59 protein-coding genes and 1 tRNA gene (2 of these 60 running past the window's edge) are annotated in these 54,929 nt (G+C 56.5%); 33 read left to right on the top strand and 27 right to left on the bottom strand.

Annotated features, from left to right (window positions below):
- Positions 1–189: the 3' portion of a NapC/NirT family cytochrome c gene (locus AC0J4F_RS14105; protein WP_209173902.1), read on the top strand. It extends 516 nt beyond the left edge of the window; the window shows 189 of its 705 coding nt (coding positions 517–705); its start codon lies beyond the left edge, outside the window; it ends in the stop codon at positions 187–189.
- A gap of 73 nt (positions 190–262) precedes the next feature.
- A complete protein-coding gene (locus AC0J4F_RS14100; RefSeq protein ID WP_209178441.1) occupies positions 263–529 on the top strand; it encodes a hypothetical protein in 267 nt (88 codons plus the stop codon).
- A gap of 109 nt (positions 530–638) precedes the next feature.
- Here the strand turns inward: AC0J4F_RS14100 and AC0J4F_RS14095 are convergent, their stop codons facing one another.
- On the bottom strand, positions 639–1,070 hold the full coding sequence (locus AC0J4F_RS14095; RefSeq protein ID WP_008190618.1) for a CBS domain-containing protein: 432 nt from the start codon (positions 1,068–1,070) through the stop codon (positions 639–641).
- 103 nt (positions 1,071–1,173) lie between these two features.
- The gene (locus AC0J4F_RS14090) at positions 1,174–1,956 is read right to left on the bottom strand and encodes a rhomboid family intramembrane serine protease (protein WP_473023787.1); all 783 of its coding nucleotides are present in this window, start codon (positions 1,954–1,956) and stop codon (positions 1,174–1,176) included.
- 560 nt (positions 1,957–2,516) lie between these two features.
- Between AC0J4F_RS14090 and AC0J4F_RS14085 the strand changes: the two genes are divergently transcribed.
- The 3 genes from AC0J4F_RS14085 to AC0J4F_RS14075 all read left to right on the top strand — a co-directional run bounded on the left by AC0J4F_RS14085 (position 2,517) and on the right by AC0J4F_RS14075 (position 5,127).
- Complete coding sequence (locus tag AC0J4F_RS14085; RefSeq protein WP_209002155.1) at positions 2,517–3,173, top strand: PAS domain-containing protein; 657 nt, start codon at positions 2,517–2,519, stop codon at positions 3,171–3,173.
- Positions 3,174–3,330: 157 nt separating this feature from the next.
- Positions 3,331–3,969 carry a PilZ domain-containing protein gene (locus tag AC0J4F_RS14080; protein WP_209173905.1) on the top strand — a complete coding sequence of 213 codons (639 nt, stop codon included), beginning with the start codon at positions 3,331–3,333 and terminating at the stop codon, positions 3,967–3,969.
- A 543-nt stretch (positions 3,970–4,512) separates the two neighbouring features.
- Positions 4,513–5,127 (top strand): transglutaminase-like cysteine peptidase, encoded by a 615-nt coding sequence (locus AC0J4F_RS14075; RefSeq protein ID WP_473023786.1) that lies wholly within the window; start codon positions 4,513–4,515, stop codon positions 5,125–5,127.
- A gap of 198 nt (positions 5,128–5,325) precedes the next feature.
- On the opposite strand, the gene AC0J4F_RS14070 is transcribed toward AC0J4F_RS14075, so the two are convergent.
- The gene (locus AC0J4F_RS14070) at positions 5,326–5,853 is read right to left on the bottom strand and encodes a gamma carbonic anhydrase family protein (protein ID WP_473023785.1); all 528 of its coding nucleotides are present in this window, start codon (positions 5,851–5,853) and stop codon (positions 5,326–5,328) included.
- Positions 5,854–5,856: 3 nt separating this feature from the next.
- Positions 5,857–6,180 carry a DUF6949 family protein gene (locus AC0J4F_RS14065; protein ID WP_008193987.1) on the bottom strand — a complete coding sequence of 108 codons (324 nt, stop codon included), beginning with the start codon at positions 6,178–6,180 and terminating at the stop codon, positions 5,857–5,859.
- A gap of 210 nt (positions 6,181–6,390) precedes the next feature.
- On the opposite strand from AC0J4F_RS14065, the gene AC0J4F_RS14060 reads away from it, so the two are divergent.
- Positions 6,391–7,101 carry a hypothetical protein gene (locus tag AC0J4F_RS14060; protein WP_133946782.1) on the top strand — a complete coding sequence of 237 codons (711 nt, stop codon included), beginning with the start codon at positions 6,391–6,393 and terminating at the stop codon, positions 7,099–7,101.
- 58 nt (positions 7,102–7,159) lie between these two features.
- Here the strand turns inward: AC0J4F_RS14060 and AC0J4F_RS14055 are convergent, their stop codons facing one another.
- Together AC0J4F_RS14055 and cysE are read right to left on the bottom strand one after the other, a co-directional pair.
- Positions 7,160–7,375 carry a DUF3126 family protein gene (locus AC0J4F_RS14055; RefSeq protein ID WP_008189983.1) on the bottom strand — a complete coding sequence of 72 codons (216 nt, stop codon included), beginning with the start codon at positions 7,373–7,375 and terminating at the stop codon, positions 7,160–7,162.
- Positions 7,376–7,495: 120 nt separating this feature from the next.
- Entirely contained in the window at positions 7,496–8,314 is an 819-nt protein-coding gene (gene cysE, locus AC0J4F_RS14050; protein WP_208326663.1) for a serine O-acetyltransferase, read from the bottom strand.
- A gap of 166 nt (positions 8,315–8,480) precedes the next feature.
- Here cysE and AC0J4F_RS14045 point away from each other — a divergent pair, with 166 nt between their 5' ends.
- A complete protein-coding gene (locus tag AC0J4F_RS14045) occupies positions 8,481–9,296 on the top strand; it encodes an enoyl-CoA hydratase-related protein (protein WP_473023784.1) in 816 nt (271 codons plus the stop codon).
- A 130-nt stretch (positions 9,297–9,426) separates the two neighbouring features.
- Here AC0J4F_RS14045 and AC0J4F_RS14040 read toward each other — a convergent pair whose 3' ends face one another.
- Both AC0J4F_RS14040 and AC0J4F_RS14035 read right to left on the bottom strand, forming a co-directional pair.
- On the bottom strand, positions 9,427–10,311 hold the full coding sequence (locus tag AC0J4F_RS14040) for an alpha/beta fold hydrolase (RefSeq protein WP_473023783.1): 885 nt from the start codon (positions 10,309–10,311) through the stop codon (positions 9,427–9,429).
- Positions 10,312–10,355: 44 nt separating this feature from the next.
- A complete protein-coding gene (locus AC0J4F_RS14035; RefSeq protein WP_422022721.1) occupies positions 10,356–11,111 on the bottom strand; it encodes an alpha/beta fold hydrolase in 756 nt (251 codons plus the stop codon).
- A 209-nt stretch (positions 11,112–11,320) separates the two neighbouring features.
- On the opposite strand from AC0J4F_RS14035, the gene AC0J4F_RS14030 reads away from it, so the two are divergent.
- The 5 genes from AC0J4F_RS14030 to AC0J4F_RS14010 all read left to right on the top strand — a co-directional run bounded on the left by AC0J4F_RS14030 (position 11,321) and on the right by AC0J4F_RS14010 (position 14,981).
- A complete protein-coding gene (locus AC0J4F_RS14030; protein ID WP_473023782.1) occupies positions 11,321–11,566 on the top strand; it encodes a zinc-finger domain-containing protein in 246 nt (81 codons plus the stop codon).
- A 25-nt stretch (positions 11,567–11,591) separates the two neighbouring features.
- Positions 11,592–12,806 carry an FAD-dependent monooxygenase gene (locus tag AC0J4F_RS14025; protein WP_473023781.1) on the top strand — a complete coding sequence of 405 codons (1,215 nt, stop codon included), beginning with the start codon at positions 11,592–11,594 and terminating at the stop codon, positions 12,804–12,806.
- A gap of 110 nt (positions 12,807–12,916) precedes the next feature.
- Complete coding sequence (locus AC0J4F_RS14020; protein WP_473023780.1) at positions 12,917–13,660, top strand: competence/damage-inducible protein A; 744 nt, start codon at positions 12,917–12,919, stop codon at positions 13,658–13,660.
- Positions 13,661–13,675: 15 nt separating this feature from the next.
- A complete protein-coding gene (gene gpt, locus AC0J4F_RS14015) occupies positions 13,676–14,185 on the top strand; it encodes a xanthine phosphoribosyltransferase (protein ID WP_133946776.1) in 510 nt (169 codons plus the stop codon).
- Between the two features lie 136 nt (positions 14,186–14,321).
- Entirely contained in the window at positions 14,322–14,981 is a 660-nt protein-coding gene (locus tag AC0J4F_RS14010; protein WP_473023779.1) for a L,D-transpeptidase, read from the top strand.
- 21 nt (positions 14,982–15,002) lie between these two features.
- Here AC0J4F_RS14010 and sfsA read toward each other — a convergent pair whose 3' ends face one another.
- Positions 15,003–15,707: a DNA/RNA nuclease SfsA gene (sfsA, locus tag AC0J4F_RS14005; RefSeq protein ID WP_473023778.1), complete on the bottom strand. Its 705-nt coding sequence runs from the start codon at positions 15,705–15,707 to the stop codon at positions 15,003–15,005.
- A 41-nt stretch (positions 15,708–15,748) separates the two neighbouring features.
- Complete coding sequence (locus AC0J4F_RS14000) at positions 15,749–17,173, bottom strand: TrkH family potassium uptake protein (protein ID WP_008192452.1); 1,425 nt, start codon at positions 17,171–17,173, stop codon at positions 15,749–15,751.
- A gap of 334 nt (positions 17,174–17,507) precedes the next feature.
- Here AC0J4F_RS14000 and AC0J4F_RS13995 point away from each other — a divergent pair, with 334 nt between their 5' ends.
- A complete protein-coding gene (locus AC0J4F_RS13995; RefSeq protein ID WP_473023777.1) occupies positions 17,508–19,667 on the top strand; it encodes a bifunctional diguanylate cyclase/phosphodiesterase in 2,160 nt (719 codons plus the stop codon).
- A 58-nt stretch (positions 19,668–19,725) separates the two neighbouring features.
- On the opposite strand, the gene AC0J4F_RS13990 is transcribed toward AC0J4F_RS13995, so the two are convergent.
- Together AC0J4F_RS13990 and AC0J4F_RS13985 are read right to left on the bottom strand one after the other, a co-directional pair.
- The gene (locus AC0J4F_RS13990) at positions 19,726–20,487 is read right to left on the bottom strand and encodes a substrate-binding periplasmic protein (protein WP_473023776.1); all 762 of its coding nucleotides are present in this window, start codon (positions 20,485–20,487) and stop codon (positions 19,726–19,728) included.
- Positions 20,488–20,833: 346 nt separating this feature from the next.
- Positions 20,834–20,919: transfer RNA gene (locus AC0J4F_RS13985), tRNA-Leu, on the bottom strand.
- A gap of 207 nt (positions 20,920–21,126) precedes the next feature.
- On the opposite strand from AC0J4F_RS13985, the gene map reads away from it, so the two are divergent.
- From map to AC0J4F_RS13970, 3 genes are all read left to right on the top strand, one after another.
- A complete protein-coding gene (map, locus tag AC0J4F_RS13980) occupies positions 21,127–21,957 on the top strand; it encodes a type I methionyl aminopeptidase (protein ID WP_473023775.1) in 831 nt (276 codons plus the stop codon).
- A gap of 8 nt (positions 21,958–21,965) precedes the next feature.
- Complete coding sequence (radC, locus tag AC0J4F_RS13975) at positions 21,966–22,679, top strand: RadC family protein (protein WP_473023774.1); 714 nt, start codon at positions 21,966–21,968, stop codon at positions 22,677–22,679.
- Positions 22,680–22,835: 156 nt separating this feature from the next.
- On the top strand, positions 22,836–25,115 hold the full coding sequence (locus AC0J4F_RS13970) for a bifunctional diguanylate cyclase/phosphodiesterase (RefSeq protein ID WP_473023773.1): 2,280 nt from the start codon (positions 22,836–22,838) through the stop codon (positions 25,113–25,115).
- Between the two features lie 12 nt (positions 25,116–25,127).
- Here the strand turns inward: AC0J4F_RS13970 and meaB are convergent, their stop codons facing one another.
- A complete protein-coding gene (gene meaB / locus AC0J4F_RS13965; RefSeq protein ID WP_473023772.1) occupies positions 25,128–26,078 on the bottom strand; it encodes a methylmalonyl Co-A mutase-associated GTPase MeaB in 951 nt (316 codons plus the stop codon).
- 42 nt (positions 26,079–26,120) lie between these two features.
- Positions 26,121–28,793 carry a pyruvate, phosphate dikinase gene (gene ppdK / locus AC0J4F_RS13960; protein ID WP_133946767.1) on the bottom strand — a complete coding sequence of 891 codons (2,673 nt, stop codon included), beginning with the start codon at positions 28,791–28,793 and terminating at the stop codon, positions 26,121–26,123.
- A gap of 281 nt (positions 28,794–29,074) precedes the next feature.
- Between ppdK and AC0J4F_RS13955 the strand changes: the two genes are divergently transcribed.
- Entirely contained in the window at positions 29,075–30,868 is a 1,794-nt protein-coding gene (locus tag AC0J4F_RS13955) for a tetratricopeptide repeat protein (RefSeq protein WP_133946766.1), read from the top strand.
- Between the two features lie 11 nt (positions 30,869–30,879).
- On the top strand, positions 30,880–31,761 hold the full coding sequence (locus AC0J4F_RS13950; RefSeq protein WP_133946765.1) for a 4-(cytidine 5'-diphospho)-2-C-methyl-D-erythritol kinase: 882 nt from the start codon (positions 30,880–30,882) through the stop codon (positions 31,759–31,761).
- Positions 31,762–31,836: 75 nt separating this feature from the next.
- Here AC0J4F_RS13950 and AC0J4F_RS13945 read toward each other — a convergent pair whose 3' ends face one another.
- Complete coding sequence (locus AC0J4F_RS13945) at positions 31,837–32,853, bottom strand: polyprenyl synthetase family protein (protein WP_133946764.1); 1,017 nt, start codon at positions 32,851–32,853, stop codon at positions 31,837–31,839.
- A gap of 177 nt (positions 32,854–33,030) precedes the next feature.
- Between AC0J4F_RS13945 and AC0J4F_RS13940 the strand changes: the two genes are divergently transcribed.
- Together AC0J4F_RS13940 and AC0J4F_RS13935 are read left to right on the top strand one after the other, a co-directional pair.
- The gene (locus AC0J4F_RS13940) at positions 33,031–33,261 is read left to right on the top strand and encodes a putative signal transducing protein (RefSeq protein WP_133946763.1); all 231 of its coding nucleotides are present in this window, start codon (positions 33,031–33,033) and stop codon (positions 33,259–33,261) included.
- Positions 33,262–33,269: 8 nt separating this feature from the next.
- Positions 33,270–34,085, top strand: coding sequence for a tRNA1(Val) (adenine(37)-N6)-methyltransferase (locus AC0J4F_RS13935; RefSeq protein WP_473023771.1), 816 nt, complete (start codon positions 33,270–33,272; stop codon positions 34,083–34,085).
- An 11-nt stretch (positions 34,086–34,096) separates the two neighbouring features.
- On the opposite strand, the gene AC0J4F_RS13930 is transcribed toward AC0J4F_RS13935, so the two are convergent.
- From AC0J4F_RS13930 to AC0J4F_RS13920, 3 genes are all read right to left on the bottom strand, one after another.
- Positions 34,097–34,369, bottom strand: a complete 273-nt coding sequence (locus AC0J4F_RS13930; RefSeq protein ID WP_055671297.1) for an usg protein — start codon at positions 34,367–34,369, stop codon at positions 34,097–34,099.
- 148 nt (positions 34,370–34,517) lie between these two features.
- A complete protein-coding gene (locus AC0J4F_RS13925; protein WP_133946761.1) occupies positions 34,518–34,835 on the bottom strand; it encodes a c-type cytochrome in 318 nt (105 codons plus the stop codon).
- A 97-nt stretch (positions 34,836–34,932) separates the two neighbouring features.
- Positions 34,933–35,349 carry a rhodanese-like domain-containing protein gene (locus AC0J4F_RS13920; RefSeq protein ID WP_473023770.1) on the bottom strand — a complete coding sequence of 139 codons (417 nt, stop codon included), beginning with the start codon at positions 35,347–35,349 and terminating at the stop codon, positions 34,933–34,935.
- Positions 35,350–35,439: 90 nt separating this feature from the next.
- Here AC0J4F_RS13920 and ftrA point away from each other — a divergent pair, with 90 nt between their 5' ends.
- Genes ftrA through AC0J4F_RS13905 form a run of 3 tightly spaced genes read left to right on the top strand, consistent with a single transcriptional unit; the run spans position 35,440 to position 38,677 of the window.
- Positions 35,440–36,450 (top strand): transcriptional regulator FtrA, encoded by a 1,011-nt coding sequence (gene ftrA, locus AC0J4F_RS13915; RefSeq protein WP_473023769.1) that lies wholly within the window; start codon positions 35,440–35,442, stop codon positions 36,448–36,450.
- A gap of 58 nt (positions 36,451–36,508) precedes the next feature.
- On the top strand, positions 36,509–37,447 hold the full coding sequence (locus AC0J4F_RS13910) for an AAA family ATPase (protein ID WP_473023768.1): 939 nt from the start codon (positions 36,509–36,511) through the stop codon (positions 37,445–37,447).
- An 18-nt stretch (positions 37,448–37,465) separates the two neighbouring features.
- On the top strand, positions 37,466–38,677 hold the full coding sequence (locus AC0J4F_RS13905) for a vWA domain-containing protein (protein WP_473023767.1): 1,212 nt from the start codon (positions 37,466–37,468) through the stop codon (positions 38,675–38,677).
- 161 nt (positions 38,678–38,838) lie between these two features.
- Here AC0J4F_RS13905 and AC0J4F_RS13900 read toward each other — a convergent pair whose 3' ends face one another.
- The 3 genes from AC0J4F_RS13900 to AC0J4F_RS13890 all read right to left on the bottom strand — a co-directional run bounded on the left by AC0J4F_RS13900 (position 38,839) and on the right by AC0J4F_RS13890 (position 40,539).
- Positions 38,839–39,558: an LrgB family protein gene (locus AC0J4F_RS13900; RefSeq protein WP_133946756.1), complete on the bottom strand. Its 720-nt coding sequence runs from the start codon at positions 39,556–39,558 to the stop codon at positions 38,839–38,841.
- Positions 39,558–39,920, bottom strand: a complete 363-nt coding sequence (locus AC0J4F_RS13895) for a CidA/LrgA family protein (RefSeq protein WP_306150009.1) — start codon at positions 39,918–39,920, stop codon at positions 39,558–39,560. The genes AC0J4F_RS13900 and AC0J4F_RS13895 overlap by 1 nt, the downstream gene beginning before the upstream one ends.
- A 106-nt stretch (positions 39,921–40,026) precedes the next feature.
- Positions 40,027–40,539 (bottom strand): L,D-transpeptidase, encoded by a 513-nt coding sequence (locus tag AC0J4F_RS13890; protein ID WP_133946754.1) that lies wholly within the window; start codon positions 40,537–40,539, stop codon positions 40,027–40,029.
- A gap of 170 nt (positions 40,540–40,709) precedes the next feature.
- On the opposite strand from AC0J4F_RS13890, the gene AC0J4F_RS13885 reads away from it, so the two are divergent.
- On the top strand, positions 40,710–41,342 hold the full coding sequence (locus AC0J4F_RS13885) for a YceI family protein (RefSeq protein ID WP_473023766.1): 633 nt from the start codon (positions 40,710–40,712) through the stop codon (positions 41,340–41,342).
- Here AC0J4F_RS13885 and AC0J4F_RS13880 read toward each other — a convergent pair.
- Positions 41,339–42,442 carry a branched-chain amino acid ABC transporter substrate-binding protein gene (locus tag AC0J4F_RS13880; protein ID WP_473023765.1) on the bottom strand — a complete coding sequence of 368 codons (1,104 nt, stop codon included), beginning with the start codon at positions 42,440–42,442 and terminating at the stop codon, positions 41,339–41,341. The two genes, AC0J4F_RS13885 and AC0J4F_RS13880, sit on opposite strands and share 4 nt — an antisense overlap.
- A gap of 169 nt (positions 42,443–42,611) precedes the next feature.
- On the opposite strand from AC0J4F_RS13880, the gene AC0J4F_RS13875 reads away from it, so the two are divergent.
- The 4 genes from AC0J4F_RS13875 to AC0J4F_RS13860 all read left to right on the top strand — a co-directional run bounded on the left by AC0J4F_RS13875 (position 42,612) and on the right by AC0J4F_RS13860 (position 46,385).
- Positions 42,612–43,139, top strand: a complete 528-nt coding sequence (locus AC0J4F_RS13875) for a flavin reductase (protein WP_133946751.1) — start codon at positions 42,612–42,614, stop codon at positions 43,137–43,139.
- A gap of 59 nt (positions 43,140–43,198) precedes the next feature.
- Positions 43,199–44,203 (top strand): P1 family peptidase, encoded by a 1,005-nt coding sequence (locus AC0J4F_RS13870; RefSeq protein ID WP_473023764.1) that lies wholly within the window; start codon positions 43,199–43,201, stop codon positions 44,201–44,203.
- Positions 44,204–44,284: 81 nt separating this feature from the next.
- The gene (locus tag AC0J4F_RS13865; protein ID WP_473023763.1) at positions 44,285–44,830 is read left to right on the top strand and encodes a DUF3833 family protein; all 546 of its coding nucleotides are present in this window, start codon (positions 44,285–44,287) and stop codon (positions 44,828–44,830) included.
- An 82-nt stretch (positions 44,831–44,912) separates the two neighbouring features.
- Positions 44,913–46,385, top strand: a complete 1,473-nt coding sequence (locus AC0J4F_RS13860) for an MltF family protein (RefSeq protein WP_473023762.1) — start codon at positions 44,913–44,915, stop codon at positions 46,383–46,385.
- A 284-nt stretch (positions 46,386–46,669) separates the two neighbouring features.
- Here the strand turns inward: AC0J4F_RS13860 and AC0J4F_RS13855 are convergent, their stop codons facing one another.
- Positions 46,670–47,251: an NAD(P)H-dependent oxidoreductase gene (locus tag AC0J4F_RS13855; protein WP_473023761.1), complete on the bottom strand. Its 582-nt coding sequence runs from the start codon at positions 47,249–47,251 to the stop codon at positions 46,670–46,672.
- A gap of 126 nt (positions 47,252–47,377) precedes the next feature.
- Here AC0J4F_RS13855 and AC0J4F_RS13850 point away from each other — a divergent pair, with 126 nt between their 5' ends.
- Positions 47,378–48,013, top strand: coding sequence for a TetR/AcrR family transcriptional regulator (locus AC0J4F_RS13850; RefSeq protein WP_473023760.1), 636 nt, complete (start codon positions 47,378–47,380; stop codon positions 48,011–48,013).
- A 6-nt stretch (positions 48,014–48,019) separates the two neighbouring features.
- On the opposite strand, the gene AC0J4F_RS13845 is transcribed toward AC0J4F_RS13850, so the two are convergent.
- A complete protein-coding gene (locus tag AC0J4F_RS13845; RefSeq protein ID WP_473023759.1) occupies positions 48,020–48,508 on the bottom strand; it encodes a YcgN family cysteine cluster protein in 489 nt (162 codons plus the stop codon).
- Between the two features lie 308 nt (positions 48,509–48,816).
- Here AC0J4F_RS13845 and AC0J4F_RS13840 point away from each other — a divergent pair, with 308 nt between their 5' ends.
- Genes AC0J4F_RS13840 through AC0J4F_RS13830 form a run of 3 tightly spaced genes read left to right on the top strand, consistent with a single transcriptional unit; the run spans position 48,817 to position 52,156 of the window.
- A complete protein-coding gene (locus tag AC0J4F_RS13840; RefSeq protein ID WP_473026432.1) occupies positions 48,817–50,916 on the top strand; it encodes a transglycosylase domain-containing protein in 2,100 nt (699 codons plus the stop codon).
- An 11-nt stretch (positions 50,917–50,927) separates the two neighbouring features.
- The gene (locus AC0J4F_RS13835; protein ID WP_473023758.1) at positions 50,928–51,599 is read left to right on the top strand and encodes a DUF1214 domain-containing protein; all 672 of its coding nucleotides are present in this window, start codon (positions 50,928–50,930) and stop codon (positions 51,597–51,599) included.
- Positions 51,596–52,156, top strand: a complete 561-nt coding sequence (locus AC0J4F_RS13830) for a DUF1254 domain-containing protein (protein ID WP_420340474.1) — start codon at positions 51,596–51,598, stop codon at positions 52,154–52,156. The genes AC0J4F_RS13835 and AC0J4F_RS13830 overlap by 4 nt, the downstream gene beginning before the upstream one ends.
- Positions 52,157–52,228: 72 nt before the next feature.
- Here AC0J4F_RS13830 and AC0J4F_RS13825 read toward each other — a convergent pair whose 3' ends face one another.
- Together AC0J4F_RS13825 and AC0J4F_RS13820 are read right to left on the bottom strand one after the other, a co-directional pair.
- Positions 52,229–53,098 carry a hypothetical protein gene (locus tag AC0J4F_RS13825; protein WP_473023757.1) on the bottom strand — a complete coding sequence of 290 codons (870 nt, stop codon included), beginning with the start codon at positions 53,096–53,098 and terminating at the stop codon, positions 52,229–52,231.
- A 62-nt stretch (positions 53,099–53,160) separates the two neighbouring features.
- The gene (locus tag AC0J4F_RS13820; protein WP_209173946.1) at positions 53,161–53,370 is read right to left on the bottom strand and encodes a hypothetical protein; all 210 of its coding nucleotides are present in this window, start codon (positions 53,368–53,370) and stop codon (positions 53,161–53,163) included.
- Between the two features lie 278 nt (positions 53,371–53,648).
- Here AC0J4F_RS13820 and AC0J4F_RS13815 point away from each other — a divergent pair, with 278 nt between their 5' ends.
- Positions 53,649–54,740 (top strand): DUF2336 domain-containing protein, encoded by a 1,092-nt coding sequence (locus AC0J4F_RS13815; RefSeq protein ID WP_473023756.1) that lies wholly within the window; start codon positions 53,649–53,651, stop codon positions 54,738–54,740.
- 16 nt (positions 54,741–54,756) lie between these two features.
- Here AC0J4F_RS13815 and AC0J4F_RS13810 read toward each other — a convergent pair whose 3' ends face one another.
- A protein-coding gene (locus AC0J4F_RS13810; RefSeq protein WP_133946741.1) for a DUF1491 family protein crosses the window boundary here: on the bottom strand, positions 54,757–54,929 show its 3' portion. The gene runs 217 nt beyond the window's last position; only the last 173 of its 390 coding nucleotides appear in the window; its start codon lies off the right edge, out of view; the stop codon is at positions 54,757–54,759.

Genomic DNA, 54,929 nt, shown 5'->3' with positions numbered 1-54,929 from the left:
CAGCGGGCCATTGACAACAACATGACCTGTATCGATTGCCACCAAGGCATCGCACATGATCTGCCGCCCGGTTATCAGGAGCGCTACCGCCAGGTGATCGAACAACTCGAGGCAACCAACAAAAAGACGCCAGACCAGCCAAATGAGATCGCCGAGGTAAGGAGCTACCTGGAGAAGGTATCAAACTGATAGCCGTTTGACCTGACTATGACCTGGATCTCCACCGGATGTTGGCTTCAAGGCAGAATGAGAAAGGTGAGATATGCTCGGAATTCTGGACTTGCTCGGGACGATCGGCGGCAATGTGCTGAGCCTGCCAGGTATCCTCGGACTTGCTGCGGGGATGATGACCCGAAATTGGGTTTTGGCGGGCTTCCTCGGAGCCGCAATCGGAGTTGTTGAGACTTTTTTGTTCGCCGGATTTCAGGTCTCTGAGATCAACCTGATTGATTTGTTTATCGCCGTTCTGATTGGCGTTCTTGCAAGCAGTGTCGGATGCGCAATCAGGCATAAGGGCGCGACAGTCTAGCTATGGAAATCAAGTAACGGATCATGCAGCGGAGCCATCTACCAAAGCAAAAGGGCTGACCGATATGGGCAGCCCTCACAATGTACGGCAAGAATGATCCAAACCTGCCTCAGGTGGTCGTGATGTAGCTGCGCATTTGCTCAGCTTCGTGTTCGACCTGGGCGATCTTGTGTTTCACGACGTCGCCGATGGAGATGACCCCAATCAGCTTGCCGTCTTCCACCACCGGCATGTGACGGAACCGGCCCCGGTTCATGCGCCCCATGACCTCATTTGCTGCGTCCATTTCAGTGCAGGTCATCACATCCTTGGTCATGATTGATGAAACGGGCTGAGACAACGCGGACGCGCCTTGCAGACCGACGAGGCGCACCACGTCCCGCTCCGAAACAATGCCCTCGATGTGCCGGTCTCCATCACAAAGCACTACGGCGCCGATCTTGTTCTTCGCCAGAATTTCGGCGATCTCACTCACCGGTGCGGACTTATCCGCCGTGATGGTGTCGTGGCCTTTCGTCTTCATGATTGCGGCAACGGTCATGTAAGCAAACCTCCCTTTGCATCCAAGGTCCGGTTGCATCCGGCTCCCTGATCACCGCATCATGGCAAAAAAATATGGCGACGCAAAGCCTTGACGTTGCCCGTTACCAACCCCGCCGCTGGGGCACTGGATCAAAGAGCGGGAACAGAGCCAAACCCGCGACAAAACCGCCAATATGAGCTTGCCAAGCAATGGACCCCGCCTGCCCACCGCTTGTCAGTCCGAAGAACATGTTCAATCCAAACCAAACGCCAACAAAGACCAGAACCTGCTGGTTCCGGAAGCACTCGCTGAGCGGCTGCGCGGGTACAAAATACGCGCCTCTATCGGACCGGCGAAAAACGCCGAGCGGTCCGCCCATCTCAAAGACAAACCGGATAGCTGCCGCCATATGGCCTGATATGGCAGCTGACGCGCCGATCATGGGCGCAGATTCGCCCCAGTGGGTCGCAAGATGTGCAAACGCGCCGCCAACGGAGCACAAAGCAGAAAATGCCAGGAACCGCCCAAGTCCAAACCTGCGCACAACGGCGCTTCCGAAGATCGCCATCCAAAGCAGATTGAACGTCAGGTGCATGGCACCGCCATGAAGGAAACTATAACTGACAAATGCCCAGATGCTGGACGCAAGGTCTATCGCCTGCAGACTGCTCAGCGCTGTGTATTTCACCGGCCAGAACGCCAGGAAGTACAGCATCATATTGTTCCAGCCAGTCGGGATCACAAAGGCCCGCACAACATGAATGGCGATCAGGGCAACGCTCAGCCAGATAATCGCAGCCGGTAGATTGAGCGCCGGAGGATCGGATGGGCGTTGCTCGCGCTCGCGCTGCTTGGTCTCTTCGTCGCGGCGCTTACGCTCCTCATCAAACTGATAAACGTTCATGGAACCTCGCATCTCAATGTCCCGAAGTTGTAGCCCGGCAACGGGACAAAACAAGGGCGCCGGTCAACAATCGCATACGCTTGCAGAAACATGGTGAACGCCAATGCGTTGGTTCGTTTCTAACCCTGCCCTTGTCGGCGCATAACAAAACGCCGGCTATCGAAACGATAACCGGCGTTTGTTGAGCCCCCCCACAAAAGGTCGCGTCCCCACGCGCCAAATTGAGGTGTCTTGCTGCGATCGCCTTTTCATTTTCGGGTTCTTTTACGCCCCTTAGGATTTTTTGGCGCTCACAAGTGCATAGGTTTTACAAACCAATGCCCTGAAGACGATGTGAATTTGCCAGCCGTACTCTGCGCTGGCAAGCTTTACGAAGAATTAACCTTAACAAAGTGTTGCTCGACGATTTTTTCATACTTTCAGCGACTTGGCACACCCCCTGCTTAGTAGGAGGCAAACAAAAGGACGGACAACGGAGCGTCCCGTTTTGAAACAGCTACTGTCTTGAGACGAAACAGCGCTCCGGAGTGGGACGAAAGGCAAGTCAAATGAAACATGGCGTGACCCAGACACTATACTCCTATTGGGATTCTCTGCGCGGAGCTCGGCCCGCTCCGAACCGGAGCGAAATTGATCCGGGCGAAATCCGCGGTTTGCTTGGCGATACGTTCATCCTGGAGACCAATGGGCCGAGTGATGTACGTTACCGTCTTGCCGGGACGCGCCTCTGCTCTGCTCATTGCCGCGAACTGAAAGGTCGCAATTTCCTCCGGGGTTGGGACACCAAGGACCGTGAAGCACTGGAAAGCCTGATCGCAGCCATAACCGAAGACGGCGCTGCCGCAGTGGTTGGGATCAATGGGCACACGGAACGTGAACAGGAACTGCAGATGGAAATGCTGCTTGTTCCACTCAACGTCCCTGGTGAAGGCCGAATCCGGATACTTGGAAGCGCAGTACCAATGGACAAGCCCTATTGGATCGGTCTGCATCCGATCTTGAGACAGTCCATCAGCAGCCTGCGGCTGGTCTGGCCAGATGAGCGTCCGTATTTCACAGGCGCAAGCCACTCGAACATCAATCCGATCATGCCCCGCTTCACCGCAGAAGACATGCCAATGCGGACCCCGGTTCTCCCCCAGGGTGCGGCAGTCCTCCCGCATGGAGCAGAGCGGCAAGTTGGCCACCTGACGGTCTATTCCGGCGGCAAATCCTAACAACTCTGTCAAAACCCTTAATATTGGGCGTTGTGTAGGGTACACTCTTACACATCGTTAACCCCATTGCCTCTAAAGTGCTTTCGAGAATTGTCATGATTCTCTGCACGATCGGGGAAAGTGCGTTGCAAGACGTACAGGTTTGGACATTGCAGGCATGAGCGCCGGATTGGCAACAGCAGCACCAGAGGGAAGCAAATCGCTTCAAGTCACGGACCGCCGGCGCCATCAACGGGTTCAGGTAAACATACTTGGCCGTTTCATGCTTGAAGACCGCAGAGAGTATCCGTGCCAGGTGATCGATATGTCACCAGGTGGTATGGCAATGATCACCCCAGTTTCTGGCAAAGTCGGCGAACGCGTCGTTGCTTACCTTGATCATCTCAGCCGTGTAGAGGGCCGGATTTCCCGGCTTATTGACGGCGGCTTTGCAGTCGAGCTGCGCAACACAGTGCGCAAACGGGACAAGATTGCAAACGTTCTGACTTGGCTCGCAAACCGGGATGAACTTAATCTTCCTGAAGATCGCCGCCATGACCGCTTCGTTCCGAAGAACCAGATGACGAAGATGATCCTTCCAGACGGAACGGAACATGTCTGCCGGATTTTCGATGTATCCCTCTCTGGTGCCGCAATCGCTACGGATGTCCTGCCCGAGATGGGCGATCAAATTACGCTCGGCAAGATGCGTGCCCGCGTTGTCCGCCAGATAGAAGGCGGGATTGCGGTCGAATTTGCGGCGGTTCAAAGCCGCGAGCTGCTCGAACACCACATCACCACGCCGGAATCCAAATAAAACACCCCCTTTTTGAGTTTTGTCCCTCTGCTGCCGTCAGCAGTTGGTAAGGGCTGACGACACTTGGCTTCTGTGAAGACGCGCCAACTGGCGGTCAGATTTCGTCAGATCATCGGCCGTGCTCAGGTTTGGGAGTTTGCCTCCTTCCAATGCAGCCAGCTGCGCTCCACTTGGTCAGAATCAGGCCTTTAAAACACTGACCGAGTGATTCCAGGTAGCCTCAACGTGTTTTTTTCAACTTTTTTCAAGCTTCGACACAGCTGAAAAACGCAGTGTTTCGGGATTAGCAAGCCTACATCCAACGGACTGAACTCGCATCGATGAATTTCCATTTCGAAGAGGAAGTACCACGAATTGAGCGACTTACGGAGGATCGATAAAATTTGACTCAAATCTTCATCAAATTTGATTCAAATTCAATTCAAGTATTACTAAAATAAAAATCAAAACAAATTCAAATAATACTATAAGTTTATCACCTCAATTTCCGTGAAGTAAAAAGCAGTAATGCATCGTGATGCCAGCCTTGGGGAGGGCGTTACGATGAAACATCTTGGAAAATTTCTGTCTACCACTGCGATTTTGCTTGGCCTCTTCGGACCAGCGCCCGTCGCATATGCCGATCCTGGCCGCTTTATGGACATGAAAGCCGCGGTCAAAGCGCCAATCGGCCACCGGCAATTCTGCCGTGACAACAGTTGGGCCTGTAAGAATGAACGCTACGAACCGGTGGTCGTCAAACTGACAGAAACCCGCTGGAACGAACTGATCGCAATCAACGCGGAAGTCAATCGCCGGGTCCGCCCGATGACAGATTCCGACCTCTTTGGGAAAGAGGAGTATTGGACCTATCCGGTGGATGGATACGGCGATTGCGAGGAATACGTTCTTGAAAAACAACGTGTGCTTATTGAAGCCGGGTGGCCAAAAAGCGCTCTTTTGATCACGGTCGCGAAAGACATTCAAAACGGTGGCCACGCCGTCCTGACCGTACGAACGGATCACGGCGACATGATCCTCGACAATCAGATCGAAGCCGTGCTGCCCTGGTACTCCACGCCCTATCGCTACATCAAACGACAATCAGCAAGTTCACCGGTCAAATGGACCGGGATCTCGGATACGCGCGTAACGACAGTCAGCAGCATTTCGAACTAGTTCGGGAATTGGCCTGATCTCAGGCCGATAGGACGATCCGGTCGCGTCCCCACCCTCCCCATCCCTACCACGACCGGATCCAGGGAACCGGCCCGCCCCCGCAGGCCGGTTCCTGCTATTTTGGAACCTGCAAGCTTCGGACCTGCAAAAAAGATGGTGTTGAAAGAGAGCCTTAAGACTGTTGGTACGAAAGACCGTTCAGACCTCAGCCAGGCCAGCCGTATACCGTTGCCAGTTGGCAACGTAACCGTCAGCTGATCTTCGAATATCCGCCGCAGCACTCTCTGGCAGCTCGCGAACGACCTTTCCAGGAACACCAACAACCAATGAGTTGTCAGGAATAACCTTCCCTTCGGCAATGAGAGCATTTGCGCCGATTATGCAGTTGGAACCGATCACGGCACCGTTCAGGACCGTAGCGCCCATCCCTATGAGGGAATTGTCGTTGATTATGCAGCCGTGCAAAATGACCTTGTGGCCGATGGTGCAGTCGGCTCCGACCGTGAGCGGATAGCCTGGATCCGCGTGAAACACACACCCATCTTGAACATTGGACCGCTTGCCGATCCTGATTGGCTCTCTGTCCCCGCGCAAAACAGCGTCGAACCAGACGCTGCTTGCTTCTTCCAAATGCACGTCGCCGATCAGCGTTGCGGTCGGCGCAACCCAAGAGCGCCCAGCGTCCGGAACCTGCGGGCGCACTCCATCGAGTGAATAGATCGGCATTGCTTACGCGTATCCGGCCACAATCAAGGCCACGTTCATGACCATCAGCCCGGAGCACATGCTCCACATGCCGGCGATGGTGGACGAAGCAACGAGCCACCCCAACGGCCGGTTCTCAATACGCCGGCCGCGGATGGCATTGCGCATGATTATGAAGGGACCGGCAAAAACGCAGACGATCACCCCGGCTACAAACCCTAATGCGGTCGATTCCGGGAAATTGAATTTCGGCGGTTGATTGGTCACCAGCTGATAGAGGCTTCCGAGCAAACCGGCCGCAACAAACCCCGCGCACGCAATGTATCCAACGATAAGTAAATCCGACATGGCCCCTGTTAACCTTCCGTTAACCTCTTCACTGAGAAAGTGATGAAGAAATTGTAAACGGTCAAGAGCAAACATCGTGCCGGTCTGGCCACGGGATAAAAACCTACAGTTTTTAGTAAGTTACGCCGGATGGCACCAGTCCTGCACTGAAACACGTGTCTCATTCTTGAACACTGTGTGCCAGCTTAGGTCATTAGAAAGGCACGGCACGTGATCAGGCCGACCCTGCCAGCACCGACCAATGCAAAGCCACTTCATTTCGCGATGCTGGCAACAGCCTTGTGTGTTCTGACCTTCGCGCATGTTGCCGAACGCGGATATCATTGGTTTATGCGTGCAGCCCCGCTCTTCCAATCGACACCCCGACACGCTTTGGTGAGTGTCACGATGGGACCGGACATCTTTCGGATCCCTGCGGGTTACTTCAAATCCGCAAATCATCGCTTGTCGGCACAGGGCGAGGCAGATCACTACCAGCAAGTCAGCTTGCTGATGACATGGCCGGACCTCAGGATGCCCGGCGAAGACAACGCCACGGCACAGCTCGGGAAACCTCTGCCGCTTATCCAAGTGGATCTGGAGCATGATCCGTACCGGGAAACACTCAGAACTCAGCTGGATCCTGTCTACAAGCGCCTTGCCCGCGGCGGTGCGCGGCCAACGACAGCAGGGTTGAACATGTTGATGTTGTCTGCCAGAGCGGCGCAGAACCGGGATATCATCGTCTATGACCCCGAGGCCAAAGACGGTTTTATTGCCCGGTGCGTCAAGAAACGCAGCGGGGCAAAGGCGGTTTGCCATCGAACGGTCACGCCCGGTGGCGGCCGGCTGATCCGCTACCAGTTCGATCAAACCTTGCTTCCTAGTTGGCGCGAGCTTGATGCGGCGATCAAGGAAAAGGTTAGCGGCTTTCGCACCTAAAGACCCAACAAAAAAGCGGCCCGTTTGGGCCGCCTTTTAGAAACCTATCTGATGAGCCTTACACTTCGTCGAGATCGATCTCGAGAATGGCCATCTGGAAGTTCCAGCTCAGGTCTTCATCTTCGTCATCACGGAAGATAACACCGATGAATTCCTCACCGATATAGACCTCCGCGGAATCGTCCTTTTTCGGACGCGCCCGGACCTGCATGCTCGGTAAATCGAACTTTTTGCGCAGATAGGCTTCAAGCTTGCGGATTTCTTCGGGGTTCACGTGGCTCTCTCCTTGTCGTTCGCCAAATCCATCAGTCGTGGTGCGGACCCTACAAGAGAGCAGGGAAATGCCAAACCTTTTCGATCAGCTTTCCCCGTCTTCCTTCATACTGGCCACACCCTACTCACCCAGGAGTTGGTTCATGCTACGGGCTGGCTCCGGACACCCAGCCTTCCCAACGATCTTCGCCGGAACACCTGCAACTGTGGTGTTCGCCGGAACATCGGTAAGAACAACAGAGCCGGATGCAATTCGGCTGCAATGCCCGATCTCCAGGTTGCCGAGCACGTTAGCGCCAGCGCCAAGCAGAACGCCGTGACGGATCTTCGGATGCCGGTCGCCGTCTTCCTTCCCCGTGCCGCCCAGCGTCACACCTTGCAGGATGGAGACGTCGTCCTCAATCACAGCCGTTCCGCCGACAACGATACCTGTGCCATGGTCAATAAAGATCCCGCGCCCGACCGGAACGGCTGGATGAATGTCGATCTGAAAAACTTCCGAGCAGCGGCTCTGCAGATAAAGAGCGAAGTCCTTGCGGCCCTTGCGCCAAAGCCAATTGGCCAGCCGGTGCGTTTGAAGGCCATGAAAGCCCTTGAAATAAAGAACCGGCTCCAGATAGCGGAAGCATGCCGGATCACGATCGAACACCGCGACGATGTCCACCCGGAAAATCTCGGCAAGCTCCGGCTCGTCCGCCAGCGCTTCCAGATAGGTCTGGCGAATAAGCGACGCAGAAACGATGTCCCGCCCCAGGCGGTCGCCCAGACGGTGAACCACAGCTTCTTCCAGGCTGTCGTGATTTAGGACCGTCTCATAGACAAAGGACGACAATGCTGGCTCTGCCGCCACCATCGCCTGGGCTTCGTCGCGCAACTGCTGCCAGACGGGATCGTGCTTCATCACGCGATCTTCGCCAGCTTGGCGTACCGGGGTCGACATGGACTGTCTCCTTTTCAAGCCCACTTCACATAGCCTTCTAAAATAGGCGCTGTGCGTGATATTCCAAACAAAACTTGCTCATATCAGATATCAATCACTCTAATGAATCGTTTTTTTACGATCAATAATCCGGCAACCGCCTTTTTGCCCAGCACTTGAGGTTCAAATGACATCCGATCAATCCCCGTCTCAGTCCGAAGATACCAACCCATTCTTGCGTATTTCCGGGCAGATTGCCGAATTGATCCTGAATGCTCCGGACCGCAAAAATGCCCTGCCCCTGGCAGGCTGGGGCCGCATTCCCGAATTGCTCGAACCGCTCCGCGTTAACGCCGACCTGCGCGCCTTGATCGTGCGCGGCGCCGGTGGCAAGGCCTTTTGTGCCGGCGCGGACATTGCCGAATTTGAGGCTGTCCGATCAACCGCAGATAAGGCCGCCCATTATGATGCGGTCAATGTCGCGGCCTTCCGGGCCTTGAAAACCTTGCCTGTTCCGGTCGTCGCGGCGATTGATGGCCCGTGCCTCGGCGGCGGTCTCGGATTGGCGCTGGCCTGCGATCTTCGGATTGCATCGGACACCGCCTTTTTCTCCATCCCGGCCGCCCGCCTCGGCCTCGCCTATCCGCCGGATGCGGTGGCGGACCTGATCGAGGCTGTGTCACCGTCCAATGCGAAAAAGCTGTTGTTCACAGCCGAACGCCTCTCTGCCGACAACGCCCTGCAGATCGGCCTCATCGACGAGGTTCACGAAGCTGGCGCGCTGGATGACAGGATTGCCGAGCTGTGCCGCCACTTTGAACAAAACGCTCCGCTGTCCCTGAAAGCTGCCAAGACCACCATCAACCTCCTGGCATCGGCGAGTGCAGCGGCTGACTTGAGCGCCGCTCAATCAATGGCACGCACCTGTGTCGACAGCGCGGACTACGCCGAAGGCTGCCGCGCCTTCCTGGAGAAGCGCAAACCGGCTTTCAAAGGGCAGTGAACAGGGAATTTCTCAAGAAAAAGAGGCCGCTATCATAAATTCTCGATTCTAACGCAAAGATAGACGGGATTGTGAATCAACCTATGAAACAGTCCCGCCAACAGATTCATATGGCTGAATAAATTTGCACTCACGCAATCAGGGCTTCCGATTTCAGGGCAGTGAGAAACTCTTCGACCGCCCGGGCAAAAACGTCATTCTTGTCACCGGCTACCATGTGACCGGCGTCCTGAATGTCGGTGAACTTGGCATGGGGCACGCAGTCCAGGAATTCTTCCACATGTGCCATCGACACCAGCTCGGAGTTCCGGCCGCGCAACAGAAGCACGGGCACTTTGAGGTTTTCAGCCGCTTCGATCATTCCAGCCTGCACCCGTTTTGTGATTTCTTCGTCTGAATGTTCCCGCACTTTCAGGAACGCCGGGTCCCAATGCCAGCGATACCGGCCGTCAGCATGCAGGCGCAGGTTTTTCGAAAGGCCTGACAGATCCTTCGGCCTGGAGCGGTTCGGCAAATACCTGGCGATAGCGTCAGCGGCCTCTTCAACCGTGCCAAATCCTTCTTCCACTTTGTCGCCCATGAAACCGAGGATCTTGTAGACCCCATCCATATCGACACGCGGCGTGATGTCGACCAGCACCAGTGCGGCCTGATTTCCCGGCGCTTCCGCACCTTCTGCCAGCATCCCGGCAAAACCGCCCAGCGACGCACCGACCACAACGGGTTTGGCTCCATGTTTTGCAATCACCTGCCGGCAGAGCGCGACAAGATCCTGGGCGAAATGGACAAACATGTAATTGCCGGAGGGAACCCAGGCGCTTTCGCCGTGGCCCCGCTGGTCGACCGAATAAACAACATGGCCCAGCGCTGCGATCCGTTCCGCCGCCGCTGCCCACGAATGACGCGTCTGCCCGCCGCCGTGCAGCAGGATTACAGGTTGACCGCCCGTCCCGTATTGATCGGCAATCAGGGCGTTTTCCTCCGCCCCTTTGAATTCGACCCGTTTTGCGCTCATGTCTCCTCCCAATCTATGCGCACAAGCTGGCGTAAAACCGCCGGTCAAGCGTCGACGTTGTTCAAAAACGCCAGGACCCCTTGCTTGTGAACCTTGTCTCCGACGGCCACCATGTGATCCCGTCCCGGGATCTCAAGCACGTCTGCATGCTGCATCAAGGCAGCCAATTTGTGCGGGGAACCGGCAATGTCATCGCGGGTGCCAACGGCCACCAGAACCGGCCGCTCGATGCGGGCGATATCTTCTTCGCTGATTTTCTGGCGCGAGGAGCGCATGCACGCAGCAAGGGCCAAGCGGTCGGATTTGGTCTGCTCGGCGAACGCACGGAACGCCCGGCCCGTCCGGTCCGTGACATCCTGCAGGCGGTCGGCCTCGAGCGCAGCAGCAATCGGCTCCGGGTCCCCCACCCCTTCGATCATGCCATAGCCAAGCCCGCTGAAGATGGCCCGTTTGACGCGCTGCGGATGATTAAGCGTCAAAAACGCACTGATCCGGGCACCCATCGAATAGCCCATGACATCGGTCTGCTCGATCCCAAGATGGTCGAGCAGTTTCCGGGCGTCTTCCGCCATAATCGGAGCACCGTAGGCCTCCGGGTCGTGGAATTTTTGGCTGTCCCCATGGCCCCTGTTGTCGAGCGCGATCACCCGGCGGCCTTCCTTGATAAAAAGATCGACCCAGCCCGTGTTCTGCCAGTTGACCGCCTTGTTGGAGGCAAAGCCGTGGATCAACAGGATCGGATCCCCTTCGCCCTCGTCCAGATAGGCAATCTGAACACCATCCTGCTCAAAAACCGGCATAAAACTTCCTCTTACGTAAACGTAAAACCCGAATTTCAACCACTGTACTGAGAATGATCTCAATTGGCAAAGCCGGATTTCCACGGGGGTGGCAGCCACAAGTTGGTTGGTGACCGCGGCAAGGTTGCCCCTGTTCAACCGGGCATCAAATCGGTATGGTCCGGCCAAAAGAGTTTGGCGCAACCGCCACAAGAATTGAGGAAGTGATCATGGCAGATCAGGTCGTCCCGCATTTTCAAAACACCAGCGGCCACGATTCCATCGCAATCGGCGTAAAGGAATTCATGTGCATCGGCGCCCATCCGCCGTTCGATCACCCGCATGTCTTCCTCGATATGGGCAGCGAAAAAGAGGTCGTCTGCCCCTATTGCTCAACGCTTTACAAGTACGACGCCACGCTGGCTCCGAACGAATCGTCTCCTTCCGACTGCACCTGGGTGCCGGAAGCTGCGTGAAACTGCCTGATAGACCAGAGCTGTCATGAGCGAGACCGGCACGCCCCCCTCCCCGATCGTCATCGCCGGAGCAGGCATCGGCGGCTTGACCGCCGCTTTGACCTTGCGACGGGCCGGTCATGAGATCCTGCTCATAGACAAGGCCAAGGCTCTGTCAGAGGTGGGTGCAGGCCTTCAGCTCTCCCCCAATGCCTGTTCAGTCCTCGACGGCTTCGGACTGCTTCAGGACCTCAAAGCCCTTGGCCACCAGCCGGATAATCTTCGGGTCTGGTCCGGCAAGACCGGAGATCAGATTTCCAAGGTCAGGCTCGGGTCTTATTTGCTCGAACGGCATGGCCAGCCGTTCATCGTGATCCACCGGGCGGATCTTCAGGGCACGCTTTTGAAAAAGGTCGAGGCGACCGACGGCATCAAATTGATGCTCGGCACCGCCCTCACCGATGCCAAGACGGGCGATGCCGGCAACCTGGTGTGCACATATCAGGCAGGCGAAACAACCGGGACACTCAACTGCAAGGCCCTCATCGGTGCGGATGGCGTCTGGTCAACGGTTCGCCGATTGATCCCAAACCACAAAAACGCGCGCTTCAGTGGTCAGGTCGCTTATAGGTCCACACTGCCAATCGACAAGATCCCTGCCAAGTGGCGCAAGGATTCTGGGCTGTGGCTGCACAGGGACAGCCATCTGGTCCACTACCCGATCCGCAGTGGTGAGCAGCTGAACATCGTCGCGCTGGCAACAGAAGACTGGCAGGACGAAACATGGTCGGCACCAGCCGGCAAGGACGAACTGCTGCACCGATTCAAGGACTGGCCAACGGACATCCGCAATCTGCTGAATGGGCCGGAGCGCTGGTTGAAGTGGGCCTTGTGCACGGTCGACGCCAGTGGTCCCTGGACGCATGGCCAGATCGCCCTCCTCGGCGACGCCGCCCATGCAATGCTTCCCTATATGGCCCAGGGCGCGGCTATGGCGATCGAAGATGCCGCCGAGCTTGCGAACCATTTCCCAGTTGAGACGGAAAACACCGCAGCGGCTCTGAGAGCCTATGAGCGGACCCGAAAACCGCGCGCGGAACGCATTCAGGAAACCGGCTTCAAAAACGCAAAGACGTTTCACATGTCCGGTCTTCCAGCCACAGCCCGCGACATGGTGATGAAGTTTTCAAAACCGGAGAGCCTTGCGGCCCGCTTTGACTATGTTTACGGCTGGAAACCCAACCAAGCATTGCCCTCCTGACCGCCTTCCGCCGTCTTAATCTTGGGGCGGCTCCAAGTTTCTGACGCAAAAGGTTGAGCCAGACCGCAAGCTGGGATAAAGCCAAGCATCCGGATCGAGGGAGCGCTGACATGACAGCTGATAAGGCCGATGACGTTGTAACCGCTGCATTTCTTGTCATCGGCGATGAAATCCTGTCCGGACGCACCAAAGACAAGAATATCGGCTTTCTCGCTGACTATCTGACCGTTCTTGGCATTGACCTCAGCGAAGTTCGGATCGTGCCGGATGTTCAGGCCGAAATCGTCGGCGCTGTGAATGCCCTCCGGGCGAAATACACCTATGTCTTTACGTCAGGCGGCATCGGGCCGACCCATGATGACATCACCGCCGAGGCCGTCGCTGCTGCATTCGACGTGCCACTGAATCTTGATCCCCGAGCCGTTGCGATCATGGAAAAGCACTATCCGCCGGGTCAGTTCACCCCTGCCCGCCAACGCATGGCGCGGATACCGGAAGGCGCGGATCTCATTGAAAACAAGGTGTCCAAGGCGCCGGGATTTCGGATTGGCAACGTCCATGTCATGGCCGGTGTTCCCGCGATCATGCAAGCCATGATGGATGCGGTCGCGCCGACGCTGCAGACGGGCAAGAAGATGTTGTCTGAAACGGTTGCGGCAAATATGCCCGAGAGCCGGATTGCCGAACGCCTGGCCGCCATTCAGGACGCTCATCCTGAAACTTTGATTGGATCCTATCCGAAAGCAACGGACGGAAAATTCACCACCCAGATCGTAATTCGATCCAGAGACGAAACCATTCTCGCAGCCGCCGCACAAGATGTGGCGCGCGCTGTTGACGATCTCTCTGGATGACTTGAAGGAAAAGAAATGGAAAACCCTGCACAAGACAAAGCCTTCCCAGTCTCATGGGACATGTTTCACCGCGACTCCCGCGCCCTCGCCTGGCGGCTCTCAAGCGAAGGGGAATGGAAAGCCATCGTCTGCATCACCCGCGGCGGTCTGGTTCCGGCCGGTATCGTAGCGCGCGAACTTGGCATCCGCACCATCGAGACCGTTTGCATCGCCTCCTATCACGACTATGACAGCCAGGGCCGTCTTGAAGTTATCAAACCGGTCGATCCGAAAGTGATCGATCTGGAAGACGGCGAAGGCAGCGGCGTACTAGTGATCGATGACCTGGTCGACACGGGCAAGACCATGAAAGTGGTCCGGGAGATGCTGCCGAAAGCACATTTTGCAACTGTCTACGCCAAGCCGGTTGGCGTTCCGATGGTCGACACCTTCATCACCGAAGTCTCCCAGGATACCTGGATCTATTTCCCGTGGGACATGGGCTGGCAATTCCAGCCGCCGCTCTCAAAAGATACAGCGGGCTAATTTCGGGCTGCGCGCATCACAATACGCGGATTATCCTGAGTTCCATTCGACGGCTGGTTGACCGAGAGGTTCAACCGGCCGTTTATGTTTTTGGAAGCCTCACGATGATTCTCGCAAGGGCGGTACAGGATCCGGCATGCTGGACAGACGCACATTCTTGATTTCGGCGGCAGCTGCTATCGCAACTGGCTGTTCGGGCAACACGACCGCCAAACTGCCGCCCAAACCGAGCTTGACCAAGCCGGTCTCGACAGATTATGTGCAAATGTATGCGGCCAGACCGCAGGAGCGTTTTCCTGTTCCGGCAGTCGATATTTCCAAGATCGACCCGAAGTTTTACCGTCAGGTCGTTGACTACAACTCCTCCGCCCGACCCGGTTCCATCGTCGTGGAGACCCATGAGCGCTTCTTGTACCTGGCAATGGGAGATGGCAAGGCAATGCGTTATGGCGTCGGCATCGGGCGTGACGGCTTCGCCTGGGGCGGACGGGCGCGGATCGCCCGAAAAAAAGCCTGGCCGACCTGGACCCCGCCAACCGACATGATCAAACGCCAGCCGAAACTTGCCAAATACAAGAACGGCATGGACCCAGGGCTGGACAATCCTCTTGGCGCCCGGGCGCTTTACATCTTTGAAGGCAACAAGGACACGCTTTACCGGATCCACGGCACATCAGAAACCTGGTCGATCGGCAAAGCCGCCTCTTCCGGCTGTGTCCGTATGCTTCAGCAGGACGTGATTGACCTTTATAATCGCGTGCCGGAGGGAACTCCAATTACGGTCTATCAGGTTTAAGGCCCAGACGGAGTGTCTCGATCAATCGTTGATCGCGACATCCTTTACGGCATCTATCCCGTCAAGGCGGACATCGCAGCCGATGGCATAGGCTTCAACACCAGCGGCCTTGGCCGTTTTGAAAGCCGCGGCATAGTTTGGATCAATGTCAGAGGCAAGTGAAAGCCTGTCGCAGTCAGGGCGCTGAACCAGAAACACCATCGCCGCCCGGTGACCTTCCGCAACCATATCTCCGAGTTCAACCAGATGCTTCGCACCGCGGGCTGTCACGCTGTCCGGAAATTCGGCTAAACCGGGTTCCCGCATCAGGTGCACGTTCTTCACTTCAACGTAAATCTTGGAGCCATCCGCCTGCTCCAGAAGAATGTCGATCCGGGAGTTTTTGCCGTATTTCACTTCCCGGCGCAGCGTCTCAAAACCCGCAAGCCCCTGGATGCGTCCGGCCACCAAAGCTTCTTCTACCAGCTTGTTCGGATGGGCGGTGTTAATGCCAACCAACGCGCCGTCGGCTTCTATCACTTCCCAGGAGTATTTGAGTTTCCGCTTCGGATTGTCAGACAGTGACAACCAAACCCGGGATCCAGGCTCCTTCAGGCCCAGCATAGACCCCGGATTGGCGCAGTGGGCCGTAATCTCTTCGCCACTGTCATCCAGAACGACATCCGCTAGAAATCGCTTATAGCGCTTGACGAGGCGGCCGCTGGCAAGGGGGACAGAAAACTGCATGAAATAAGTTCCCGAAGTGATACGCAGACGAGCAGAGTGGCTTATTTCGACCAGAAATCCGGGTCGAGCAGAACCAAAACCGTGAACAGCTCCAAACGGCCGACAAGCATGGCAAAGGACAGGAGCCATTTGGCCCCATCCGGCAATGGCGCGAAATGCCCCGCCGGCCCGATCATCGGCCCGAGCCCTGGACCAACGTTGCCTACAGACGTCGCAGCCGCCGAAATCGCCGTCACCAGGTCAAGATCGAAGAACGACAAGGCCACGGTAATGACACCGACCGACCCCAGGTAGACAACCAGAAACGCCAAAACCGAGAAGGACAATTCCGGGGTCAGCCGCGTGCCTGCATATTCTTCCGACATGATCCGGTGTGGCCGAACCATCCGGCGCAAGTGGGCGCGGACCGTGCCGAAAAACACCAAAAACCGGAAAATCTTGATGCCGCCCGTCGTCGATCCGGTACATCCGCCAACAAACATCAGCAGGAAGCAGGTCCCGACAACCGGAGCACCCCATTGTTCGAAATCGCCCAGTGCGTAGCCGGTTCCTGTCACAATGGAGACCACCGTGAAAGTTGCCTTGACCAAGGCCTCGTCGAAATCAAAATCCATCTTGACGCCCAGGTGAACCGTGAGCGCCAGGGAAACGATCGCAAGAAACCCGAGCAGCACGCGGACCTGCGGGTCCCGCCACAAAAGAAGCGGTTGCCCGCGGAGCGCCTGAATGATCAGCACGAACGGCATCGCGCCGATGATCATGAAGACAATGGCGACCCAGGCAGACGAATGGTTCTGGAAATACCCGAACGATAGGTCATGGGTCGAGTACCCGCCCGTCGCGATCGTTGTCAAAGCATGGTTGAACGCATCGAAGAGCCCCATGCCCGTTGCCAAATAAGCGGCGATACACAGGACGGTCAGGAACAGGTAGGCCAGCCCCAACAGCCGGATCAGTTCAACAGAGCGGCTGACGATCTTTTCTGACCGGTCGGAGCTCTCGCTTTGAAAGAGCTGCATCCCACCGATGCGCAGGAACGGCAGCAAGACGATGGCCATAACGATAATGCCGACGCCGCCCATCCATTGCATGATCGACCGCCAGACGAGCAATCCGGGCGGCAAACCATCAAGGCCGGTCAATACGGTGGAGCCGGTGGTGGTAAACCCTGAAACCGCTTCAAACACGGCGTCTGCGTAGCCGATTCCAAGCCAAAGAAAGGGCAAGGCTCCAAAGGCCGGTAGTGTTGCCCAGGCCAGCGTCGTCAAAATGAAGGTCTGCCGTGTGTCGAGACCCTCCTTGAGCGATCCGCCCATGGACAGCGACAACAGCATGCCAAACATGCCGGTTAGCAAGGCAGAAAAGACGAACGCCTGCCAATCTGCATTCTTCTGCGCGACATCGATGATCGCCGGGACGAGCATGGCGGTCGCAAGACCGACATACAAAAACCCAAGAACGTTCAAAACTGGTCTGAGTGAAATCAAGCGGAACGCACCCCAAAGCCCATATTGCGCGCGCTCCGCAGAGACACACAACTCAACGTCCTACCGTTTTTCCGGACGATTTCCAATGCTTTGCAGCCCACTTCCCCCGGATGTTCTCTCCAACTCCGGGATCAGATCACGTAATTCTCTTGGGTTCTCTGATACCTACGCTGCTTAGTTTAAAATTGGACCAATTGATTCAGATTTCTGTAGCGTTTGAAGTTTACCCTTGCGTGCTGTCTGTGTCGTGAGCTCGCACTGCGCGAATTTGACAAGGATAACCGCCATTACACGTTTTGGAATTCACTCGTTGGTGGTCCGGATCAGTCTGATACTTGGGGTTGCTGTTTTGCTTAGCATCGGCCTTGTTTCCGGTATCAGTTATTTTGAAATAGCAAGGACGACCAAAGAAAATTCGACCATTCGCATTGACCGCGCGGCCAAAACCGCAGCGGCAGTGATCCGTTACGGCACGGACCGCGCAATCGACCCCACAAGCGACGAAAACGGCAAACCGCAAGTCCTGACCTTGACCGCACTCTACAACGGTCCGGCAGACCTGCGTCCAAATGCATTGTTTGATGAACTTGTTCTGGCCATTGGCAAGAGCAACCAGGGTGCGGCTAACATCTTCAGCTACTCAGAAAAGACTGGTTCGTTCGACCGGATTGCAACGACTTTCCGCAAGCCGGACGGCAGCATGCCACCACCTTTTGCCATCAAACCCGGCCACCCTGCGTATTCAAACCTCGTAAACGGCGTTCCATTCATTGGGAACGTCCCTGTTCAAGGTCGGCTACGCCTTGCTTATTTAATGCCGATCGTCGATGGCGATCGTGCCCTGAAGGGAGCAGCAGCCGTTGATGTTGGCTGGGCCGATGATCTGACGGTGGCGCAAAACCGGCTCAGCGCGCGCCTTTTCACAGCGGCTGCCTTGGTTCTCTTTGCAGTCATGCTGGTGGGCGGGATCTTGTTGCGCCATCAGATGATGCCTTTGCGCCGTCTCGCAGCGGCTGCCCATAGGCTTGCCTCAGGTGAACCCCAGGCTTCATTTCCTTGCGCAGACCGTCCGGACGAGATCGGCGACCTCGCCCACGGTTTAGCGAGGGTGACCGAACTGCAAGAGCGGCTCCATAAGTTGGCCTATGTCGATCCGGTCACAACGGGCGGCAACCGCACAAAATACTTTGCAGATCTTGCCGACGCCCTGGAACGCGCAGCTGTTGATGACAAAAAGACGGCCCTCATTCAGCTGGACTTTATTGGCTTTGCCAAAATCAACGATACATTCGGCCAAAAGGCGGGCAACCGTGTCCTGATGCAAACCTACACCCGCCTCCGGCGCTTGTTAGGTGAAAGCGCAAAAGTCTCCAGAATTTCGGCCGATGACTTTTGTATTCTGCTTCCGCTCGATGAAAGCGGCGAGCTTTCTGCTGACTATGCAGCCGATATCATTGACGTCCTGTCTGTTCCCTTCCAGCTGGACGAAGGTGAAATCAGGGTCGATCCGCTCATCGGCATCGCATTATTGCCTCAGGATGCCCACGATGCGGAAACCGCCCACCGGGTGGCCGGGATTGCTTTAAGGGCGGCCAAAGATGCAGCTCACCAGCAGCATATGTTCTTCTCCGCGCCGCTCAATGACCGGGTTCAAAGCGAAATGCTTCTGGAAACCCGCCTCAGAACGGCGCTCGCTACAGGACAATTGGAACTCCACTATCAGCCCCAAGTGAACCCTGCCAATGGCGACCTGATCGGTTTGGAAGCCCTCATTCGCTGGCCGGACGGACAAGGCAACTGGATACCGCCTTGCGACTTTATCTCACTTGCAGAAAAGACCGGCTTGATCATCGATCTTGGTCATTACGTGCTCGACGAAGCGTGCCGGCAGGCGGCACATTGGCTCGCCGCCGGATTCGAGTTCGGACATGTCTCGGTCAATGTGTCTCCGATAGAGTTTCAACAACCGAACTTTGCAAGCAATGTCCGGAAGGTCCTGGAACGCTATCAGCTTCCGTCCCACACCTTATGTCTTGAAGTCACCGAGAACGTATTTGTCGATACCAGCGAACGGCTTGTTCTTGATCTTCTGTTTGAACTTCAATCAATGGGGGTCTTGCTGTCACTGGATGACTTCGGGTCCGGATACTCGTCCTTGAGCTACCTGCACAAGCTGCCTTTCCAGGAACTCAAGATTGATCGCGCCTTTCTTCAAGATGCGGACCTCTACCCACAGAAGAAACAGCTCTATCAAGCCATCGTCGGTCTGGGTAAAAGCCTTGGCCTCAGGGTCGTTGCTGAAGGCGCAGAAACTGAAGGCGAATACTTGCTAACAGTGGGTTTGGAATGCGACAGCCTGCAGGGTTATTTCTGCGCCCGCCCGCTTCCGGCGAAAGACATTCCGGACTGCTGCCTATCCATTGGTGAAGCACTGAATTCTGACCGTCTGCAATCTATCCGCAAACGCGCTTAACCCCCGCGATGCAAGCGCATTGGCGCTACCTGGCCCCGGGCTCCAATTCATGACGACATCAGTTGTCGGTCTCTTTCATGGACAGAAGGAAATCGGCTCTTGCCTGATCAAGGCGCGGCAAATTCTGCTGGAGCCGGTTCCAAGCTTCAGTTTTTGTGCTGTTTTTCGAAAACGCGAGATAGATGTCTGACACGCCAACCGGCTGGGCGAAGGGAGCGACTGTGTCCAGATCGATCCGATGGGCTTCCTCAATCGTCATGAGATGCGGCGCAACAAAACCATCAAGACGTTCAAGATGCACCGCAGTCAGCAATTCTTCCAGGCTGTCCCGTGAGGCGATCCGGGCCTTGCCACTCTCTTCCAGTGCTCGGAAATTTGGATGCATGCGCCCGCTTGCGATTTTTCCGATGGACAGACCGTGCAATTGGGTGACGTCACCTGTGAAATCGTAGGACGGGTTTTTTCTCGCGAAGATCATCATTTCAAATTGGGTGATTGGATTTGTTGGATAGTTGAGCCAATCCTCTCGTTCCGGTGTGTAGACTACCGGAAAAATAAGGTCCGCCGCGCCCTTGCGCACCTCGAGCTGAGCGCGGGGCCAGCTGGTCACTTCAAAATGGACCTCAACGTCCGATTCCGCTGCAGCCGTTTTAACCAGATCAACTAGCAGTCCGCGCGGCTCGTCATCCGGGCCGATTGAAAGATATGGCGGGGTTGAAAAGCCAACGATCAGCAATCTGTTCTCGTCGGCATGGCTTATGCCGCCAAACACCAAGAACAGCCACATTCCGGAAAGACATGCCAAGATCCGAAAAGCCAAAAAATCCGCTCCGCAACCGAGGGCTGAACATCACCAAGAGCTACCGTAACGGAAATTTCGTTAATGCAAAACTGACAAGAGGTTAAAAACAGAAGCAGACTTTTCCGGCACTTGGCCGTTTGAGCACACTCCGGAAAGACGATAATTCTGAAAAACGACCCCACGGCAACCAGCCACGCCTACCGCAAAATGCATCTCTTGGTTGACTGAGGTTCTCAAAGCCACAACATCGGCCACAGCCTTACTGCGAGTTGAAAGTCAGGAAGTCTTTTTGTGCAGATGAGAGGATCAACCTCGAACCAAACCAGCGCTCAAGTAGCCCGAAGGGCGGTAGCGCCAACAAAAATGGTGCGGGCGACGGGACTCGAACCCGTACAGCCTAGGGCCGAGGGATTTTAAGTCCCTTGTGTCTACCAGTTCCACCACGCCCGCAATAGCAACACCAAATCCCCTAGAGACTTTGCATCGTTTCTGCAAGCCAGCAGCGCAGTTTTCAAATACTGTTTCTTCTCTGCCCAGCACATCGGGGACTGGAAATTGCCACCTGCGGACTGTATGTGGACTTAAAGAACATGGTAGGCTCCAACGTGCTGCAGCCAACAAGCTGCGCTGGGAGCCCAGAAGCGAGAACACAACTTTATGGTCACCTACATCGATGCCGCCGATGCCCCAATGAAAAATACGGGTCAGGTGCGCCTTTACGGACCTGAAGACTTTGATGGCATGATGAAAGCCGGACAGCTGACGGCATCCTGCCTCGATGAGTTGGCCGATATGGTCAAACCAGGTGTGACCACACAAGAAATCGACGACTTCGTCTACCAGTACGGCATGGACCACAATGCCATACCGGCTACGCTGAACTATCGCGGTTATACAAAGTCCTCTTGTACGTCGATCAACCATGTTGTGTGCCATGGCATACCGAACAACAAGGCTTTGCGCGAGGGTGATATCGTCAACATCGACGTGACCTACATCCTGGACGGTTGGCACGGTGATTCCAGCCGGATGTATCCGGTCGGTCCGCTGAAGCGGGCTGCAGAACGCTTGATCGACGTAACCTATGAATCCTTGATGCGCGGTATAGAGGCGGCTAAACCGGGCAACACGACCGGTGATATCGGCGCGGCTATCCAGACCTATGTCGAGGCGCAACGCTGCTCTGTTGTCCGTGATTTCTGTGGTCATGGCCTTGGGCGGTTGTTCCACGATACGCCGAACATCCTGCACTACGGACGGCCCAGCGAAGGCGTGGAACTGAAACCTGGCATGATTTTCACAATCGAACCTATGGTCAATCTCGGACGGCCAAACGTGAAGGTCTTGAGCGATGGCTGGACGGCTGTAACACGCGACCGCTCATTATCTGCCCAGTTTGAACATTCCATCGGGATCACCGCGGATGGATGTCAAAGCTTCACAACGTCACCCAAAGGTATCCACAAACCAGGGTTGCCCAACGCCTAAGGAGGCTCATGAGCGAACCGGACGCCGGTTTCTCCGAAAAACAATCGGCAGATACCGGCACGAAAGGACACCGCCAAAGGCTGCGGGAACGGTTTCGTAAAAGCGGTGAGAACAGTCTCGCCGATTATGAGCTTCTGGAGTTTCTTTTATTCTCTGCCCTGCCCCGTCAGGACACCAAACCAATCGCCAAAGCCCTGTTGAAACGCTTTGGCTCGTTTTCTGCCGTTTTGTCTGCGCCGCGTCCGAGACTGAAAGAAATCAAGGGCTTGTCGGACAACAGCATCGACACCCTGCACGCCATTCACGCCGCCATCGCCAGGTTTCATACCGCAGAACTGAGGGAACGGGAGTTGCTCGATTCCTGGTCCAAGGTGATGGACTATTTGCAAGCCCGCATGGCTATGTCCGACATCGAACAATTCCGCGTCCTCTTTCTCGACAAGAAGAACGGGCTGATCGCCGATGAGCTACAGCAGACCGGAACCGTTGACCATACGCCCGTTTATCCGCGAGAGGTGGTACGCAGAGCTTTGGAACACGGGGCAACAGCGATCATTCTGGTCCACAACCATCCCTCAGGAGACCCCACGCCCTCGCGGGCGGATATCCAAATGACGCGGCAATTGGTCGACATCGCCAAACCCCTTGGCATTGAAATCCACGATCACATCATCGTTGGTCTCAGATCACAGGTGAGTTTCAAGGGATTACAACTCATATAGGGCTTGATCCATCAGGTTGAAAACCAGGCCAAGTGTTTGTCTATAAATTATTTTTTTGATGTACGTGCATTTTAATTAAATACATTTTTTACCATCAATGTCGGTCAATCCTTAACTGTCTTCGCCAATAATGCACCTGTCAAACAGGGCTAGTTAATGCAGACCAAGTTGAAGAACTCAGGTGGGCGGATCGCCAATGTCATCATCATACCGTTGGTGACACTGGTCTTTCTGTCCGTTGTCGGGATCTTCTTCCTGATGCACTGGTCCGCACGCATCTCCGATGAGAGTGCCCAGCAATCACAGCTGCAATTGATTTCCGGAGCACTGCAACTGGTTTCCGACGATCTTGCACGCCAGCAATCCGGTGTTGCGACCTGGGATGCCGCTTTTCACATCACGAATGCACCCAATCTGGATCAGGAGTGGGTGTTCGACAACATGACCCATTGGCTCTACGCCAACCACGGATTTACTAAATCCGCGGTGGTTGGAAAGGACTATGCCGTCAAGGCGCTGTTTGCGCATGACCATAACAACAGTTGGCTGACACCGGATCTTCTTGCGCGTTTGAAGCCTGCCATCGCGAAGGTCCGCGCCCGTTATATCATCTCGTTCCGGAGGCTTCCCTCCGGGCTTTTCAGCTATGAACCGAGCCAACGGGATCAACGGTATTCGATCTTCGAAACCGGCGTTGTTTCGGTGAAAGGGGAACCGCATCTCTTTTCGGTTGCAGCAATCGCCCGGCAAATTCAGTCGGTTATTCCCAAGAGAGTTCCGCCAACGGTCATGATTAGCCTCGCGCCCCTGCGCGGTGAAAGGATGTCTGAGATCATGCATATGACCAGACTTGACGGTTTCATCCTGGCACAAAAACAGCCTGATCGTGAGGGCATCGGCCAGCTGAGACTGCGCGGACCGACGGGTGCGCCCATCGGGGTCATTGCCTGGCAAGTGGACCGGCCGGGAACACAGATGCTGACACGGATCAATCCCTTCCTCGGGATGGCCGCCTTCATGATTACGGCGGTGGTAATCGCGGTGACGGCATTCACCCGCCAAATGACCAAGCGTCTTGCCGTGAGCGAAGCGCAAGCCGTGCATACGTCGCGCCACGACGCCTTGTCTGGTTTGCCCAACCGCGCCCATTTTCATCGGTTGTTGACGGATATGCTCCAGGACACCAACAGCCGGGGGCGGGAAACCGCTGTCATCTACATCGATCTCGATCACTTCAAGGATATCAACGATACGCTTGGTCACTCGGCTGGAGACATGGTCATTGTCGCCGTTGCCAAGCGTCTGACACACGTCTTGGGCGATAACGGCATTGTCGCACGGATCAGCGGCGATGAATTCGCGATGGTGATCCCGAATTCCAAAAGTGACGAGTGGCTGGAATACATCCTCGATCAAATTCAGGATGAAATTTCCCAACCGATCAAGATCGGCGCCCGCGAATTGCACGCGAGCCTTTCTATTGGCGCAGCCGTTGCCCCCCGCGATGGCGTCGACCCAGACGAGTTGCTGCGCAAGGCGGATATCGCCCTATACGATGCAAAGGAAAATGGACGGAACCGCCGCTCCTTCTTCGAAGCCAACATGGAAGACCATGTTCAATCGAAGGACAAGCTCTCCCGCGAGTTGCGGATGGCGCTGAAAAACGACGAACTCAGTCTCGCCTACCAGCCGCAATCCGACACCGCGGCCCAGCGCATCGTGTCCGTAGAAGCCCTCGCCCGCTGGACAAAGGAGGACGGCACGGTCGTTTCTCCGGCGCAGTTCATTCCCGTTGCTGAAGAAACCGGTTTGATCAACGAACTCGGACTTTGGGTTCTGAACAAGGCCTGCGCCAAGGCTCACGACTGGCCGGATGTGGTTATGTCGGTCAACGTATCGCCCAACCAGTTCAAGCACCCACGTTTTGTCGAAAAGGTCATGGCGATCCTGGCCACTAACAACCTGGCACCGCAGCGGCTTGAAATCGAAGTCACGGAAAGCGTTTTTGCCGGCCGCAACGATACTGTATTGAAGTCTCTGCGGCGCTTGAAGAACCTCGGCATCAAGGTCGCGCTGGATGACTTCGGCTCCGGCTACTCAAGCCTGAGTTACTTACGCCGGTTCCCATTTGATACCTTGAAAGTGGATCGTGATTTCCTGTCTGACATGGACGGTAATCCGGAGGCAGAGGCCATCATCGTATCCATCATTCAACTCGGCAAGGCTCTAGGAATGACGATCGTTGCCGAGGGAATCGAGACCATCGAGCAGATCCGTTTCCTCCAGGCTCACGGCTGTCATCGCATGCAGGGCTATTTCATCTCTCAGCCGCTCAATGAGACGGACCTTGCGCAGTTCCTTGAGGACTTCAAAAAGGAACATGGCGGCGATTTCGGACGCGAATTTGCGTTCAAGATGCGCGCTGCAGAAGTCTGACCATCTGTTGCTTCAGGTTGCCGTCGGCAGGCACGCGTGCATTTTTTCCGAAAACTCGGAGAAACAGGAAAACGGCGCATGGCGTGCCCGCCCTTCGGCAAGGTCTTCGCAGATCCTCAGACCCGATTGTCCATATTCAGACAGCACGCGGTCACGAAACCAGGCGCTGTGTTGTGCGGCCCGGCGGCTATCCAGCCTGCCACCGTTCTGTAGGAACTCGAGATGGGCTTTGACCTGATCGATCAGCGCCTCCATTCCCTCTCCTGTTTGCGAGGAGACAAGACCCACAGGCACGGTCCAGTTCTTGGACCCCGTGGGCGACAGCGTCAGCGCACCTTTGACGTCTGCAGCTGCCCGCCGTGCTGCAGCCCCCATATCAGCCTTGGTCACAGCGACCACATCCGGTAGTTCCATGATGCCGGCCTTCATGAATTGAAGGCTATCACCTGATCCTGGCTGGATGCACAGGAGCACAGTGTCGGCCGCCTGCTTGAGATCCCCTTCAGACTGGCCGATACCAACAGTCTCCACGATCACATGATCGAACGCGGCCCTCAGAACCGTGATGGCAGCAACCGAATGATCCGACAGCCCGCCAAGCCGGTCGCGCGCTGCCATGGAGCGCACAAAAATCCGATCGTCATTGGGGTTAGTTTTCAGTCGGATCCGGTCTCCTAGCAGCGCACCGCCGGTGATTGCAGATGATGGGTCGACCGCAAGAACAGCAACACTGCCGCCAGCATCCCGGAACGCACGAATGAGCGCATCGGTCAGCGTTGACTTACCAACGCCCGGCGGGCCTGTCAGTCCAAGGACATGACCTTTGCCCTGAGCTGCAATCCGATCCAGAAATGCTGCAGTCTCCGGTTTATCGGCGTCCGTTTCGATCCGGGTGAGAACACGGGATAAAACCCGTTTCCCACCGGATCTTAACGCATCAACGTCCGGAAAAGGCTCAGGCATGACGCCAGCCTCTTTCACAAATGCGCTGCAAAGGCCAGCTCATCAGTTCGCGGACGCCTTGCGCAGGGCAGCTTGTGCCGCGGCCAAACGCGCAATCGGCACCCGGTAAGGAGAACAGGACACATAGTCCAGATCGACGCTCTCACAGAAAGTGATTGAAGAGGGGTCACCCCCATGTTCACCGCAGATGCCCAGCTTTATGTCCGGACGGGTGGATCGGCCCCGCTCCACGCCGATCTTGATCAGTTCCCCAACCCCTTCCGGGTCCAGGGACACGAACGGATCCTGCTCAAGGATGCCTTTCGTCTGATACGTTCCAAGGAAGGACGCCGCATCATCACGGGAAATCCCGAACGTTGTCTGCGTCAGATCGTTCGTGCCGAAGGAGAAGAACTCAGCGCTTTCAGCAATCTCGGCCGCCTTGAGCGCAGCGCGCGGCAACTCGACCATTGTGCCCACCTGATAGGTCAGCTCTGCACCGGTTTCTTCCATGACAGCCTTGGCCATTGCCTCAATGCTCGACCGGACGAGATCCAGCTCGCCCTTCAGACCAACAAGCGGCACCATAATCTCTGGAACCACCGGAGCCCCCGTAGCCTTCGCCGCAGCGACGGCAGCTTCGAAGATTGCCCTTGCCTGCATTTCAGCGATTTCCGGATAGGATACCAGCAACCGGCAGCCACGATGGCCGAGCATCGGGTTGAATTCTTCGAGCGACAGTGCGCGATCACGCAAAAGCTCTGGGTCAGCGCCCATCGCCGTTGCAACGTCCTTCAGTTCCTCATCCGTCTTTGGCAGGAACTCGTGAAGCGGCGGATCGAGAAGACGGATCGTGACCGGTAGGCCGTGCATAATCTCAAAGAGATCCGTGAAATCCTGACGTTGCATCGGAAGCAGCTTAGCGAGTGCCGCGCGGCGGCCTTCCTGAGTCTCAGCAAGGATCATTTCACGAACTGCAAGGATGCGATCGCCTTCAAAGAACATATGCTCAGTCCGGCACAGACCAATGCCTTCGGCGCCGAATTCACGCGCGACTTTGGCGTCCTGCGGCGTTTCCGCATTGGTACGGACGGTCATTCGGCGGCCGCGATCCGCCCAGCCCATTAACGTCCCGAAATCACCGGAGAGTGTCGGCTGCAGCATCGCCACTTCACCGGCCAGGATTTGTCCAGTGGCCCCGTCGATCGTGATAATATCGCCTTCTTTGAGCTGCCGTCCGCCGACGTTGATTGTCTGATTGCGATAGTCAATCCGCAGCCCACCGGCTCCGGCTACACAGGGTTTGCCCATGCCGCGCGCAACAACGGCTGCGTGGCTGGTCATGCCGCCGCGGCTGGTCAGAATGCCTTCAGCGGCATGCATGCCGTGGATGTCTTCCGGGCTGGTCTCAACCCGAACAAGGATCACCTTCCGGCCATCGCCTTTGGCTTGTTCTGCAGCATCCGAGGTGAACACAATTGCACCCGAAGCCGCACCGGGAGAGGCCGGCAGCCCGGTCGACAGGATATCACGCTCAGCCTTCGGATCGATGGTCGGGTGCAACAGCTGATCAAGTGCGCCAGGCTCGACACGGAACACAGCTTCTTCTTCTTCCAGCATGCCTTCTGCGACCATATCGACCGCGATCTTCAGCGCCGCCTTGGCGGTCCGCTTGCCCGCGCGGGTCTGCAGCATCCAGAGCTTGCCTTGCTCAATTGTGAATTCCAGATCCTGCATGTCCTTGTAGTGGCGTTCCAGCTTGTCGCAGTAAGTCTGGAACTCCGCGAAAGCCTCCGGCATCAAAGCTTCGAGCGACGGATTGGAAGATCCGGCTTCAATGCGGGCCTTTTCGGTAATGTCCTGCGGTGTCCGGATACCGGCAACCACATCTTCGCCCTGCGCATTAACGAGGAACTCGCCATAAAGACTGTTCTCGCCGGTGGACGGGTTACGGGTGAAGGCAACACCAGTGGCGGAATTCTCGCCCATGTTCCCGAACACCATGGCCTGGACGTTTACAGCTGTGCCCCAGGAGGCTGGCAAATCGTGCAAACGCCGGTAGGTGACCGCCCGCGGTGTCATCCAGGAGCTGAAAACGGCACCAATTGCGCCCCAGAGCTGTTCTTGCGGGTCCTGCGGAAATGGTTTGCCCAGCTCTGCTTCAACCAGCGCCTTGAACTTTTCGATGATGCCCTGCCACGCCTCTGCAGTGATTTCTGTATCCAGAGTGAGATCGTTGCGTTCCTTGTATTCCTCAAGGATGTCTTCGAACTCGTGATTGTCGACGCCGAGAACCACATCGGAATACATCTGAATGAAGCGACGGTAGCTGTCATAAGCAAACCGAGCGTCTCCGGATTCGCGGGCAATCGCTTCCACGGTGCCGTCGCTCAGGCCCAGGTTGAGGACCGTGTCCATCATTCCTGGCATGGACGCACGGGCACCGGAGCGAACAGAAACCAGTAGCGGTCGGTCAGGATCGCCGAACTTCCGGCCAGTTGCTTCACCGACCTTGTCCATTGCCGCGGCCACCTCAGCTTCGAGCGCTGGCGGATAGGACTTCTCGTTGTCGTAATAATAGGTGCAGACTTCGGTGGTGATCGTGAATCCGGGTGGCACCGGCAGACCGAGGCTGCTCATCTCGGCAAGGTTAGCACCCTTGCCACCGAGCAGGTTGCGCATGTCTGCTGCGCCTTCTGCAGAACCATTGCCGAACCCGTAGACCCACTTGGTCATATTCCAATTCCTCCGCATGGTGCCGGGAGTACTTTCGCCCCCGCCTGATATTGCACCGCACATACCTGCTACGGTGTTGAAAGAGCATCAAGTCCTTTTTACCGGAAACCCGCCCTTTTAAGTCGTTAGTCTATGTTTTTCCAACGCAGGGCAAATGCGAAAGGATTTAAACCCTCAGAAAGTTATCCCCCTCACCTTGCCGCTCAGCCTTAATAGCGCCATTGTCGGTTTTCATACAGATGCGTCCCCCTAAACGGGAGCAATCAATTCTGCGAGGACCAATGACACAGTTGACCGGCGCCATTTCGAAGTCGATCCGAAAGCCGCTCAAATTGAAACTTCTGGCTCTTGCGAGCGCTGCTGCTCTGCTTCCGGCGACTGTTCTAGCAGATACAAACGCACAAGACGGCATTCCAAGAACGCTTGGAACTCCTGCCGAACTTCCCTTTACGCTGTCTGGCAGCTATCTTTCCGGTCGCCTTGCGGGCTTTCAAAAAGACTTTGCGCAAGCTGCTGCTTTTTATGAAGAAACCCTTGCCGCAGACCCATCCAATCCGATGTTGCTAGAGCGGACTTTTCTACTGAAGCTCGCAAATGGCGATGTGGACGATGCGATCCGCTATGCCGCCGATCTCGACCGAGGCGTGCAGCGGAATTTCCTGGCCCAGCTTGTCTTGGGCGCAAAGGACGTACGCGACGGAAACTATGGCGCCGCAATCGAGCTGCTGAAGGAGGGCCGGAATGGTCCACTGGCTCAGTTATCCGTCGGTATCGCACGCGCTTGGGCTTATTACGGCGCCGGCCAAATCGACGAAGCGGCCAAGACCATCGACAACCTCCGCGGACCCGAGTGGTTCGATGTCTTCAAGGAAACCCACAAGGCGCATCTTCTCTTTACAGCCGGCCGGAACGAAGCAGCCCTTGAGGCCATCGAAAAAGCCTATGAGATGGATCAAGGGGCCATCCGCGTCGTTGACGCCCACGCCCGCCTCCTCGCGGCCAATGGCCGCCAGCAGGATGCGCTGAAGGCGCTGGATCAGTTCGACCGGCAATACCGCGGCCATCCACAATTGGACCGGACCCGTGAGATGATTGTGTCAGGCGCTGTCATCCCGCCGACCGTTAGCGACCCAGCTGTCGGCATGGCAGAGATCCTATACGGGCTCGGCGCCGTGATCGGCCGTGACGGCGGAGAGGAATTGTCGACCTCCTACCTTCAACTGGCACTGTACCTTGATCCGGCTGCAGAATATGCAGCGGTAGCGCTCGGCAACGTCTTTGAGCGGATGGATCAACCTGACCGTGCCATCGAAGCCCTCATGATGGTGCCTGACGACAGTGCCTTGAAGCGGGAAGCCGAAATTCAAGTTGGGCTGAATTTCAATGCTCTTGATCAGGTGGACGAGGCCCGCGCTCATTTGGCGGCGCTCATCGAAAACGACCCGGGTGATTTGGAAGCCGGGATTGCTCTGGGCAATGTTCTGCGGTCCCACGAACTCTATGAGGAAGCTGAGAAGGTTTACTCAGCGTCCATCGACACAATCGAAACGCTTGAGCAGCCGCACTGGCTGATCCTCTACTTCCGCGGCATCAGCCGGGAGCGCTTGGGTAAGTGGGACGAGGCCGAAGCCGATTTCCGCAAAGCGCTTGAGTTGGAAGAAGATCAGCCTCTGGTCCTGAACTACCTCGGATATTCTCTTGTGGATCAGGGCCTGAAGCTTGATGAAGCACTGGAGATGATCAAGACGGCCGTAGAGCTGCGGCCAACCGATGGTTACATAGTCGACAGTCTGGGCTGGGTCTATTACCGGCTCGGCCGCTATGAGGAAGCTGTTACGGAGCTGGAACGTGCCATTGAGCTGCGGCCGGCCGATCCCGTGATCAACGACCACTTGGGCGATGCCTACTGGAAAGTTGGACGACGCAACGAGGCGCGCTTCCAATGGAACCATGCCCGAGATCTTGACCCCGAAGAGGATGAACTTCCCAAAATCCTCGACAAGATCGAGAACGGCTTGCCGGACCCAGCAAATACGGACGCGGCGAACGCTGCAAGTGACAACAACGGCGGCTGACCGGACGGATCATGCCAGACCACCAGCAAACGGCTGTCAGGGCAGAACTCGCCCGGGCTAAAGTGAACCTTGCCCTTCACATCACCGGTCAGCGCAATGACGGCTATCATTTGCTGGAGTCGCTCGTTGCATTTCCGCAGATCGGTGACCGGATTGCTCTTGAGACGTCCGAAAAACTGGAGCTGGTCATCGACGGCCCGTTTGCTCGGGAACTGGGTCCAGCTGGAGACAACAACCTGGTCTTACGCGCAGTCCGGGGATTTGCCGAAAAAGCAAAAACTGACGTCCCATCCGTCAAAATCACCTTGACCAAGCGGCTGCCGGTCGCCTCCGGCATCGGCGGCGGGTCCAGCGATGCTGCCACCACGCTCCGCCTTCTGGAGGACGTGACCGGTATTTATTTGAGCGATGAAGATCTTCATGAACTCGCCGCATCGCTCGGCGCAGATGTTCCAGTTTGCCTCAGCCCCGAACCGCAAGTGATGCGGGGGATCGGCGACGACCTCGCCGCAGCCCCACTCCTCCCTGATTGCGGTATCGTTCTTGTCAATCCAAAGGCCTCCCTCGAAACGCCGGATGTCTTCAGAGCCCTTGACAAGAAGAACAATCCGCAGCTGGCAAAGATGCCGGATGCGTTTGATGATATTGCCGCGCTGATTGCCTATTTGGCGAACAGCCGCAATGATCTGCAAACACCTGCTATGTCGGTCTGTGGCGTCATCGGTGAGGTCTTGAATTTCCTGCAAGGGGACAGCCGGATCCTTTTTTCACGAATGTCCGGATCCGGAGCGACTTGTTTCGGCCTGTGTGCCCCAACCGAAATGCGCGCGATTGAAACCGATCTGCGCACCGCGCATCCCGATTGGTGGATCGCCTCTGGACCGTTGAGCTGAGAAAAGCGCCACTTAAAATCAAAACGGCGCCCCAAAAGGACGCCGGATTGAGTCAGCAACTAGCCTCTAGAGCAATCAACTAACACGCGCGATACAGAACGCGACGGCATCTGCAAGCGCATCCGTGTGAGCACCCGCTGGCAATTGATCCAACGCTTTGAGGGCATTGTCGCCATAGGTCCGGGCCCGCTGAACGGTTTCCGCAATCGCATCGTATTTCTTCAAAAGCTCGATGGCCTCGGCAAGATCAGCGTCGGTGACGTTGTCGCCTTCCATGCAGCGCTTCCAGAACGCCCGATCCTGATCCGTGCCGCGCGCAACAGCAAGCACCACCGGCAGGGTAATCTTGCCTTCACGGAAATCATCGCCGACGTCTTTGCCGAGATCCGCGGATGAGCCACCATAATCGAGCGCATCGTCCACCATCTGGAACGCGTATCCGAGCTCCAGACCGTAGGTTCGTGCTGCCTTGCGCATAACGTCGTTTTGGCCGGCGATTTCCGGACCGACTTCGGCTGCGGCAGCAAACAGTGCTGCGGTTTTCGCCTCGATGACCCGCAGATACTCGGCTTCTGTCGTCTCGATGTTTTTCGACGCACCGAGCTGAAGCACTTCACCTTCAGCAATGATGGCCGATGCTTCGGAGAGAATGCGCAGTGCTTCCAGAGAACCGGTGTCGACCATCATCTTGAACGCCTGGCCCAGGAGATAATCCCCCACCAGAACACTCGCCTGGTTGCCCCAAAGCTTGCGGGCCGCAAGTTTGCCCCGGCGCATGTCGCTCTCGTCGACGACATCGTCATGGAGCAGCGTTGCTGTGTGCATGAACTCCACACTTGCTGCCAGGATCACATGTCCGTTGCCCTGATATCCGAACATGTCTGCGCAGGCGAGCGTCAACATCGGGCGCAAGCGCTTGCCACCAGATGAGATCAAATGCTTTGCGATTTCCGGGATCAGGTCCACATTGGACCCGGCCTTGGAAAGGATCAGTTCATTCACGTCTGCCATGCCGGGCGCCACAAGATCCACGAGAGGCTGGATGCTTGCGCGAGGCGTTTCACTGTCAGACAAGGTTGCGACCACGGCCACTGACGGCACTCCTGTTACGATTTGTGCGGACAATATGGCGCGAATGTCTCCGGGGCAAGCCGCCAATCCGTTGACAAACTGTTGAAATGCCACAATCAGCATATTTTGCTGTAAAGCAATTCCTTAGTGAGCGTCCGGCCGCAGCGCGGGGCAAAACCGGCAAGGGTCAGATTTATAATGGAAGAACTTGTAAGAACAAACGATCCTGTCCTGATCTCGTTTCTGGAATCGCTGCTTGGCGAGGCTGATATCAAGCATTTTGTCGCAGACGGCAACATGAGCATTCTGGAAGGCTCACTCGCCATGATTCCACGCAGGATCCTCGTCGACAGCGATCAGATTGAAAAAGCGCGCATGCTCGTGCGCGAAGCGGGTTTGGAACACGAGCTGCGCCTTGAAAGCGAATGACAGCGGATATGACGGACCAGCTCCAACCATCCGAGACCGACGGCAAACTTGATATCACTCGAGATGCCTTTTTGGGCGGCAAGGTCTATGTGCACCAGCCCAAACATGGCCGCCACCGCGCAGGACTTGATGCGGTTTACCTCGCTGCGGCTTTGCCCGATGGATTGAGCGGTCACATTGTGGACCTCGGCGCAGGTGTCGGAACCGCAGGATTTTGTGCAGCTGCCCGCTTGCCGAAGATTACGGTGACAGCGGTAGAGCTCGATCAGACCGTTCTCGAACTCGCGCGGGAAGGACTAAACGATCCTGCAAATGCCTCATTTGCCGATCGCGTCCAACTCTTGGAAGCCGACATCACGGCCAAGGGAAGTGTGCGCCATGCAGCGGGACTTAAGTCCGGCATGGCTGATCATGTTATCATGAACCCGCCTTACTATGAGGCGAACCGGTTCCGTGCCTCGCCCAAGACGGCCCGCGCGGGAGCACACATGCTCGATGAACGGGGCCTGGAGCCCTGGGTGAAAACAGCAACGGACATTGTGAAAGTTGGCGGCACACTGACCATCATCTTTCGCGCAGATGGCTTAAGTGAAATTCTGAACGTCCTCTCTGGCCGGTTTGGCGCGATTGACGTGATCCCCTTGCGGCCACGTCCTGACGCAGCCGCAACACGTGTTCTGGTCCGGGCAGTGCGGGCGAGCAAAGCTCCGCTCACACTGTTGCCGGGCTTCGTTCTTCACGACGGACCGGAAAACGAATTCACACCGGAGGCAAAATCCATCTTACGGGATGGTCAGGGACTCGGCATTCCGCTCCGCCGCTGACAACTGACGCTCTAGTGCATCACGAATTCACCGTCGGCATAGCGAAATTCCGCTGGTTCGATCAGGTTCTGATGTGCAACGCGGACCGCATGGATCCGTCCCTCGATCTCGCGTTCCCAGAACGTCAAAAAACGGGTCAGCTCAGGAAATTTCGGCGCCAAATCCTCTGTCTGCCACAAGAAGGACTGCAACAACCTGGGGTGATCTGGCATCCGATAGAGTATTTCCGCGGTCAGCAAACCGTATCCGAGCAACCGTTTTTCAAAGTCTGAACCAACTGTCATGCCACGTATTCCTTTCTCCTAAAGAAAAGTGTCGCAGCAAACAGTTTAACCAATTCTATGAACGCGTGACAATTAGACGAATTCTTGATCTTTGGCAGCAAACTCAGTTGAGTGCTAACAAATCATAAGAATTTAGATCTCAAAACTGTCATTTTGCTTGGATGGAGGTCAGATAGCCCAAAAAGGCATCAATGTCACCCGGTTCGAAGGCAATTTCCGGCATGTTTTCGTGCGCAGTCACGATACCTTCAGCAAGGCTTTCTTCAAGACTTTCCAGTGGATAAAGGCTGGAGAGGTCCCTGAATGCCGGCGCACCTTCCTGGGCGCTTGCGTCGTCCGCTGCCACAGCATGGCAGGCGGCACAATGGATCTCCGCGATTTCGCGGCCGCTCGCAAGACTGGCCGGATCCGTTGGATAGGTGCCACTGGCTGCAAGAGCCGGTCCGCTCAAGATACAAGCAAACAAGCCTGTCCAAAAAAGCGCATTGGTTCGCAAAACGAGTCTCCCTTCCCTCACTAGCGATTCTTATACGCGGGCGGCCAGGCTTGCGCCATACGCAGCTTTACTCTGCTGCGGCCGCGACACCCGGTTCCGCAAAGGCAAAGCCTTCATCTTGCCAACCGGTTAGACCGCCAATCATGATTTTCACAGGCCGGCCAAGTTCAGCGAGTTTCACCGCCGCCCGGTCTGCTCCGTTGCAGTGCGGCCCAGCGCAATACGTCACAAAAACGGTGTCCTCCGGCCAGTCGGCCATGCGTTCTGCCGTGATGTCCCGATGCAGCAAATGCAGCGCCCCAGGAATATGCTTTTTCGCAAAGGTTTCTGACGATCCGACAACGTGAAGAAGCACAAAATCTACGCGGCCAGTGGCAAATGCGTCAGCAACATCCGCGCAGTCCGTTTCAAAGGTAAGTCGCGCCGAAAAGTGACGGACAGCATCCGAGGAAGATGCTGGCGGGATATCAGTTACAAAACTCATGGCGGGTCTCCTGTCCGGGTTGTTTGACCGGACAATAGGCGACGGTTTTTGGGCTGGCGTTTGGCAAGAAAGACATTTATCGTAAAGATCATGCCAAATACGGATCTTACCTCTCAGTCTCCGGCCAATGCGCCCAACAAGCGCGTGGTTGCCCTTGCCTATGATGGCTTATGTCTGTTCGAATTCGGCATTTGCTGCGAGGTCTTCGGTCTCAAACGCCCGGAGATGGGGGAGGACTGGTACAGTTTTGAAGTGGCCAGCCTTGATCGGGGCCAACCGCTGAAGGCCTCTAATGGTGTCCGGGTGGAAGTGGACGGCGGCCTGGACCTCTTGGAATCGGCAGGAACGATCCTCATACCCGGCTGGTCCGGCATCAATGATCCCGTCCCTGAGGTTCTGAGAGACGCCCTCCGCATGGCGCATGCCAAAGGCGCGCGTTTGCTGTCGATTTGTTCGGGCGTCTTTGTGCTCGCGGCAACCGGACTTCTTCAAGACAAGCGTGTTACGACACATTGGCGCTATGCCGAGGCCTTGTCAGCACGGTATCCGGATCTCGTGATCGTCCCCAATGTCCTTTACACCGACAACGATCAGATCCTGACATCGGCCGGAAGTGCTGCAGGCATTGACCTTTGCCTTCATCTTATCCGCCGTGACTTCGGCCCAATAGCTGCAAACAGCGTGGCGCGGCGGCTTGTCGTTCCGCCCCACCGGGAAGGCGGACAGGCTCAATTCGTCGATACCAGTGTACAACTGCCCACAGAGGCAAACCGCTTCGGACCGCTGTTCGACTACCTGCGCGCACATCTATCAGCAAATCATACGATCAAGAGCCTCGCCGCACGATCCGGCATGAGCGAGCGGACTTTCCTGCGCCGGTTCGAGAGCGCAACCGGAACAACCCCTGCCCGCTGGGTTACGGGTTTGCGGCTTCAAAAGGCCAAGGACTTGCTCGAAGAAAGCGGTCTCTCAATCGACCAGATCGCAGATCAGACCGGGTTTGGGACGGCTGCTACAATGCGCCATCACTTCCGGGAATTGCTCGGAACTTCCCCGACCCGCCACAGGCGCCTGTTCCAAAGTACCAGCAAACAGACCTAGGCTCCGCCCTCTGTTCGTTTATATATAGTCCAAAATCAATCATTCTTGGGAGCCGTTCATGCCGCAATCTGCCATTCCAGCGACGATCGACGAAACGCTCCAGCTGATGGACGAGGCCGGATATGTCGCCGACAGGTCCCTTTCAACTGTTCTGCATCTTGCGCTGAAGATGAAACGTCCCCTGTTTCTGGAAGGGGAAGCCGGTGTCGGCAAGACCGAGATTGCAAAGGTGTTGTCGTCAACGCTCGGCCGCGACCTCATTCGCCTGCAGTGTTACGAAGGGCTCGACATTGCATCTGCGGTGTATGAATGGAACTACCCGGCACAAATGGTTGAGATCCGGGTCGCAGAGGCCTCAGGCGACACCGAGCACTCGGAGCTTTCAAAGTCGATCTTCGATGAAAAATTCCTGATCAAGCGCCCAGTCCTTCAGGCCCTTGAGCCGTCCCTGAATGGCGCACCGGTGTTTCTCATTGACGAACTCGACCGCGCTGATGAGGCCTTTGAAGCGTTCCTTCTCGAAGTCCTTGCGGACAACCAAGTTTCCATTCCAGAGCTTGGCACCGTCAAGGCCGAGGAACCGCCGATCGTTATCATCACGACCAACCGGACGCGCGAAATCCACGACGCCCTAAAGCGCCGTTGTCTCTATCATTGGGTCGACTATCCCGACGCCGAGCGCGAGCTGGAAATCGTCCGCCGGAAGGTTCCTGGCGCCTCAGAACGCCTGGCCGGTGAAGTTGTTGCCTTTGTCCAAAAACTGCGCTCTGAAGAAGATCTTTTCAAGCAACCAGGCGTCGCAGAAACACTGGATTGGGCCACCGCCCTCTCGGAACTCAATGAAATCGCGCTGGATCCGGACATGGCCTCCGATACGCTTGGCGTTCTTCTGAAATATCAGGACGACATCGAGCGGGTCCGCGGCTCAAAGGTCCGGCAGATGATCGATGACATTCGCAAGGACGAGCCACGTCCCCAGACCATGCCGGCCCTTTAGAGCAGACCAAACGCGCCCATGACCGCTGTCCGCTCCCGCATCACAGACAACATCGTCTATTTTGCCCGCACGCTGCGCAAGGCCGGGGTGCCGGTTGGGCCGGCCTCCGTTGTCGATGCGGTTCAGGCCGTCGAAGTGTCCGGGATCAGCAACCGCGACGATCTCTACTGGACCCTGCATGCGGTCTTTGTGCGCAAGCGGGAACATCGCATCCTGTTCGACGAAGCGTTCCGGGTCTATTGGCAAAGCCGGGGCTTGATCGAAAAGATGCTGGCGATCCTGTCACCTGTTGCTCCGCCGAGAGGTGCACCCGAAAAGCCCAAGGCGGGGCAGACACGGGTTGCCCAGGCGTTTCAGGCCAACAAGGAACGGGTCGCGGAAGAAACCCGGCCGGAAATCGAGGTCGATGCCAAATTCACGGTGTCGGGCAAGGAACTCCTCCAGAGCAAAGACTTTGCCCAGATGACTGCCCTGGAGATCAATGACGCCAAAAAGGCGCTCGCCTCCATGGCGCTCAGCATGGACAAGATCCGGCTCCGCAGGCTGGTCCCCGCACACTCGGGAAAGGTGGATCCGCGCCGCACGTTGCGGGCGTCGATGCGGGCCGGCGGGGATATCATTGACCTGAAGTTCCGCCAACCAGCCGAAAAGCGCCCACCTCTGGTCGCGATCTGCGATATTTCCGGTTCCATGAGCCAGTATTCGCGCCTGCTGCTGCATTTCCTCCATGCGGTCACCGCCGAACGCCGGGACGTGCACACATTCCTGTTCGGAACACGGCTGAGCAATGTGACGCGTCAATTGCGGATGAAAGATCCCGACGAAGCGCTGGAAGCATGTTCTGAAGGGGTTCAGGACTGGTCCGGCGGTACGCGGATCGCCTCGGCCCTGCATGACTTCAATCGGCATTGGTCGCGCCGGGTCCTGTCCGGCAAACCGACGGTGTTGTTGATCACCGACGGACTTGAGCGCGATTCCGATGAGGATCTGGCGCGCGAGATGGACCGCCTGCACCGGTCCTGCCGCCGCCTAATCTGGCTTAATCCGCTCCTTCGGTTCGAAGGCTTTGAGGCCAAAGCCAAGGGCATCCGGGCCATGCTTCCCCATGTCGATGAATTCAGGGCAGTGCATAGCCTTGAGGCCGTCGCGGACCTTGTCAGCGCACTGACGGGCAAACAGTCGGACAGCAAATCCTCAAATCCCAAGTCCTGGCTGAAGCGCCATAATTAAAAAAACCGCCGGTTCCGGTTGGGGCACACGAAACCAGCGGCATTTCGAGGAGGATCGTGCCGATCCGCGCATCACTATAATTTCATAGTTTCGAAAATATATGCGGCACGCTGTCCCATGGTTAGAGCGTTTCACGTCCATATTGATCCGCTCTAGACCGATCAGAAAAACAACTTCCAAACCAATGGAAGCAGGATCGCTGTTGCGAGAGCATTAAGCCCCATGGCGAGACCGGAAAATGCACCCGCCAATTCGCTGACTTGCAGTGCACGGGCCGTTCCAATGCCGTGTGACGCAGTACCGATGGCCAACCCGCGAGCGGCCATGTCCTTTACGCCCATGAGGTTCAACAAGAGCGGTCCAAGAGCAGCCCCAGTTATCCCGGTCAGGATCACCAGAACAGCCGTCAAAGACGGCAACCCACCCAGCTGTTCACTGATCCCCATCGCAACAGGTGCAGTCACCGACTTTGGCGCAAGGGACACCAGCGTTTCCTTGCTTGCCCCAAACAGAGCGGCAATGCCGACCGCGCTGATTGCAGCCGTGAGAGACCCGGCCAACAAACTGGCGAGAATGGCAATCGAGGAGCGGCGGACCCGTTCAAGCTGCCGATAAAGCGGCAAGGCCAAGGCCACCGTTGCCGGCCCCAACATGAAATGAACGAACTGAGCGCCTTCGAAATAGACAGAATACTGGGTGTCGGTGACGAGCAGCAAGCTAACCAACAACACAACGGCGATCAGCACTGGATTAAGAAGCGGATTAAATCCCGCCCGCCGATAGATCCAGAAACCGACCTGATAGGCGACAAGGGTCAGCGTCAGCGCCAGGAGCGGACTGGCAGAGAGATAAACCCAGATTTCCCGAAGTTCGCCCTCCATTATTCGGCCTCGCTGTCAGCAGCATCGGCAGACCGGGACAAGAGGCGCATCACCACCGCTGTCACAGCAATCGTTGCAAGCGTGCTGCCGATCAGTGCCAGGGTTATCGCAAGCCCTTCCTCACCGATCAGCGCAATATGCAGCATGACGCCAACGCCAGCAGGAACGAACAACAGGGAGAGGTTGGTCAAAAACGCATCGCCAACCGTTGCAAGATCTTCCGGGATACCCCCCTTGATCAGCAAGCCTGCCAGCAACAAAACCATACCAATCACTGGGCCCGGGATTGGGAGTCCGCTCGCAACCGTGATCAGTTCACCGGCGAGCTGACACGCTAGAATGACAGTCAGATAAAAAAGCATATGCGCCCCCAATGCCTTGCACTAAGGCATTACAGTGGCTTGGCGCCGGGGGCCTGACAAGGGCACTTTCCCAGGTGGATAACTTGCCCCGAGAACGAAGTGCCGATTACGGCAACGCGATTACGGGTGTGCGGACCTGTACACGGCGGAACAGATCCTGGATATCGTGATTGGCCATCCGGATGCAGCCATAGGAGACCGCACGCCCGATCGAGCCGGGACGGTTGGTGCCGTGAATTGCGTAGTTGCCGTTCGACAGCGTCATGGCAGCGACACCCATTGGATTGTTCGGAGCCCCCCCGCGGATCACGGCAGGAAGATGCGGGAAGTCCCGGCGCACTTCCGGCGACGGTGACCAGTCCGGCTTGACGTATTTCGCCGTGATCTGCGCCCGTCCCGTCCAGGATTTCTGACGTTTTCCGACGGCCACCTTGTAACGGATCGCCTGGCGTCCGTTCAGCACCAAATAAAGCCGCCGTTCGGAGTTCTTGATCACGATTGTGCCCGGCCGAAATTGATGGCCGGAAAAACCAACTACTTCTGCAGCTTGCGCTTTTTCAGCCGTCAAATCGACTGCCACGAGCAAAACAGAGGCGAACAGCAAAGAAATGATACGCATCACACACCCAATCCTTAACGCTTATTAAGAGTTTATGCATGAGCGCGGATGCGGCAAGTGGCACTTCAGAATACTTCAAACCATGGTGAACGGCGTTGTTCGTAAAGGAAACAAGCCAATCTGCTGTCCCATATCCGACGTAATGGTTTCGGTCACGGGAGGAGGCATTGATGAGAGGAAACACTGCGCGGCACATGTGGCGCTTACAGTCCTGCTGGGAACGTTTTCTTGCACCGGTCCACCTCAGTTTTCTGGTTGGGCTTTCCCTTCTTGTGATGATCACCGGTGACAGCCGGGCAGATATCTTGTCGGGCCGTTACATCCTGCCACCTCAAGCCGTGGATACTCAGTTTTCCGTCAGGGTGTTGGGCGGCCAACCAGTCAAAGGCCGGTTTGGTACAGTCAAAGGCGAGATGGTTTTAAACGCGCAACGGCCGGAAACCAGCCGTGTTCGCGTCACCGTCGACCTCCGAAGTGTTGAGACCAACAGTGACCGGGTCACTGGTTTCCTAAAAAGCTCTGCAATGTTCAATGTGTCGGAGTTTCCAACAGCAGAGTTCGAGAGCTATTCGGTGCGTTTGACCGGCGAGACAACTGCAAAGGTCGAAGGGTTTCTTACCATGCGAGGAACCCGGCAACGTACCTCTTTGGAGGTCGAACTCCAACCGGCCAGGAACAGTCAGAACATCGCAATTGAGGCCAATGGCGGTTTTTTCCGGAGCCTTTACGGCATGGACGCCGGGCTGCCGATCTACGCCGACAAAGTGCGCTTGCAGATCAAGGGCACGGGGAAAAGAAGCTAGCGCTCAACCGGTTTGCCAGACTTCCATTCATAGATGACAAATTGAGGAACGCTGCTGTCGCCTTTTTCGTCAAAGCGGATGTCACCCAGGATTGTCGGGAAAGCCTGTTCATCCATTGCTTTTGTCACCGCTGCAAAGTCCGGTGCGCCGGCCGCTTCCACCGCATCGGCCCAAGCTTCGACCGCGGCATAAGCGGCAAGCGCATAGCGCTCAGCAATTTCTTCGCGGCTTTCCAATGCCTCGATGACCTCGGCGACCGTTTGCAGGCTGCGAGGATCTAGTGGGTAGGAGAACGTTGTGCCCTCACCTGCCTCGCCCGTGACATCCCAGAAGGCCTGCGTCATCAGGGTATCGCCTCCGATCAGAACAGCTTCGACCCCAAGCCGCTGCATCTCGAGTTTGATCAAGCCTGCTTCCGGATGATAGCCGCCGATGAAAACAACGTCAGCGCCTTCCAAAGCCAAACGAGAGACGAGAATGCGATAATCATTCAGCCCCGCGTCGAACCCCTCATAGAGCGTTTCGGTGACGCCATTTTGGTTGAGAACAATCCGAACAGCATCGGTCAGTCCTTTGCCATAGGCAGTCTTGTCGTGAAGCAGAGCAATGTCTTGCCCAGCAAAAGCATCTGCTAGGTATTGGCCAAGAACACGTGCCTGTTCATCATCTCGTGGCGCCAATCGGTAAATGCCGGGTCCAGGCCGTTCGTCAGTGAACTTCGGCAGCGTTGTGGCCGGAGAGATCTGCACAATCCCGGCGTCCGAATAGATCCCACTTGCCGATATGGACGCACTGAAACAGACGTGCCCCACCACCATCGACACTTCGCGGCCAATCAACTGGTTGGCAACCGCTTTGGCCTGGGTTTCGTCACAGCCATCATCGACGATGTCCAGCACCAAGGGTTCGCCGAGGACACCGCCTGCCATATTGATATCGACGACCGCTTGTTCGGCCCCAGCCCTGATTTGCTGACCCAAGTCCTCAAACTGCCCTTTCATGGGGCCGGCCACCGCAATATGGATCTCGGCAGCAGCGCTTAATGGCCAGCTTAAGAGGGTTGCCGCCATCATGCCCGCCAAGCCACGGATAATCTTCATTCTGTTCTCCAGATCCATCCCCTGATTGGCGCCGTAGGAACCATGGTCCTATGAAATCAATCGAAAGTTCCGAAAATTGCAAGGCTCGATTGGGTTTGATAGGCACACGCAACGACATATAACAAGATCACGACCGGATGCCACGTCCGGACCACGGAGCATTGACCGCATGGCGCCTTCAACCGGGATAGATCCCGCCGCCCAAAGCCTGACACTCGACAGCCAGACGTTTCGCGAAGCGATGAGCCGCATCGCCGCCGCTGTTCATATCGTCACCACCGACGGTGACGCCGGGAGGGCGGGCGGAACAGTGTCAGCCGCTTGTTCGGTCAGCGATGACCCCGCCAGCATCCTGATTTGCCTCAATCGGCAATCCCGCCTTCACGCCGCCGTTCTGAAAAACCGCTGCTTCTGCCTCAACACCCTCTCAGATGATCATCAGGAAATGTCTGATGTATTTGCCGGCCGCGAAAGTGCGGACATGAGCGGACGATTTGCGCATGGCTCCTGGACAAACCTGGCGACCGGCTGCCCTGCCCTCGACACGGCACGGCTGAGCATTGATTGCGAAATTTTTTCTGTGTCCGAAGTCGGCACCCACTCGATTATCGTTGGCACTGTCACAGATTTACGCATGACGGATCCGGGAAAGTCTTTGATCTATGTGCGCAGGGGTTACAAAAGCCTCGACACCTGAGCCCGGTCGGCGCAAACTCAAAGTCCTGCCTTTATTGAGTTTTCGCTGAAAGATATTTGATGACCGGTCCCAGAAACCTGATCACCGATGTGCCTGGCCTCAAGGTCGGCAATGCGTCCGACCCGGACCTGAAATCCGGCGCAACCGTACTTGTGCCGGATGAACCAGCGGTCGCTTCCGTGGCGATCCAGGGCGGCGCACCGGGAACCCGGGAAATTGCGCTTCTGGAGCCCGAACAGACGGTCGAAAAGATCGATGCGATCGTCCTGGCCGGTGGATCGGCTTTCGGTCTTGATGCCGGTGCGGGCGTTCAGGGGCGTCTTGCAGAACTTGGCTATGGATACCAGGTGGGCCCTGTCCGCGTGCCGATCGTGCCGACAGCAATCCTCTTTGACCTCCTGAATGGCGGCAACAAGAGCTGGGGCCAAATGGCGCCCTACCGGGATCTCGGCCGCGCGGCGCTCGATTCCATCGGCCATGATTTTGTCCTTGGGTCCAACGGGGCCGGTATGGGCGCCACAACCGCAAACCTCAAAGGCGGCCTGGGATCAGCATCTGTGGTCCTGGAAAATGGTGTCACTATTGGCGCGATTGTTGCCGTCAATGCGCTTGGCCGCGCAACCATGGGCGAAACACCGCATTTCTGGGCAGCGCCCTTCGAGGTCGGTGACGAATTCGGTGGCCGCAGCATAACGCCAACACTGCCCGCCGACTGCACCTCGGTCCGCACGAAACTGGATGCACTAGAAGCAGGGGCCAACACCACCATCGCAGCCGTTGCCACCGATGCGATTTTGACGAAGGGCGAAGCCAAACGCCTTGCCGTGATGGCACACGATGGCTTGGCCCGTGCGCTTTGGCCTGCTCACACACCGCTCGACGGCGACCTCGTGTTCGCTTTGTCAACGGGGCAGCGCAAGCTGGAAAACGGCCTGGAGGACATGGTGCAAATGGGCGCTGCCGCCGCATCGTGCCTCGCTAGGGCAATTGCACGTGGGATCTATCATGCAACACCTGCGGATGGCGACACGCTGCCGACATGGCATGAGCGCTTCGGAGGTTAAGACCACCGCCCGGTTTTGAAAATCTAAGACAAGGATTCACGCGTACCCAAGGTATGTGAAACAAACCATAGGCTTTGCAGCATGCCCCTGTCTTTTACCAAACTGACAACCAAGACGATCTTCCTGATTGCGCTCACGTTTCTAGTGTTTGCCGGTTTTGCAGCGCCACCAGCTCAGGCCGCAAAACCGCTGGTCCTTGAGGAGTTTTTTCGCGGCAAGACCGTTGGCAAAGGCGTGTTTGAGAGCAAGTTGGCGGGCGTCTACCGGCCGTTCACGGTGTATCTGACCGGCACGTGGAACCCGAAGACACAAATGTTCCGCCTGCGCGAAGACTTTGTTTATGACGACGGCGAGCGGGACACCAAGACCTGGTTTTTCGAAAAGGTTGGCGACGGCCGGTATGTTGGCCAAAGATCTGATGTGATCGCCCCCACCCTGGTTGAGACGGGTGCAGATGGAGCCTTGCGATTTTCCTACATCGCCGACGTACCGCTTGAAAACGGTTCAATTCTGTTGCGCTTTACCGATACCCTTACCCAGACCGATCGGCGGACGGTTCGCAACACTGCCGATGTTACGAAAGGTGGTTTCAAGGTCGGAACAGTCGATCTGACATTCAAACGGTGAGGCCGGATTATCGCCCACCTCTGTCTTGAAAGCTCCACGCAAGTTTGATTGAGTTCCCTAACGGTACATCTGGGGGAGCGCCATGATAAACTGTTTCAGCTTGCGGCATTTGGGGTCGCTGATCGCATTAGCGACCCTGGCACTTTTTCTCGTGCCAGCATCGCCCGACGCGATGGAGACCCGGCTTTCAGATGAACTCGAGCAAATTCTGCGCGAGCCTTTTACCGGTGACTTTGATGCGATTGCAGAACGCGGTTATCTCCGCGTTCTCGTACCCTTTTCCAAGACCTTCTATTTTATCGACAACGGCGTTCAACGCGGCACCGCCGTCGATATGGCAACCGAACTCGGCAAGTTTCTGGAGAAGAAACACGGCAAGAAGGTTCGGGAAGGTCAAATCGTGATGATGCCAACTCCGCGGGAAACACTCTTCACAGATCTGGCTGCGGGCCGCGGTGATATTGCTCTTGGCAATTTAACAATCACTCCAGAGCGGCAGAAACTCGTCGACTTTTCCTCGCCGTTGTTTACGGGCGTGCGGGAAGTGCCACTGACGGCAGCTGGTATCAACGACCTGACCTCACCTGAGGCCCTTTCCGGTAAAGAAATCTACGTCCGATCCTCATCGAGTTATCACGACAGCCTTCTTGCCTTGAACAAGAAGCTGGACGCCGATGGAAAAGCCCCTGTCAAGATCGTTCCAGCAGATGAAAAGCTAGAGGACGAAGACCTGATCGATCTGGTGAAAGCTGGTGGCGTTCCGATGATCATCATTGACGAACATAAGGCAGACTTCTGGATGCAGATCGTCGACGGATTGAAAATCCATCCGGAAGCAGCCGTGCGCACAGATGCGCAAGTTGCTTTTGCGGTCCGCCCGAAAGCTCCAGATTTGCTGAAAGAGATGAACGCCTTTGCCAAGACCGTTGAAAAGGGGACATTGCTTGGCAACATAATCCTCAAGCGGTACCTGAAGGAGACCAAGTTTCTCAAAGACCTCAATGATGAGAAACGCCGAGAGCAATTCGACAAACTGGCCGCAGTCTTTGAAAAATATGGCCAGCAGTTCGACATCGATTGGCTTCTGATCGCTGCACAGGCCTATCAGGAAAGCCAGTTCAAACAGGCCGCTCGAAGCAACGCCGGCGCTGTCGGTATCATGCAGATCAAGCCGACGACCGCAGCAGGATCCCCGATCAACATCAAAGGTGTGGAGAAGGATGCTGATACGAACGTGCATGCCGGTGTGAAATACCTGCGGTATCTGGCCGACCAATACTTCGCAGACCTGGAGCATGATCCGGCAAACCAGACTTTCTTCGCCCTCGCCGCCTACAATGCGGGTCCGAGCCGCTTCAAAAAACTGCGGGCGGAAGCAGCAAAACAGGGCTATGACCCGAATTTGTGGTTCGGAAATGTCGAGTGGATCGTCGGCAGACGCATCAGCCAAGAACCGGTTCGGTATGTCGGCAACATCTACAAGTATTATGTGGTGTTTGCCCGGGAGCAGAAGCGGTATCAGAACTCTCCTGAGGCCCAGAAAAAGGGCGACTAGACTCGTTTTGTGACTGACGTTTAGAAGAAAATCCCCCTGTGCCGCACCGGCCCTGAGCCGGTGCCTGTCAGCAAAAACGCGTGCATTTCTAAATAGAAAAGCGGCCTCCAGATCCCGGATCTTTGCTTCGCTGCGTCCGGGAAAGTCGGTGTGACGGTGTCTCGACAGTCTTCTGAACCTGAGTTTTTAGAGGCTAAACGACAAGACCGGTGCGCACGCAGCGCCGCCGGTCTTGTCGTTTAGCAGACTTTTGATCAGCCACCGCAATGGCTGCGGACAACGCTTCAGATTGCTGCCCCGAGCTGCGCGGCTCTACGGATCATCTTGGCCCGTGCTTCGTCCGTTGATCCCTGGATTTGGGCGAACCAGGAATAATTCTTCATTTTAAGCCCGCAGAAATCCAGGATTTGCATCTTGGTCTGCTTCTTGATGCCCTGACCGTAAACGAGCCTGAAAAACCAGCCCGGTGTATCAGAGGTGACCAATACCTCAGAGGTCCGGCCAGCCATGAGTTTTTCCGGTAGTGCCTTCCCAGAAACGTATCGAAACGCTTTGCCTGGCAAGAAAACCCGGTCGATCAAGCCTTTCAATTTGGCTGGCATTCCGCCCCACCAAAGCGGATGGGCCAGAACAAAATGGTCGCACCATTCCAGGCTGGCCCAGAAATCTTCAAGATCGGCCTCCAGTGGTTTGACTGTCTTGAAGGACGCTGACCCCAGATCCGGGTCAAAAGACAAGTCTGCGAGATGCACAATGCGCACGTCATGCCCGGTCTTCTCGGCCGCATCGGCATAGGTTTGGGCAAGCGCACCGCAAAAGCTGCCCTTCGCCGGATGGCCATCCAGCACCAGTATTTTCTTCGCCATAATTGAAACTCCGAAACCGGGCGTCAAAACGCGCCGGCTCTTAAAAATTGACCACGGTCATTAATTGCCGCAAGTATGGTACGAGGTCAAGCAATAAATTGACCAAGGTCATTTTTAGAAGATGTCATGGCGATAAAAACCAAACCACGGAAGCCCCAAGCACGCACCGCCCTCACCCGCGCCCGGATCCTGGAGGCGGCAGCGCACCTGTCCAAAAAGAAAACCTTGGAAGAGATGACCGCAGAGGCGATCGCTCGAGAGGCAGGCGTCGCCAAAGGCACCATATTCGCTCATTTCGGCGATATGGATGGCCTTCTCTCCTATCTGCTGTTGGGCGAGTTACAGAAACTTCGGGAAGCCGCCGACAAGAATGAAAAGCTTTCGGCTCAGGACCTTGCAGATCCGGTTGGAGGACTGGTGAACCGAATGATGGCGCTCATTGCCGTCATCACCGAGAGCCAGACCATGCTGCGCGTGTTTCTGGAAAACATCGGCGCAACCAAGGGGCATTGCGCTCCCGAATTTATCGAACAGCTGGATGCACTCGATGAGAAGTTGCTGCAATTTCTAGGGTTTTGGCAATCGTCCGACGAAATCAGTCCAAAACTCAGAACAGATCGCGCACCGCAAGAAATGCTCGACGGTTTGGTCGCCTTCGTCATTCACGGAGCAATCATTTTCCGGTCGCATCAGCTGACGGATCTAAAAGAATTGCAATCCCGCCTCGAACGGCATGTAGAAGCTTTTTTGGTGAGGCCTTAAAGGGGCTTACTCAGCCTCCGGTATTTCTCCGGGCCATGTCACGACGTGATTTTCGTACTCTTCCAGTTCCATTCCATCTTCGGACACGGTGCGGTTTTGGACGGATACACCCGCTTGGTGCACGGTTTCTGGATCGCCGGACACGAGCGGATGCCACCAGTAGAGATCTGCGCCTTCGCGCACGAGGCGGTATCCGCAAGTCGGCGGAAGCCAAGTCAGGGTTTTCACTTCAGACGGTGTGAGTTGAATGCAATCCGGAACGGTCGCAGCTCGGTTTTCGTAGTCCCTGCATCGGCAAGACGTACCATCCAGAAGCGTGCAGGCAACATCGGTCCAGACAATATCGCCCGTATCCCAGTCTTCCAGTTTGTTGAGGCAACACCGGGCACAACCGTCGCAGAGGGATTCCCATTCAGCGTTGGTCATCTCTTCGAGCGACTTTGTTTTCCAGAACGGAAGCTCACCGTCCTTATTCACCGAATTGCCAGACCCCATTGGGTTGCTCTCTCCTGCGCGCCCTTGATTTGATCCGTGCGCCTATCACGCATACGGGCGGCCAGCAACAATGATAGGTCTGAAGCGCCCCGACGATGCCAAATCAAATGAGATTTATCCCATTCCCGAAGCATTTCCGCCGTTGTCTTCAGTTTTCACTGTAGTAAAAACGGGTTACGTTGAAGAAGCTGTTGATGCGCGGAGATTCTGCAAGCTTGGCATCCGATCCAGACACAAAAGAAGGCAATGCCCAGCCGCGGCCCGGTATCGGACAACGGATCCGGCGCTTTCTGCTTTCAATCGACTCCATGGTCGATACAGGCCTCTGGCGGTCCTGGTCGATCATCCGCCGAAGCTGGGAAGCCTATGATGGTTTTTTGCGCAGATTTCGCGCAAAAGGGATCTGGCGTGGGCTCTCCGAGGTCACATCCGACGGCCTGACTTACGGAACAATCGGTTTTGTTGTGGTTCTGGCCTTCGCGCAGCCGGCCATCGAAGCAACCCGCTATGCGGACTGGAAGACGACCGACGACTTCGCCGTCACCTTCCTCGACCGCTTTGGCCAGGAAATCGGCCGGCGCGGTATCGTTTTGAACGACAGCGTCCCTTTGGAAGAAATCCCAGACTCTCTCGTGAAGGCGACACTTGCAACGGAAGACCGCCGCTTCTTCATGCATTTCGGCATCGATTTTGTCGGAACGTTCCGGGCGATGGTGGAAAACGCGCGCGCCGGCGGGGTTGTCCAGGGCGGCTCAACGCTGACCCAGCAGCTTGCCAAAAACCTGTTCCTGTCCAACGAGCGCAGTCTCAGCCGCAAGATCAAGGAAGCCTATCTCGCGCTTTGGCTAGAGGCGAACTTGTCGAAACAAGAAATCCTGAAGCTCTATCTCGACCGCGCCTACATGGGCGGCGGTGTTTTTGGGGTGACCGCAGCGGCTGAGTTCTATTTCAACAAGAACGTTCGCGAGCTGACACTGGCCGAAAGTGCCATGCTTGCCGGGCTCTACAAGGCCCCAACCAAATATGCTCCGCACATCAATTTGCCGGCTGCGCGTGCCCGGGCAAACGAAGTCCTGACCAATATGGTGCAGGCCGACCTTCTAACGGAAGGCCAGGTGATCGGCGCAAGGCGCAATCCGGCCCTTGCTGTCGACCGCTCTCAAGAGCAGTTGCCAGAATACTTCCTCGACTGGGCGCTGGATGAGGTCAAGAAACTGGCCCGGCGGAAACCGGCCATGGCCCGCGATAGGATCGTCACGGTCCGAACCACATTGGACCCCGCACTCCAACGCCAGGCTGACCAGGCGGTCGAGTCAGTCCTCAGGGAAAATGCCAAGCTCCGGGACGCCAACTCAGCTGCATTGGTGGCAATGGTTCCGGATGGCGCGGTTGTTGCGATGGTTGGCGGCCGGTCTTATGGCGAGAGCCAATTCAACAGGGCTGTCAACGCCCTGCGCCAGCCCGGTTCCTCGTTCAAGCCGTTCGTTTACATGACCGCATTCATGAACGGCTTTTCGTCGAGCTCCATTGTTCCTGACCGTCCATTTTGTCTCGGCAACTGGTGCCCGCGCAACTATACCCGCAGCTACCGGGGTGCTGTCACCTTAAAGCTGGCACTGACGAAATCCATCAACACCATTCCGATCCGGCTCGCCCAAAATTTTGGCCGCGAGAAAATCATCGAAACCGCCTACGCAATGGGCCTGACGCACGAATTGGAAAACTCTGTTTCCCTGCCGATCGGCTCATCAGAGGTCACGGTCATCGACATGGCCTCCTCCTATTCGGTCTTTGCAAATGGCGGATACAAAGCCAAGGGCTACGCGATCCTGGAAGTCACCAACAGCGACGGCGAAGTCCTCTATCAGCGGGAAGTTGATGAGCCAGAACCCCAGAGGATCTTCCCGGAAGAAAAAGTCCACGAGATGAACGACATCCTGGTCAACGTGGTCGAGGCTGGAACTGGCCGCCGGGCCCGGATTGACGGCGTCGTCGCGGCCGGAAAAACCGGTACCACAAATGCTTATCGTGACGCCTGGTTCGTTGGCTACACGGGCAACTTCACCGGTGCTGTCTGGTTTGGGAACGACGATTTCACATCCACCCGGCGCGTCACCGGTGGCAGCCTCCCTGCCATGGCATGGCAACGGTTCATGGCATATGCGCACAACGGGATTGAGCTTGTGGCCATGCCCGGCGTTGAAGCCGACACGCTGCCTCGGCTTGCCCAACCGGCCCGTCCGCTGGTCGCCGCAGCCGACGCAGTGGCCGTCCAGCCAAGGGTCCTCAGCCGACGGACACAGCGGCTTCTGCTTGATATCGGATCGAATCTGCAGGAACTCATCCAGTCCCGCGACCAGGCGGCAGTGCCCGACGATGGCGACACCGAATATGCGGCTGCGCAATGAAGCAGCAGACCATGCGACACGCTTCAGGCCATGTTGAAAGCGGCTGGCACAAGGAAGTCCTTCCGCGCGCCATTCGGCCAGAGCGGCCGCACCCGCTCAGAACCCTGGTCTTTCTCACCTCAATCATCATTCTCAGCGCACTGATCGGGGTCAGTTCGGCTTACATTCTGATCGAACGCGAAGAACCGCTTGATTCAATTTCGGTCGGTGCGTGGAAAGCGTATCCCACAGCGGGCACCCCGGAGGCCGACCCCTATTCCGTCGCTATCTACACCCGTGGCGGCTACATCCCGCTCGCTTCCGGGGAAGGCTTGTCACTGACAGCCCGCACAGACAGCAGCGGACAAGCGCTCGACCCGGCCTGCAGCTACCGCATTGCCGGGCGCACCCCGACAGCCCGGCTTTGGACCCTGACGGCAGTTGACGCACATGGCCGGCTTCAGCAAACGGTGCCGGGACGCAATCATCTCGACAGCCAAAACCTTTTGCGGCGCGGCGATGGCTCGTTTGAAATCACCGCAAGCGCGCAAGTCAAATCGGGCAACTGGCTCCCCCTTCCCACCAACCCCGCGCCGGGCAGCGGACTTCGTTTCGTCCTGCGGCTTTATGATGCCCCGGTCACCACAGGAGCAGCGCTCGACGGTGTGAGCGTTCCGGACATCGACAGGATCAGCTGCCCATGACCCTGTCGCCCCGCTTCACCCTGACTGCCGGTGCGCTGGCTGTGCTTTGCCTCGCAGCAGTCATTCATATCCTTGTTGTGCTCACCATCCCGCAGAATGTGCAGCACAGCGCTTATGATGACGCCCTGACGTACGGCCCTGACAGGCAGTTCAACCTGTTGCCGGATGTCAGACCCGGGGAAGAAGCCCTGCCAGGTCTTGATCCGGCCATGAAACATGCGATTTGCCGGTTCCAGCTATCGGCCGGCCCGGTCTTTTTCGATGCGGGAATTCCAGCATCTTTCTGGTCTATCGGGGTGTTCAATCAGGCAGGCGAGACGGTCTACAGCCTCAACAACCGCACCGCTGGCGCTGACAGGCTCTCCATGCTGCTGATCACGCCGGAACAGCTGTCCATCCTGCGCCAGAACCCGCCAGCCAACTTGGAAGACCTGATTGTCATTGAAACAGAAACGATCAGCGGAATTGCCCTTCTGCGCGCCTACGTTTCCCATCCCACACAAGCCGAAACGATCGAAAACGCCATGAGCATCGCAAGCTGCGACGTTCTCGGTTGATCTGATTGGAGCGGTCAAAAGCTAAAGTCACGGTCGACGGCGAACGGTACCGGCAATACAGGCCAAGCCGCGTTATTTTTGCGGTGGCGGGCGCTCGTTGCCCCAACCCTTGTAAATCCGTGAGCGGCGAACCGGCTCTTCAGTGCCATACCGGTTTTCAGTCTGGCATTCGGACTCGGCCAGAAGCACCTGTCCTTCCAGCTCCCGGATCGCGGTGTTGACCTTCCATTGCCGGTCACGGCTTGGCGTTTCGATCTCAAGGGCATCCAAAGCGTTTTTATAGGCCTTGATGCGGTAGCGCAGAGCCTGTCCCACCCACTTGATCATGACCCGGTTTTCCCAAACCCGGGCTTTTGCACCTTCATACATTTCTTCCGTTGTGAGCGGTTTGTTCTGAAGAACACGCAAACGCTCATCGTCGGCCTTGCGCACCCTCAAAGCAACCTCACAAAACGGCATCACCAGATCCGCATCTCCGCTGGCATCAGATGCAATCTTGTCAAATCTTGCGTCTGAGGACCGGAATTTGTCTGACCGGAGATAATGATAATAAAGATCGGGCGGGATACGACCTTCCGTCTCGGGAATGACACGGGTTCGGGCGAGTTCGGCCATGGTGCCGCCGATCCAGTCTTTCGTCCATGGCGGACGGATCAGTGTCCAGCCACGGTCCCGCAGCAGCTTCTCATCGTTTGTGTAATTGAATTTGGAGACAGGGTCTTCGCGCATGCGCGCCGCGCCTTCGCCGATCGCCGGCATGACACTGTCGTGAATGACCGACGGCCTTGCGCGGTCGAAATCACCTGTAGGCCGAACACACCCGGCCAGAAGCAACGCCAGTATGGAAACAGTTACGCCTGACCGAGCCAGAACGGAAACAGAGGCGAGGCAACACCCTTGTGTATGCACATGCCTTTTTCCAACCGCGTTCCTCGTGCCCATGGGGCGTTTCTCCAAACCGCATGCGTAATGCTTGTTGCCTGCAGCTGGAGGGGCTCGAACCGTCAGTCCTTGTCGGACCCAGCAGGTCCAGCAGCTTTTCCGATGGTCGCGATTCGTGCGGCAAGATCAAGGTCGTGGTGCTCGTAACGGACACCTGGGAAGAGGATAACTTGCCCAAACTCTTCCGGGTTCGTCGAACATTGCGGTGTTGAACGGGGGTCAACGCGCGCTGTCGGGCGAGGTGCGGAAGCGAAATCTAACAATGTGCCCATCGTCTGCTCCTTCGGTTCTGGTTCCCGCTGGAGCGATGGGCAGCGGAAACGGTCAACGGGCGACGCAATACTACCTGCAACTCAATTAAGACGGCGTTCAGGTTAACAAGATGCTAACGGTTTTGGTTCAATTTGAAGGAACGGTCGTGGACTTATCCGCCGTTAATTAGTGTTTTTAGTCAGGTGGGCTGCCCACCAGAAAACGGTTCGAACAAGCTGTGCAGACCTTCAATTCAACGATTAGAAAGCCCTCCTCTCAGCCATCGGACAGCGGGATCTTGCTCTCCGCGGTCGAGCTTTTCACAGGCAGAACCGGACACAACGCTGAAGAAACACGTGTTTTTTTGGAGCTGGCGAAAAACCTGTTACCGGCGACATCCGTTCGTGACCGGCGCCAGATCGCCAACATGCTGGTGACTTATCCGGAAGCACCGGATGCGCTCATCGACCTTCTCGCCAAAGACAAAGACGATCTTACCGCCTTCCCCATTTTGCGGCACAGCACCAAGGTTTCTGTGGACGTGCTTGTGGAGATCGCCAAAGGAGGGTCCGAAGCTGCCCGCAAGGCGCTCGCCGGACGATCCCATCTACCGCGTCCGATTCTGGCCGCACTGTGTGAGACGGCCGATGCTCAAACCATTCGGCTGCTGATCGACCGGGAAGACCTGACGCTGGACCAGCACCTGAATGAGCGCTTGAGCGAGCGAGCCGACCTGATTGCCGAACTTGGTGAAGAGCTCTCCAAACGCCAGGCGTTGAATACGGAAAATCTGATCAGTCAGTTTCTTGTCTTGCCGGCCTCCTTGCGCGCAAAGGCGATCGCAGCAGCTGAAACGATGAGCGTGATCAGGTCCGCACAGGCCCCTGCGCATCCAAGCATTCCGGCAATAGACACGGCCCGCCTCCGCCTTCATGGCGCACTTTTGAAAGCTGCACTGCTTCAAAAGCGAAACCGCTTTACCGATAGCCTTGGCCAAGGACTGGGTTTACCAAGCTCCGTCAGTGACATGTTTTTACAGGAGGGCCAGGGCGAGGCACTTGTCATTGCTCTCAAATCCCTGGGCCTCGATCGGCCAAGGACTACAACGATCCTTGTCCGGTTGCTGGGTGAGCACATGGCCGTTGAAGAAATCCGGAAGCTCTTGTTCCTGCACCGAAATCTCAGCACAGGTGCCGCAAATGTGCTGACCAGTTCTTGGACTCTTTTTGGCACCTCTGCGAATTCGGCAGAAATCGACGGCACCGGAGAAAAAACTCCGCGGCACGTAGGACAATTCGAGGACGCAAGCCGGCCGTCCAGAGATGCCCGATCTCACCGTATCAGCAGCGGAACGACAAGCGCGCAGCGTGTGCGCCGGGGGATCGGCTAATTTGGGCTAAGCGGATCTAGAGCCGGAAGAAGTCATCGGCAGGGTTTCGCGATTGCTCAGGTTCCGCGGTAGGCAATTCCACGTTTCCCGCCTCGGCCTCGATATCAACAACCCAGAAGTCCGGATCCATCCGGGCTTCGCTTTCCAACCGTTTATCAACAGCCTCTCGCGCGGCCGCCTCTAACGTCT

The sequence above is a fragment of the Roseibium sp. R5 genome, from assembly GCF_055755305.1.
The sequence above is the reverse complement of the archived record's forward strand: the minus strand, read 5'-3'. Positions and strand labels throughout refer to the sequence as shown.

Excerpts from the sequence above, each read along its gene's own strand:
- AC0J4F_RS14100 (WP_209178441.1), top strand. The coding sequence starts at position 263 with ATGCTCGGAATTCTGGACTTGCTCGGGACGATCGGCGGCAATGTGCTG.
- AC0J4F_RS14095 (WP_008190618.1), bottom strand. The coding sequence starts at position 1,070 with ATGACCGTTGCCGCAATCATGAAGACGAAAGGCCACGACACCATCACG.
- AC0J4F_RS14090 (WP_473023787.1), bottom strand. The coding sequence starts at position 1,956 with ATGAACGTTTATCAGTTTGATGAGGAGCGTAAGCGCCGCGACGAAGAG.
- AC0J4F_RS14080 (WP_209173905.1), top strand. The coding sequence starts at position 3,331 with ATGAGCGCCGGATTGGCAACAGCAGCACCAGAGGGAAGCAAATCGCTT.
- AC0J4F_RS14075 (WP_473023786.1), top strand. The coding sequence starts at position 4,513 with ATGAAACATCTTGGAAAATTTCTGTCTACCACTGCGATTTTGCTTGGC.
- AC0J4F_RS14070 (WP_473023785.1), bottom strand. The coding sequence starts at position 5,853 with ATGCCGATCTATTCACTCGATGGAGTGCGCCCGCAGGTTCCGGACGCT.
- AC0J4F_RS14065 (WP_008193987.1), bottom strand. The coding sequence starts at position 6,180 with ATGTCGGATTTACTTATCGTTGGATACATTGCGTGCGCGGGGTTTGTT.
- cysE (WP_208326663.1), bottom strand. The coding sequence starts at position 8,314 with ATGTCGACCCCGGTACGCCAAGCTGGCGAAGATCGCGTGATGAAGCAC.
- AC0J4F_RS14045 (WP_473023784.1), top strand. The coding sequence starts at position 8,481 with ATGACATCCGATCAATCCCCGTCTCAGTCCGAAGATACCAACCCATTC.
- AC0J4F_RS14040 (WP_473023783.1), bottom strand. The coding sequence starts at position 10,311 with ATGAGCGCAAAACGGGTCGAATTCAAAGGGGCGGAGGAAAACGCCCTG.
- AC0J4F_RS14035 (WP_422022721.1), bottom strand. The coding sequence starts at position 11,111 with ATGCCGGTTTTTGAGCAGGATGGTGTTCAGATTGCCTATCTGGACGAG.
- AC0J4F_RS14030 (WP_473023782.1), top strand. The coding sequence starts at position 11,321 with ATGGCAGATCAGGTCGTCCCGCATTTTCAAAACACCAGCGGCCACGAT.
- AC0J4F_RS14025 (WP_473023781.1), top strand. The coding sequence starts at position 11,592 with ATGAGCGAGACCGGCACGCCCCCCTCCCCGATCGTCATCGCCGGAGCA.
- AC0J4F_RS14020 (WP_473023780.1), top strand. The coding sequence starts at position 12,917 with ATGACAGCTGATAAGGCCGATGACGTTGTAACCGCTGCATTTCTTGTC.
- gpt (WP_133946776.1), top strand. The coding sequence starts at position 13,676 with ATGGAAAACCCTGCACAAGACAAAGCCTTCCCAGTCTCATGGGACATG.
- AC0J4F_RS14010 (WP_473023779.1), top strand. The coding sequence starts at position 14,322 with ATGCTGGACAGACGCACATTCTTGATTTCGGCGGCAGCTGCTATCGCA.
- sfsA (WP_473023778.1), bottom strand. The coding sequence starts at position 15,707 with ATGCAGTTTTCTGTCCCCCTTGCCAGCGGCCGCCTCGTCAAGCGCTAT.
- map (WP_473023775.1), top strand. The coding sequence starts at position 21,127 with ATGGTCACCTACATCGATGCCGCCGATGCCCCAATGAAAAATACGGGT.
- radC (WP_473023774.1), top strand. The coding sequence starts at position 21,966 with ATGAGCGAACCGGACGCCGGTTTCTCCGAAAAACAATCGGCAGATACC.
- AC0J4F_RS13970 (WP_473023773.1), top strand. The coding sequence starts at position 22,836 with ATGCAGACCAAGTTGAAGAACTCAGGTGGGCGGATCGCCAATGTCATC.
- meaB (WP_473023772.1), bottom strand. The coding sequence starts at position 26,078 with ATGCCTGAGCCTTTTCCGGACGTTGATGCGTTAAGATCCGGTGGGAAA.
- ppdK (WP_133946767.1), bottom strand. The coding sequence starts at position 28,793 with ATGACCAAGTGGGTCTACGGGTTCGGCAATGGTTCTGCAGAAGGCGCA.
- AC0J4F_RS13955 (WP_133946766.1), top strand. The coding sequence starts at position 29,075 with ATGACACAGTTGACCGGCGCCATTTCGAAGTCGATCCGAAAGCCGCTC.
- AC0J4F_RS13950 (WP_133946765.1), top strand. The coding sequence starts at position 30,880 with ATGCCAGACCACCAGCAAACGGCTGTCAGGGCAGAACTCGCCCGGGCT.
- AC0J4F_RS13940 (WP_133946763.1), top strand. The coding sequence starts at position 33,031 with ATGGAAGAACTTGTAAGAACAAACGATCCTGTCCTGATCTCGTTTCTG.
- AC0J4F_RS13935 (WP_473023771.1), top strand. The coding sequence starts at position 33,270 with ATGACGGACCAGCTCCAACCATCCGAGACCGACGGCAAACTTGATATC.
- AC0J4F_RS13930 (WP_055671297.1), bottom strand. The coding sequence starts at position 34,369 with ATGACAGTTGGTTCAGACTTTGAAAAACGGTTGCTCGGATACGGTTTG.
- AC0J4F_RS13920 (WP_473023770.1), bottom strand. The coding sequence starts at position 35,349 with ATGAGTTTTGTAACTGATATCCCGCCAGCATCTTCCTCGGATGCTGTC.
- ftrA (WP_473023769.1), top strand. The coding sequence starts at position 35,440 with ATGCCAAATACGGATCTTACCTCTCAGTCTCCGGCCAATGCGCCCAAC.
- AC0J4F_RS13910 (WP_473023768.1), top strand. The coding sequence starts at position 36,509 with ATGCCGCAATCTGCCATTCCAGCGACGATCGACGAAACGCTCCAGCTG.
- AC0J4F_RS13905 (WP_473023767.1), top strand. The coding sequence starts at position 37,466 with ATGACCGCTGTCCGCTCCCGCATCACAGACAACATCGTCTATTTTGCC.
- AC0J4F_RS13900 (WP_133946756.1), bottom strand. The coding sequence starts at position 39,558 with ATGGAGGGCGAACTTCGGGAAATCTGGGTTTATCTCTCTGCCAGTCCG.
- AC0J4F_RS13895 (WP_306150009.1), bottom strand. The coding sequence starts at position 39,920 with ATGCTTTTTTATCTGACTGTCATTCTAGCGTGTCAGCTCGCCGGTGAA.
- AC0J4F_RS13890 (WP_133946754.1), bottom strand. The coding sequence starts at position 40,539 with ATGCGTATCATTTCTTTGCTGTTCGCCTCTGTTTTGCTCGTGGCAGTC.
- AC0J4F_RS13885 (WP_473023766.1), top strand. The coding sequence starts at position 40,710 with ATGAGAGGAAACACTGCGCGGCACATGTGGCGCTTACAGTCCTGCTGG.
- AC0J4F_RS13880 (WP_473023765.1), bottom strand. The coding sequence starts at position 42,442 with ATGAAGATTATCCGTGGCTTGGCGGGCATGATGGCGGCAACCCTCTTA.
- AC0J4F_RS13875 (WP_133946751.1), top strand. The coding sequence starts at position 42,612 with ATGGCGCCTTCAACCGGGATAGATCCCGCCGCCCAAAGCCTGACACTC.
- AC0J4F_RS13870 (WP_473023764.1), top strand. The coding sequence starts at position 43,199 with ATGACCGGTCCCAGAAACCTGATCACCGATGTGCCTGGCCTCAAGGTC.
- AC0J4F_RS13865 (WP_473023763.1), top strand. The coding sequence starts at position 44,285 with ATGCCCCTGTCTTTTACCAAACTGACAACCAAGACGATCTTCCTGATT.
- AC0J4F_RS13860 (WP_473023762.1), top strand. The coding sequence starts at position 44,913 with ATGATAAACTGTTTCAGCTTGCGGCATTTGGGGTCGCTGATCGCATTA.
- AC0J4F_RS13855 (WP_473023761.1), bottom strand. The coding sequence starts at position 47,251 with ATGGCGAAGAAAATACTGGTGCTGGATGGCCATCCGGCGAAGGGCAGC.
- AC0J4F_RS13850 (WP_473023760.1), top strand. The coding sequence starts at position 47,378 with ATGGCGATAAAAACCAAACCACGGAAGCCCCAAGCACGCACCGCCCTC.
- AC0J4F_RS13845 (WP_473023759.1), bottom strand. The coding sequence starts at position 48,508 with ATGGGGTCTGGCAATTCGGTGAATAAGGACGGTGAGCTTCCGTTCTGG.
- AC0J4F_RS13840 (WP_473026432.1), top strand. The coding sequence starts at position 48,817 with ATGGTCGATACAGGCCTCTGGCGGTCCTGGTCGATCATCCGCCGAAGC.
- AC0J4F_RS13835 (WP_473023758.1), top strand. The coding sequence starts at position 50,928 with ATGCGACACGCTTCAGGCCATGTTGAAAGCGGCTGGCACAAGGAAGTC.
- AC0J4F_RS13830 (WP_420340474.1), top strand. The coding sequence starts at position 51,596 with ATGACCCTGTCGCCCCGCTTCACCCTGACTGCCGGTGCGCTGGCTGTG.
- AC0J4F_RS13825 (WP_473023757.1), bottom strand. The coding sequence starts at position 53,098 with ATGGGCACGAGGAACGCGGTTGGAAAAAGGCATGTGCATACACAAGGG.
- AC0J4F_RS13820 (WP_209173946.1), bottom strand. The coding sequence starts at position 53,370 with ATGGGCACATTGTTAGATTTCGCTTCCGCACCTCGCCCGACAGCGCGC.